Source organism: Nostoc sp. T09, assembly GCF_002154695.1.
Lineage (GTDB): Bacteria > Cyanobacteriota > Cyanobacteriia > Cyanobacteriales > Nostocaceae > Aulosira.
This window is the reverse complement of sequence record NZ_MTAV01000017.1, coordinates 1-41,980: the sequence shown is the minus strand read 5'-3', so window position 1 is coordinate 41,980 and position 41,980 is coordinate 1. Positions and strand designations below refer to the sequence as shown.

Annotated in this window: 40 protein-coding genes; 21 read left to right on the top strand and 19 right to left on the bottom strand. The window is 41.1% G+C overall.

The window, feature by feature from the left end; all coding sequences use genetic code 11:
• Positions 1 to 740 precede the first annotated feature (740 nt).
• A complete protein-coding gene (locus BV372_RS05795; RefSeq protein ID WP_086684519.1) occupies positions 741 to 980 on the bottom strand; it encodes a hypothetical protein in 240 nt (79 codons plus the stop codon).
• A gap of 1,192 nt (positions 981 to 2,172) precedes the next feature.
• Between BV372_RS05795 and BV372_RS05790 the strand changes: the two genes are divergently transcribed.
• From BV372_RS05790 to BV372_RS05765, 6 genes are all read left to right on the top strand, one after another.
• Entirely contained in the window at positions 2,173 to 2,442 is a 270-nt protein-coding gene (locus BV372_RS05790; RefSeq protein ID WP_086684516.1) for a hypothetical protein, read from the top strand.
• Positions 2,443 to 3,074: 632 nt separating this feature from the next.
• Positions 3,075 to 3,791: a Crp/Fnr family transcriptional regulator gene (locus tag BV372_RS05785; protein WP_086684514.1), complete on the top strand. Its 717-nt coding sequence runs from the start codon at positions 3,075 to 3,077 to the stop codon at positions 3,789 to 3,791.
• Positions 3,792 to 4,031: 240 nt separating this feature from the next.
• Positions 4,032 to 5,105: a galactokinase gene (gene galK, locus BV372_RS05780; protein ID WP_086684511.1), complete on the top strand. Its 1,074-nt coding sequence runs from the start codon at positions 4,032 to 4,034 to the stop codon at positions 5,103 to 5,105.
• Complete coding sequence (locus BV372_RS05775; protein WP_086684508.1) at positions 5,102 to 5,491, top strand: signal peptidase I; 390 nt, start codon at positions 5,102 to 5,104, stop codon at positions 5,489 to 5,491. Before galK ends, BV372_RS05775 begins: the two co-directional genes overlap by 4 nt.
• 78 nt (positions 5,492 to 5,569) lie before the next feature.
• Entirely contained in the window at positions 5,570 to 6,142 is a 573-nt protein-coding gene (locus BV372_RS05770; RefSeq protein ID WP_086684505.1) for a transposase, read from the top strand.
• Positions 6,143 to 6,294: 152 nt separating this feature from the next.
• Positions 6,295 to 6,963 carry a hypothetical protein gene (locus BV372_RS05765; protein WP_143844987.1) on the top strand — a complete coding sequence of 223 codons (669 nt, stop codon included), beginning with the start codon at positions 6,295 to 6,297 and terminating at the stop codon, positions 6,961 to 6,963.
• Between the two features lie 23 nt (positions 6,964 to 6,986).
• Here the strand turns inward: BV372_RS05765 and xseB are convergent, their stop codons facing one another.
• Both xseB and xseA read right to left on the bottom strand, forming a co-directional pair.
• The gene (gene xseB / locus BV372_RS05760) at positions 6,987 to 7,220 is read right to left on the bottom strand and encodes an exodeoxyribonuclease VII small subunit (protein WP_086684499.1); all 234 of its coding nucleotides are present in this window, start codon (positions 7,218 to 7,220) and stop codon (positions 6,987 to 6,989) included.
• Between the two features lie 18 nt (positions 7,221 to 7,238).
• Positions 7,239 to 8,471: an exodeoxyribonuclease VII large subunit gene (gene xseA, locus BV372_RS05755; protein ID WP_086684496.1), complete on the bottom strand. Its 1,233-nt coding sequence runs from the start codon at positions 8,469 to 8,471 to the stop codon at positions 7,239 to 7,241.
• Positions 8,472 to 8,592: 121 nt separating this feature from the next.
• Here xseA and BV372_RS05750 point away from each other — a divergent pair, with 121 nt between their 5' ends.
• The 3 genes from BV372_RS05750 (at position 8,593) to murF (ending at position 10,655) form a co-directional block, all read left to right on the top strand.
• On the top strand, positions 8,593 to 8,814 hold the full coding sequence (locus BV372_RS05750) for a hypothetical protein (RefSeq protein ID WP_086684493.1): 222 nt from the start codon (positions 8,593 to 8,595) through the stop codon (positions 8,812 to 8,814).
• Positions 8,801 to 9,229, top strand: a complete 429-nt coding sequence (locus tag BV372_RS05745) for a hypothetical protein (RefSeq protein WP_086684490.1) — start codon at positions 8,801 to 8,803, stop codon at positions 9,227 to 9,229. Before BV372_RS05750 ends, BV372_RS05745 begins: the two co-directional genes overlap by 14 nt.
• A gap of 70 nt (positions 9,230 to 9,299) precedes the next feature.
• Complete coding sequence (gene murF, locus BV372_RS05740) at positions 9,300 to 10,655, top strand: UDP-N-acetylmuramoyl-tripeptide--D-alanyl-D-alanine ligase (protein WP_086684487.1); 1,356 nt, start codon at positions 9,300 to 9,302, stop codon at positions 10,653 to 10,655.
• A gap of 315 nt (positions 10,656 to 10,970) precedes the next feature.
• Here murF and BV372_RS05735 read toward each other — a convergent pair whose 3' ends face one another.
• Complete coding sequence (locus BV372_RS05735; protein WP_086684484.1) at positions 10,971 to 11,348, bottom strand: hypothetical protein; 378 nt, start codon at positions 11,346 to 11,348, stop codon at positions 10,971 to 10,973.
• Positions 11,349 to 11,830: 482 nt separating this feature from the next.
• On the opposite strand from BV372_RS05735, the gene BV372_RS05725 reads away from it, so the two are divergent.
• Positions 11,831 to 13,735 (top strand): chloride channel protein, encoded by a 1,905-nt coding sequence (locus BV372_RS05725; protein ID WP_086684479.1) that lies wholly within the window; start codon positions 11,831 to 11,833, stop codon positions 13,733 to 13,735.
• Positions 13,736 to 13,946: 211 nt separating this feature from the next.
• On the opposite strand, the gene BV372_RS05720 is transcribed toward BV372_RS05725, so the two are convergent.
• Complete coding sequence (locus tag BV372_RS05720) at positions 13,947 to 14,360, bottom strand: AbrB family transcriptional regulator (RefSeq protein WP_086684476.1); 414 nt, start codon at positions 14,358 to 14,360, stop codon at positions 13,947 to 13,949.
• A 393-nt stretch (positions 14,361 to 14,753) separates the two neighbouring features.
• Here BV372_RS05720 and BV372_RS05715 point away from each other — a divergent pair, with 393 nt between their 5' ends.
• From BV372_RS05715 to BV372_RS05700, 4 genes are all read left to right on the top strand, one after another.
• Entirely contained in the window at positions 14,754 to 15,197 is a 444-nt protein-coding gene (locus BV372_RS05715) for an Rrf2 family transcriptional regulator (RefSeq protein WP_086684473.1), read from the top strand.
• 32 nt (positions 15,198 to 15,229) lie between these two features.
• Positions 15,230 to 16,198 carry an adenosylcobinamide-phosphate synthase CbiB gene (gene cbiB / locus BV372_RS05710; protein WP_086684470.1) on the top strand — a complete coding sequence of 323 codons (969 nt, stop codon included), beginning with the start codon at positions 15,230 to 15,232 and terminating at the stop codon, positions 16,196 to 16,198.
• Between the two features lie 231 nt (positions 16,199 to 16,429).
• Positions 16,430 to 16,972 carry a bifunctional pyr operon transcriptional regulator/uracil phosphoribosyltransferase PyrR gene (pyrR, locus tag BV372_RS05705; protein WP_179197989.1) on the top strand — a complete coding sequence of 181 codons (543 nt, stop codon included), beginning with the start codon at positions 16,430 to 16,432 and terminating at the stop codon, positions 16,970 to 16,972.
• A gap of 107 nt (positions 16,973 to 17,079) precedes the next feature.
• Entirely contained in the window at positions 17,080 to 19,773 is a 2,694-nt protein-coding gene (locus tag BV372_RS05700) for a tetratricopeptide repeat protein (RefSeq protein ID WP_256973093.1), read from the top strand.
• Here the strand turns inward: BV372_RS05700 and BV372_RS05695 are convergent.
• The 6 genes from BV372_RS05695 to petB form a co-directional block, all read right to left on the bottom strand.
• Positions 19,759 to 20,130, bottom strand: a complete 372-nt coding sequence (locus tag BV372_RS05695; protein WP_086684465.1) for a hypothetical protein — start codon at positions 20,128 to 20,130, stop codon at positions 19,759 to 19,761. The genes BV372_RS05700 and BV372_RS05695 overlap by 15 nt on opposite strands.
• 153 nt (positions 20,131 to 20,283) lie before the next feature.
• Positions 20,284 to 21,435: a glycosyltransferase family 4 protein gene (locus tag BV372_RS05690; RefSeq protein ID WP_086684525.1), complete on the bottom strand. Its 1,152-nt coding sequence runs from the start codon at positions 21,433 to 21,435 to the stop codon at positions 20,284 to 20,286.
• Positions 21,428 to 22,453: a GDP-mannose 4,6-dehydratase gene (locus BV372_RS05685; protein ID WP_086684462.1), complete on the bottom strand. Its 1,026-nt coding sequence runs from the start codon at positions 22,451 to 22,453 to the stop codon at positions 21,428 to 21,430. Before BV372_RS05685 ends, BV372_RS05690 begins: the two co-directional genes overlap by 8 nt.
• 754 nt (positions 22,454 to 23,207) lie before the next feature.
• Entirely contained in the window at positions 23,208 to 23,651 is a 444-nt protein-coding gene (locus tag BV372_RS05680) for an anti-sigma regulatory factor (RefSeq protein ID WP_086684459.1), read from the bottom strand.
• Between the two features lie 292 nt (positions 23,652 to 23,943).
• Positions 23,944 to 24,426: a cytochrome b6-f complex subunit IV gene (gene petD, locus BV372_RS05675; protein ID WP_086684456.1), complete on the bottom strand. Its 483-nt coding sequence runs from the start codon at positions 24,424 to 24,426 to the stop codon at positions 23,944 to 23,946.
• A 237-nt stretch (positions 24,427 to 24,663) separates the two neighbouring features.
• Positions 24,664 to 25,311 carry a cytochrome b6 gene (petB, locus tag BV372_RS05670; RefSeq protein WP_086684453.1) on the bottom strand — a complete coding sequence of 216 codons (648 nt, stop codon included), beginning with the start codon at positions 25,309 to 25,311 and terminating at the stop codon, positions 24,664 to 24,666.
• A gap of 366 nt (positions 25,312 to 25,677) precedes the next feature.
• Between petB and ctpA the strand changes: the two genes are divergently transcribed.
• On the top strand, positions 25,678 to 26,934 hold the full coding sequence (gene ctpA, locus BV372_RS05665; RefSeq protein WP_086684450.1) for a carboxyl-terminal processing protease CtpA: 1,257 nt from the start codon (positions 25,678 to 25,680) through the stop codon (positions 26,932 to 26,934).
• A 208-nt stretch (positions 26,935 to 27,142) separates the two neighbouring features.
• Here the strand turns inward: ctpA and BV372_RS05660 are convergent, their stop codons facing one another.
• Positions 27,143 to 27,877 (bottom strand): MBL fold metallo-hydrolase, encoded by a 735-nt coding sequence (locus BV372_RS05660; RefSeq protein ID WP_086684448.1) that lies wholly within the window; start codon positions 27,875 to 27,877, stop codon positions 27,143 to 27,145.
• Between the two features lie 192 nt (positions 27,878 to 28,069).
• Here BV372_RS05660 and BV372_RS05655 point away from each other — a divergent pair, with 192 nt between their 5' ends.
• Positions 28,070 to 29,548: a site-2 protease family protein gene (locus tag BV372_RS05655; protein ID WP_086684522.1), complete on the top strand. Its 1,479-nt coding sequence runs from the start codon at positions 28,070 to 28,072 to the stop codon at positions 29,546 to 29,548.
• A gap of 313 nt (positions 29,549 to 29,861) precedes the next feature.
• Here BV372_RS05655 and crtO read toward each other — a convergent pair whose 3' ends face one another.
• The 3 genes from crtO to BV372_RS05640 form a co-directional block, all read right to left on the bottom strand.
• The gene (gene crtO, locus BV372_RS05650; RefSeq protein WP_086684445.1) at positions 29,862 to 31,556 is read right to left on the bottom strand and encodes a beta-carotene ketolase CrtO; all 1,695 of its coding nucleotides are present in this window, start codon (positions 31,554 to 31,556) and stop codon (positions 29,862 to 29,864) included.
• Positions 31,557 to 31,654: 98 nt separating this feature from the next.
• Positions 31,655 to 32,416, bottom strand: coding sequence for a DUF2993 domain-containing protein (locus BV372_RS05645; protein WP_086684442.1), 762 nt, complete (start codon positions 32,414 to 32,416; stop codon positions 31,655 to 31,657).
• Positions 32,417 to 32,689: 273 nt separating this feature from the next.
• A complete protein-coding gene (locus tag BV372_RS05640; protein ID WP_086684439.1) occupies positions 32,690 to 34,060 on the bottom strand; it encodes a cytochrome P450 in 1,371 nt (456 codons plus the stop codon).
• A 198-nt stretch (positions 34,061 to 34,258) separates the two neighbouring features.
• Between BV372_RS05640 and BV372_RS05635 the strand changes: the two genes are divergently transcribed.
• Positions 34,259 to 36,472 (top strand): transketolase, encoded by a 2,214-nt coding sequence (locus tag BV372_RS05635; RefSeq protein ID WP_086684436.1) that lies wholly within the window; start codon positions 34,259 to 34,261, stop codon positions 36,470 to 36,472.
• A 136-nt stretch (positions 36,473 to 36,608) separates the two neighbouring features.
• On the opposite strand, the gene BV372_RS05630 is transcribed toward BV372_RS05635, so the two are convergent.
• Positions 36,609 to 38,132, bottom strand: coding sequence for a hypothetical protein (locus BV372_RS05630; RefSeq protein ID WP_086684433.1), 1,524 nt, complete (start codon positions 38,130 to 38,132; stop codon positions 36,609 to 36,611).
• 403 nt (positions 38,133 to 38,535) lie between these two features.
• Here BV372_RS05630 and BV372_RS05625 point away from each other — a divergent pair, with 403 nt between their 5' ends.
• The 3 genes from BV372_RS05625 to BV372_RS05615 all read left to right on the top strand — a co-directional run bounded on the left by BV372_RS05625 (position 38,536) and on the right by BV372_RS05615 (position 40,172).
• Positions 38,536 to 39,087, top strand: coding sequence for a restriction endonuclease (locus tag BV372_RS05625; RefSeq protein ID WP_086684430.1), 552 nt, complete (start codon positions 38,536 to 38,538; stop codon positions 39,085 to 39,087).
• Positions 39,084 to 39,635, top strand: coding sequence for a hypothetical protein (locus tag BV372_RS05620; protein WP_086684428.1), 552 nt, complete (start codon positions 39,084 to 39,086; stop codon positions 39,633 to 39,635). The genes BV372_RS05625 and BV372_RS05620 overlap by 4 nt, the downstream gene beginning before the upstream one ends.
• A 240-nt stretch (positions 39,636 to 39,875) precedes the next feature.
• Positions 39,876 to 40,172: a hypothetical protein gene (locus BV372_RS05615; protein ID WP_086684425.1), complete on the top strand. Its 297-nt coding sequence runs from the start codon at positions 39,876 to 39,878 to the stop codon at positions 40,170 to 40,172.
• A gap of 57 nt (positions 40,173 to 40,229) precedes the next feature.
• Here BV372_RS05615 and BV372_RS05610 read toward each other — a convergent pair whose 3' ends face one another.
• The gene (locus tag BV372_RS05610; RefSeq protein WP_086684422.1) at positions 40,230 to 40,454 is read right to left on the bottom strand and encodes a DUF4926 domain-containing protein; all 225 of its coding nucleotides are present in this window, start codon (positions 40,452 to 40,454) and stop codon (positions 40,230 to 40,232) included.
• Complete coding sequence (locus tag BV372_RS05605; RefSeq protein ID WP_086684419.1) at positions 40,451 to 40,798, bottom strand: DUF6883 domain-containing protein; 348 nt, start codon at positions 40,796 to 40,798, stop codon at positions 40,451 to 40,453. The genes BV372_RS05610 and BV372_RS05605 overlap by 4 nt, the downstream gene beginning before the upstream one ends.
• A 91-nt stretch (positions 40,799 to 40,889) precedes the next feature.
• On the opposite strand from BV372_RS05605, the gene BV372_RS05600 reads away from it, so the two are divergent.
• A complete protein-coding gene (locus tag BV372_RS05600) occupies positions 40,890 to 41,123 on the top strand; it encodes a hypothetical protein (RefSeq protein ID WP_086684416.1) in 234 nt (77 codons plus the stop codon).
• 166 nt (positions 41,124 to 41,289) lie between these two features.
• On the opposite strand, the gene BV372_RS05595 is transcribed toward BV372_RS05600, so the two are convergent.
• Positions 41,290 to 41,718, bottom strand: a complete 429-nt coding sequence (locus BV372_RS05595) for a hypothetical protein (RefSeq protein WP_086684413.1) — start codon at positions 41,716 to 41,718, stop codon at positions 41,290 to 41,292.
• Positions 41,719 to 41,980: the final 262 nt, after the last annotated feature.

Genomic DNA, 41,980 nt, shown 5'->3' with positions numbered 1-41,980 from the left:
TTTATTTATTGGAAGGCGCTAAAGCGCAACTACAAACATTTTTTATTGCAACATTTTAGTCTTGTCACGCCAGTAGGGTGCGTTAAGCGTTGCTATAACGCACCCAGAAAGATGGTGCGTTACGGCTAATAATCACTCTCTCAAACTCCCAAATCCTTGCATAGCCGTAACACACCCTACTTAATATTTACTTTATAAATGGTCTCTAAAAGAGAATTTTTGAACAAATCGCCGAGTAAGAGGCAGAGTATATTATTAGTTTAAGAAACAACTAAGCTAATATTTTTAAATACATAAAATACTTATAGAACTAATATTTAAATTTTCAAATCTACTTATGATGGACATTTCCCATCCAGGTTTTAGTAGGCTATATTCCTATTTTTTAAAAGCAATAAATACAAAAACTCTAGCTAAGCCAATAGACCCCACTGATTAGTCCAGGCTATCAGGAGGCCACTGTAAGCACTATAATTATCCCCTGCTTTGAGGAATGGAATTTCGCATTAGTTGTCATTCCAGCTAATTCAGCATAGCTTGTTGCTGAGTTACGTCAGGGTAGATTCGATATCATCAGATTTCCAGAATCTTTTTAAGGAGATTCACAAAAATATTTACAGTCATTGCGAGCATAAAGCCTTTTGGTCTATCCGTGGGCGACGCTGCGCGAATAAGAGACTGCGCCAACGGTACAGCTTCGCTTAGCGCAATGACATTGGTAATTAACTCTATTCGATTAATTAACGAGACTCTGTGCCTTGATTAGGAAGACCAGGTGTCGTTACAGTACCACCAGCCGCTTCAGGATCAGAACCCTCGCGAACCTCAGTACCTGATTCTTGACCAGTCATACGATATCTCTCATCGAGAGGAGTATCACCCTCTTCTGTAGTTGGTACAGTCGTTTGGGTTCCAGGGTTATCTTGAGGGTCGTATTTACCTTCATCTTGCCGATTGTCGGGAGGAGTTTGTGATGTCATACATTTGTACCTTTTAAACAGGTTATTCTCTAATATTACTTTTCAGTGTCTTATATGTTTTCTATCCTTAGATATGGAGATATGGCTAGGTCTATAACTAATTTGGGAGAAATCTTTGAACATAAACAATCGCACTTGGTAAGCCAAACTACAATCAGACTTAACATGGTTAGTAGGCTTTTTGCTGTACAACAGTCTTTATACTTGGGTTTGAGACTTGGGATTTGTATTTCACCAACTTAAAATCCGCTGTATTTGCTATAGATTCTTAATCAGGGATACCATTCTCGTATTTGCTATTTAACTTACCGTTCCAGACAAGCGTCTAACCGACACCACAGTGGTTGCAAGATATCTGCTCATCTTGCAACCACGCTATGATTTGAGTAAATAAAAAATTTAAAATTGACGAAGATTAAATTCTCACCAATAAAAAGCCCAACGCAATGGTTGGGCGTTAATGTTACGCTGCATGAACTTAACAATATATGTACTAAATAAATGTGAGTAAGTTGTGAGTATTCATATTATTGAATGTAACAATATATTGTATGAAAGACTACAAATAAATTTGATTTAAACTTATAACTTTATCTATCTTTAGCTTGAGTATTTATCACTTCAATAAAATATAAGATGATTGAAACCTGCTAAAAAACTGGTTTAATCTAATAGCACCTAAGAATCAGACATTAGCTCCTAATAACCAAGGGGTGCAACTAATTGCACCCCTTTTTATTAACTGTTATTTTTAAGGTGAATGTTTAATATAAAATTCTCTCAAGTTTGGCTGAGCTATCAATGTAAAATAATTCTAAAAAAAACACAATATTTCAGAAATAAAATAGATGAATTGGCTAGTAAAATCTGTACGCTTTCGCACATACAAAGCTCCAAAAAATAAAGATTATTTTCTTAAATTTAAATTTCTGACTCTAGATGTAAAAACCCAAAGTTAACCTTAAAACCTCTGGCATAGGCAACCTTGAAACTCTTGATAGAGACTACTAAGGTGGCTAATAGTTATAACATTAGCTATGACACTGGTTCACTAGTAAAACTTGTAAATATAAAAGCCATTTTCTTCTAGTTGATTAAAATAAATTACGGTCTTATCTGTAATAGAAAATGGTTTTCTTAGATTAGTGAAATGGTGTTCTGGGGCTGTATTACGCAAAGGATTGTTAAGGCAATGACTGCAAGTATTTTGGGCAAACCTAAGTTTTGTGAAGGTCAGATAGTAGAGTTTGTAGGTGGAGAAGGCATCATCAAAAACTATCGATTTGAGCCAAGTAGCTGGCTTTATTTAGTGGAGATGCCTATAGCAACAGATCCCGAAATGGATAGGGTTGGCTATGAAACTATGATCTGGTTAGCGGAGGGAGATATATTTCCACTGGGCAATAATTTTTCTCATAAAGTGCTGAGTCGGGAACAAAAAAACTTTGCCAGAGCTTGTTAAAAAACTATTTAAAATGCAGCCACGAATACCGTTTTACTGGCATATTGATACAAGTAGACAGACTACGCCATACTTGATGAAATAGAAGTACTCAGTAGGTTTATTATATAGACCTTGCTTAAACTCTAGGTAAACAGTCCTATATAGGCAATAACAAGAAAGTATTTCTCAGTAGGTGGCGCAGCTTAAAGTCAGTTTTCTCCAGAATGGAAGGTGATTGAAACACAAATTTTAAAAGTTTGTTTGTACCAGTCTAATCTCCATTAAATAAGTCCCCGCAGTTAATAAGCTCTACCAAAATATTTATTGCTTGTTAACGCTTTATGTTAGCAAACTAACATATAGTATAAATATATGTTGGTTAGTTAACATAGCAATTTTATAAAAAAAGCGGCGGAGCGGCGGTTTACCGCCGCTCCGCCGTCATTTGTTAGAGGCAAAAACATCTGTTAACTGACAATTAATGCGAAAGTAATGATTAATAACATTGGTGAGTTCGGATAAAATCACGCTGCATTCTGTCACATTTGCTGAACAGAAGCGATCGCTTGCCGCCTGGTAAACCTGAGAATGACGGAATCATATTTTAGGCAAGTTTTTTAAACAGCCGTGACTACAGTCAGGTGAATTTTATGTTAATTAATAAAACTCCTACTATCATGAGAGAGAATCGGCTACTTGCGTCTCTTCCTGCCTATGAATATGAGCGTCTTCTCCCCCATTTAAAGTTCGTTTCGCTTTCGTCAGGACAGGTTCTTTATCACGCAGAAGAACCAATAACACAGGTTTATTTCCCTAAGAATTCAGTAGTTTCTATAGTTATTACTACGGAAAATGGGTCGACAGTAGAAGTAGGTTTGGTGGGTAATGAAGGCATGGTGGGTATTCCTGTAATTTTGGGAGGTAAGACAACGACTACAAGCGGTGTTGTACAAATTCCAGGCGATGCCATGCAGATAAATGCAGATATTCTAAAAATCGAGTTTGAACGGGGTGGACCTCTTCAGAAGCTACTGCTACGCTACGTACAAGCTATGTACGCTCAAGTGTCACAAGCAGCTGTGTGTAATCGTCTGCATACGCTGGAAGCGCGGCTCGCTCGTTGGCTGCTAACAGCGTCTGACCGTATACAATCAGACAAGTTACCCCTGACTCAGGAATATATTTCTCATATGCTGGGTGTACGTCGCTCTGGTGTGACGGTGGCTGCTGGTACTCTCAGCGAGCAGGGAATAATCAGTTATCATCGCGGTCTGATTACCATTCTCAATAGAGAAGGTTTAGAAGCCATATCCTGTGAGTGTTATCGGCTCATCAAAGATGAATTGGCTCGATTGCTGGGCAATTAGCCGCCGTACAATGCTGAATTAATCTTTTTCAGTTTTTATGGGCAAAATGCTGAGGTAATTTAAATTTACAATTTAGGCAGATATATTACTTCTATTTGATTTGCAAACTTACTCATAAAGGTAGGGGATAAGCCATTTTTCACAAATCAAACCGGATGTTTATATACATTTATCTATTTCCAAAATTCCACCCATCGATAGAGATTTAATCTTTGCTGATTCTGCTATTACAAAACAATTATGAACTTCCAAAAAATATTTGATAACCCACCCGAAACTGAAGCCAGTGCGCCTGGAAGGGTAAACCTACTAGGCGAACATACAGATTACAATGATGGCTTCGTTCTGCCAACAGCTATTCCGCAAAAAACAACGGTACAGTTAGGTTTTAGTAGTGATGGACAACATCACTTTTACTCAGAAAATCTAGATGAGCAAGTCAGCGTTTTAGACATCAACCATACACCATCTGGATTTGCGAGTTATATTTTCGGCTGTATTCAGGTTTTACAACAACAAGCATATACAATCCCATCACTGAATGTTTATGTTAAATCGTTAGTGCCGATGGGTTCAGGTTTGTCTAGTAGCGCGGCTTTAGAAGTTAGTACTCTGAGAGCAGTACGCCAACTTCTCAACCTTCCAATTAATGATGTAGAAATTGCTCAATTGGCACAGCAAGCGGAGATTCATTACGCTGGTGTGCAATGCGGCATCATGGATCAGATGGCTTCTAGCTTGGCTGATACTGAGCATATCCTATTTTTAGATACGCGTACTCTAGAACGGCGGGTGCTACCTTTGCCCAGTGGAGCAGAAATTTTAGTGATCGATAGTGGTGTACCTCGCACTCTAGCAAGTAGTGGATATAACCAAAGGCGAGCAGAGTGTGAAGAGGCGGCGCGATCGCTTGGGGTAAAAGCGCTACGAGATATTACTGATGCTAGCGATGTAGAAGAGTTACCCGAACCCTTACGTCGTCGTGCCCGTCATGTAGTTACAGAAAATAACCGTGTCTTAGAGGTGTTGCAGGGTGTATCATCTGGGCGTTTTGGCGAGTTGATGAACGCATCTCACGCTAGCTTGCGGGATGATTACGAAGTTTCTGTTCCAGCACTGGACACATTAGTAGAGATTTTGCAAAAAACACCAGGGGTTTTTGGTGCAAGGCTCACTGGTGCTGGTTTTGGAGGTGCTTGCGTAGCCTTAGTTGCAGCAGGCGAAGCCGGAGCGATCGCAAATCACGCCCTACAAGCGTACAATCAAGCAGGTTACACCGGACAAATTTTGGTTCCGGAGACTTGCGACAAATGACAAATGACAAAGTTATTTTCGGAAACGCCGAACAAGAGGGTGCTAATCGCTGGGGATGGTTCCTGGGGCACTTTATCACCCCTGTCGAAGATCCGCGTTCTACAGAAGCACTAGAAGTTAAATGGGGTGTTCACAAAGCTGGTGATAGTAGAACTCAGTGGGCAGTCAATAATCAAGCTGCGACTCTTTCCATTCTCATTAACGGACAATTTCGCTTGCAATTTGAAGATAGAGAGATTTTATTATCGCGTGCAGGTGATTATGTTCTCTGGTGTGCAGGTGTGCTGCATACCTGGGTAGCTGAATCTGATTGCACTATTTTAACTATTAGATGGCCTTCAAAGCCAGGTGATAGCGTCGGGATTTCTAATACTCGCTTCCTTTAGATCCCCGTTTCTTGAAGAAGTCAGGGATCTAAACTCCGAAAAAGGGAATACTAAAGGCAATCTCTCATATTTTTGCCTATGCCACAAAGACGAATTCCCCTGCAAACTGGGAAGTTTTATCATGTTTACAATAGAGGGAACAATCGCCAAAATATTTTCTTTGACCGCGAGAACTATGTTTATTTTCTTCGATTATTAAGGGAACATCTCATCACTAATGCAGTAGATATTGTTGCTTACTGTTTAATGCCGAATCATTATCATTTCTTGGTGTACCTAAGAGATGAAACTCTGTCTACTGCTATGAAATCCCTTTCACTCTCTTACACAAAGGCAATCAATAAGCGTTTAAATCGTTCTGGGGTTTTATTTCAAGGACGGTTTCAAAGTATTCATATTTCGCAGCCTGGCTATCTTGTAAATCTTACGCGTTATATTCATCTCAATCCTGTGAAAGCAGGATTGGTACAGCAACCTGAAGAATGGGAATTTTCCAGCTATTTAGAATATGCAGAGTTACGAGCAGGAACACTGCCAAAAACAGAGTATATTAAGATGCAGATTGAGGAAGAATCAGCTTATCAGCAATTTTTGGCCGATCATAACCTTCCTGATAGTCCTGGCTTTAAAAGACTACTACTGGATGATTAGCCTGGAATAGATCCCCGACTTCTTAAAGAAGTCGGGGATCTGGAAGTTTGACTTTATAAATAAGTGATAAGTTAGTCTAAATTAAGTGTCTCTATTGTATTAAACTTAACTCATATTTTTAGGCAAGATTTTAAACTCCCCACTAAATATTAATGATGAATCATCAAACTTGGAAGCTAGACTGGGCTAAGAGATGCGTATTTGCCATCAGCCTAACATCTCTCACTACTTTATTAGCAATTAGCAGCCTTGCTGCGGACTTATCTACAAATCTCGTTGTTGAAGCACAGGCAAAACAACTTAGTCCTACTCGCGTAACATCCGAGGAAATTAGCCAACTTAAGCAAGCACTACCACGACAAAACATACTTTTTAAACACGCATTTCGCGTTAAATTACAAGATTTTGGTTACTGTATATTTGTGCCAGTTCAAGAATTTCTTAAGGGTTCCAAAAAAGCCAAACTTTCTTTGTATTTGGTGAAGAATAACCGAGTAGTCTATACTTTCCCCCAATCTCAAAATGTGCAAGCTTGGAATTTTTTAGGGATCAAAGCTGTATCTTTTCTAGAACTTGATTTTGATGGGCCTGATGAGGATGGTATTCTTCTGGTTGGTAACTACATGACTAGTAATTTCATTACATCTCGCAGTTACCCCTTAAATGCGCCCCCACCTTTCCCAGTCACAATACTTTACCATCGAGAAAAAAATGGATTTAAAGTTGATGAGAATATTAGTAAAAAACTGACAGAGCGTAAAGTCAAGACGATTACGGAGGCTGAAAATATTCTCAGAAAAGATTTCGGTTTTATCCCCTAACCTCGGCAAGCAGGGGCTAAATTTTAATCATCGCTCAAGGTTTCAATTAACAAATCTACCTGTTGCTGTCGCTGCTGCAAAAAATTTTCGCATTGACGCAAGTATTCCACAGCAGTTGTAAATTGGTCAAATACCTGTTCTAATTCCAACTCGCCTGTCTCAATGCTAGTGATAATTTTTTCGATTTCAGCAACCTTAGCCTCATAATTCCAAGCTGCTACTGCATCCGAATTAGACGCGCTATTACGTTTAATCATTAAACTCTCTGCGGTTTGTTAATCTTTGACTTCCTTAACTTTCACTTTAACTTCTCCCTGCCCCAACTGAATCAATAACTCATCTCCTACAGCTAACTCCGCAACAGAGCGAGCGATCGCACCATTTTCTTGTCTAACTACAGCATAACCACGCTGCAACACTGCTTTCGGGTCAAGAGTGACTAACTTTTGGTGTAACATTTCTAAATGTTGGCTTGCTTGCTGCGATCGCCTTTTGGTTGCTTGTACCAATTGCTGACGTTTCCAAGTTAGCCTTTGTACTTCTTGTTGCACTTGCTGATCTAAGCGTAAATTTCGTAACCGATTGTATAAAATCTTTACTTGCTTTTCGGCATTTCTCCTAGCTTCATATACTGCATCATATAAAGCATCTACTCGTTGCCGATGTTGGGTATATAACTCTGCGATCGCTGGTACAACCATTTCTGCCGCAGCGGTGGGAGTATGCACAGATACATCTGCTACTAAATCTGCTAAAGATTCATCTCTTTGATGACCAATACCAGTAATCACAGGTATGGAACAATTAGCGAGCGATCGCACGACTCGTTCATTATTAAAACAAGCTAATTCCTCAACTGCGCCGCCGCCTCTGGCTAAAATTATCACCTCGGCGCGACCATCTCGTTCTACTCGCTCAATAGCTTTAACTATCGATTCTGGTGCTTGCTCACCCTGCACTGTCGCAGGAGAAAATAAAACCTGTAACCCTGGATACCTTTGTTTGAGCGTTCTTTGGATATCACCCCAAGCCGCAGCAGTTGGGGAAGTGATTACGGCGATAATTTGGGGGTGAGAAGGAAGCGATCGCTTTCTTTGGGAATCGAATAATCCCTCAGACAATAAGCGGTTCTTTAACTGTTGATAGCGCAACGCCTGCAAACCAGCACCAGCAGGTAAAGCTTGCCAAACAGAAAGTTGATATTCTCCCCTTTGCGGATAAACCCTCAGACTACCCAAGATAATTAACTGCTCACCAGGAATAGGTAATTGTGCCAGTTTCGCCAGTTGGCTATTCCACGCCACACATTTAATTCCTGCTGTACCATCGGTATCTTGCAACGTGAAAAATAACCCACTGCGATGATGGTTAGCGCTGGAAACTTCTCCAGTCACCCAAACTTGTCGCAGTTGTTCATCTTGTTCCAACAGCAAGCGGATGTAGTCAGTTAACCCAGTTACCGAAAGCGCAGTATCGGGAATTAAAGAATTGGCAAAATCAAAAGTCATCAAATATGCAGCAACAAATCTATCCAAATCCTAGCAAATTCAGGCATTTGAAACTTCAGCTTTAAAAGCTAATTGCCATACGATCAAGTTAAACTGTGTTTACTAGTCGGAGCATCCAAAAATGGTTTCAGCAGAACTACTTAGCACACTGCAAAAACTCAACCGTGCGGACAAGCTCTACATTGTGCAGGTTTTAGTGTCCGAATTAGCCCAGCAAGAGGCTGAATTGCTCAAACCTGGACAATCTTATCCTGTTTGGTCTCCTTATGATGCTTTTGAAGCCGCAAATACAATGTTAGAAGTTTTGCAAGCGACCAAAACGCAAAATCATGACCAGCAGTGAGCAATTTCCTTTTGTTAATGCTGAAGCAACATTAGGGGAAGCAGGTTTTCGACCCTATATGCCTATCACACTCGTAAACCAACAATCTTTTGTGACAGCATCCGCATTACTAGATACTGGAGCAACAGTTAATGTCTTACCTTACCAATTAGGTATTGATCTGGGATATATTTGGGAGCGTCAGACAGCAACTTTGAATTTGACAGGGAATCTTGCTCAGTATGATGCTCGTGTTGTAGTTATTCAGGCAACGATTAGTCAGTTTGAGCCTGTACAACTTGTATTTGCTTGGACGAAGGCTGTGCAAGTTCCTCTGATTTTGGGGCAAGTTAATTTTTTTATGGAGTTTGATGTTTGTTTTTATCGCTCACAGCTATATTTTGTCGTGAGTCCTAAGAATAAGCCATCGGAATAATAAAGATTTAAATTTTATGCTTTTGCCACTAGAATTTCAATAATTTATTCTTGGGAACAATTCTACTCTTATGCCTTGTTCTGCCACCTTAAATCAACTGGTTGAAATTCTTTTAGCCCAGCCTGTCAATTTATCAGCAACCGCTTTAGCACAACTAGGTAGCGGTATCCAAACAGACACTCGTATCCTCAAGCCAGGTGAAGTGTTTGTGGCTTTGCGAGGTGAAAATTTTGATGGACATGAGTTTGTAGCAACAGCGATCGCTAAAGGTGCATTAGCCGCAATTGTTGATTTTGCCTACGAAAATCCTGGTTTTCCTGTATTACAAGTAAAAAATACGCTCTTAGCCTATCAGAAAATTGCCCGTTGGTGGCGCGATCGCTTTGATATTCCAGTGATTGGGGTAACTGGTTCTGTGGGTAAAACTACAACGAAGGAAATAATTGCCGCAGTTTTGGCAACTCATGGGCGAGTTCACAAAACCTATGGCAATTACAATAACGAAATTGGTGTCCCGAAAACCCTCTTAGAACTAAGTTCAGAACATGATTACGCTGTGATTGAAATGGCAATGCGGGGTAAGGGACAGATTGCCGAACTTACGCATATAGCTAATCCAACAATCGGAGTAATTACCAATGTCGGGACGGCACATATTGAGTTACTCGGTTCCGAAACCGCGATCGCTCAAGCAAAATGTGAGTTATTAGCCGAAATGCCAAAGGATAGCGTGGCAATTCTCAACTACGATAATCCTTTGTTAATTTCCACAGCAACTCAAGTTTGGCAAGGACTAACGATCACTTACGGCTTGTCTGGCGGCGATATCGTAGGGCAGCTAATTGATAATGAAAAGATGACAGTGGCGGGAATCCAGCTACCTTTACCCTTAGTCGGTCGTCACAACGCCACGAATTTTTTGGCAGCTTTGGCAGTAGCTAAGGTAGTAGGAATTGATTGGGCATCTTTGCAAGCCGGTGTAAATGTCGATATGCCCAAAGGGCGATCGCAGCGCTTTGCCTTGCCTAATGATGTAGTCATTTTAGATGAGACTTACAATGCCGCACCGGAAGCTATGTTAGCAGCATTGCAGTTATTGGCAGACACACCAGGAAAACGCAAGATTGCAGTGTTAGGTGCGATGAAAGAATTAGGAGAGCGATCGCCACAGTTGCACCAAAGAGTTGGAGAAACGGTGCAAAAGTTGAAATTAGATGGGTTGTTAGTGTTGGTAGATGGACAAGATGCCGAAGCGATCGCCAAAAGCGCTGAAGGTATCCCATCCGAGTGCTTTACCACCCATGCAGAATTAGTGGCGAGATTAAAGACATTTGTCCAAGAAGGCGATCGTTTATTGTTCAAAGCTGCCCATTCCGTAGGGTTGGATCGAGTTGTCAATCAGTTGCGTGCGGAATTTGTTAGCTGAAATTGGTAGTCATCCAATAATGGGTAATAGGTAATAAAAAACTGCTAATGGCTAAAGATGTAATTAGTCATTAGCTTTTATACTGCACAAAGCGTATATTAAAACAATTGCATAAAATTATACTCAGAATCAGCAATCCTACAAGGTGACTATTGGACTATGAACCAAGAATCCCCTGAGTTCTATGCATAGGAAGTGTCTAAAAGTTATACCGTATACTTCCAAATTGGGTTAGTATACGGTGTGATTAATATTATACTTAATTAAGTACTAACTAAAAGTATTTAATAATATAAACTATTTCAATAAATACGCTTACTGATTTTTTTTATCTATTTTTTCTGCTTGAGGACTTATTTGTTGTTCAGAGCTTGTATTCTGCTGGGTCAGTGCAATCATACTCATAATCATTACACTTCCCATAGCCAGAGCTATCACAGGACGCTTCAGGAATACAAAATCTCGTATAATCCTAGCTAGAGGACTGCTTTGACGACGTAGTGCCGAAGAAACCATCACCTGTTTAAGAGTAAATGGATCGCGGACATAATGACCGCTTTGACAAACCACAAGTTTTTCTTGGCAATATGGACAACTAAACAAACCAATGCACGTCTTTAGTGGTTTTGGCGTAGCATTTTTTTGGCAAATTGGGCAAGTAACATAATGATTATCAAAGGTGTGTATATTCATTTACCTGATCCGCCTAGTCCCTTGATTCGCTCTATAAAGAATAGTTATAGTAAATACCCACTCAACACTTAGTAGACTCACCTGTGTGGTCTAGCTTCAGTTTTAATTACACATACAGTCTTCTGGTGGATAACCTTAGTTTAATGACCGCAACACGAGTATAGCTAGATTTAGCGCAGAATGACTCCCCGTTGCTGTTGGTCTTTGGTGCAACCACCAAGCCTACATATACTATATTGTCTCAAAAACGTCGGAGTTCATACTGACTTGCACTTTACCACTGCTTGTTGACCACTAACTATAATAATTCTCTCCCATTTAACCATTCTCTCCATGAAAATTTTGCACAGTGGAATTTTTTTTAACTAAAACTTTGTAAATTCTGCCAATCAAGCATACTTGTCTGGTTGCTAAATAATGGCTCACAATGAGAAGTAACAGATAAAAATTTAAATTTTTTCTTACATTTACCTCGCCTCTCAATGACTCTCTTGCCTCCCACGGAACTGAGGAAGGTGACGGAACCACCTGCTTTTCCTTCTCTTTCCACTCGTTTAGCCCGCTTAATTAACCGTTTTCAACCATCCTTAGAAACCGTTGTGCTGCTTTTAGCCATATTAATTGGCGGCGGTACAGGTATGGGTGTAGTTACCTTTCATTATTTGATCCAGCTGATTCACGACCTAATGCTGGAAGATTTGATGGGCATTATTGGTGCTTGGGGTGCATGGACTTTAGCCTGCGTTCCCATTCTTGGCGGCTTAATTGTCGGATTGATGCGCTGGCGCACGCAAGACTTTGGCCCTGGACTTTCATCTCTGATTGCGGCTTCTCAAGGAAAAGAAATTAAGCAACCACTACGCCCAGTGACTAAGATGTTGGCAGCATCTGTGTCTTTGGGGAGTGGTGCTTCTTTGGGGCCAGAAGGGCCAAGTGTAGAAATTGGTGCCAATTTTGGCATGTTATTGTCTTTGGTGCTGCAAGTGTCTCAAGAGCAAAAGCGTTTGCTTTTGGGTGCTGGTGCGGCGGCGGGATTAGCAGCAGGCTTTAATGCTCCCATCGCTGGAGTGTTTTTTGCTCTAGAGGTGGTGATGGGAGCTACTTCGTTTGCTACCTCTGCCGTGAGTGTGGTGCTGTTAGCAGCAGTGGTAGCTGCGTTAATTGCGCAAATTGGTTTGGGAGCACAACCTGCTTTTGCTTTACCTGTTTATCAAGTTCGCAGCCCTTTAGAATTGCCAATTTATCTGGGCTTAGGCTTGGGGGCAAGTTTAGTTTCTCTGGCTTATAAAGAATCAATTCGGTTAGCCAAAGCTTGCTTTGCGGGACAGGTTCCCATGTTTGCATTTTTGGGCAGAATTCCCAGGCACATCCATCCAATTATTGGCGGTGTCATCGTTGGTGCTGTAGCTTTGTATTACCCGCAAATCTTGGGCATTGGTTATGGCACTGTACAAGCGATGCTTCAAGATGTGGAATTTTCCCTACCCTTGCTAGTTGTACTGCTGATAGCGAAACTGCTGATGACAGCAATTAGTACTGGTAGTGGTTTCGTAGGCGGTTTGTTTGCACCAGCAATGTTTTTGGGCGCTTCTTTTGGCTCAGCTTACGCGAAAATTGTGGGTTTAATTGCTCCGGCAATTGGCGCACAGATGGCTGCTCCTCCAGCTTATGCAATGGTAGGAATGGCAGCAGTTTTGGCTGCTAGTGTTAGAGCACCGTTAACCGCAATTTTAATGCTGTTTGAATTAACCCGTGACTACCGCATCGTTTTACCTTTAATGGCGGCGGTAGGTTTGAGTGTCTGGTTGATAGAGCGAATCAAGCCAAATTTTAACTCTAATTCTAATCTTCAACAGATTGGACTCTCGGAATTGAAAGATGAGAAGACAGAGATGTTGCAGGAAATTTTAGTAGAAGATGCAATGCTCAGTTGTCCGAAAAAATTGCCGACAACGCTTGGGGTATTAGAAGCAGCTAAGGAAATGCTCCGCGATCGCTGCCATAGTGCTTTAGTAATTAATGAAGCCGAGAAATTAGTAGGGATTATTTCTTTAGATGATATTAACCGCACACTTCGCATTGGGCAAAATTATCAGGATTTGCCAACCGAAATCCAGAGTAATTTATCCAGTCAAACTCTCCTAGATATCTGTACTACTGAAATTCTTTATGCTTGGAGGGATGAACCTTTATCTGAAGCATTAGACCGTATGGCGCTCCGAGGTTTGCATCAGTTACCAGTAGTAGCAAGAGACAACCATGAGCGCATTTTAGGTCTACTCGAAAAGGAGCAAATTGCATTAACGTGCAGTTTAGCGGTAACACATCAAGCGATTCACCAGTATTTATCAGCACGAGCCATAACAGATGTGGTCACTAATCATTAATCAATAGCCAATAGTCTATGGTCAATGATCATTATTTGGACTCTTGACTTTGGACTGTTGAACGCCAGTCGCACGCCACTTGCTTCAAGCCGGGAAACCCGTCCAACGCAGTGGCTCCTCAAGTCGGGAAGCCCTTTCGGCAGTTCCTTCCGGGGAAAACCCCCAAGACCGGACTGCCTTACCACGGCGCTGGCTCCTCTTGACTATATTATTAAGCAGTAGCTTCTATAGCCTCAGCATCTTCTCTATCTTCTGGATCTACCTGTCTGAGACGAATGTGCTTTTTACCTAAAGTGATGAGAAACTCATCTCCAGGTTTGAGATTCATCTGTTTTGTATAAGCCGAACCTATCAGCAAGTTGCCGTTCGATTGCACACTAATTCTATAGCTTGCACTCCGTCCACCACGCCCATTAGCACTAGGTGTGCTATCCAATTGAATGCCTTCAGCATCAATCAGGGCGTTTAAGAACTTCATCATATTGACGCGCTCTATACCATTTTTGGTAACGGTATAGTAACCGCACTTTTTGGCTTTGTCTTCTTTGCTCTCGTTCTCTAGCTCTTTGACTTTTTTGAGCAGTTCTTCACCGACTAGGGGTTCAATTTTTTTCTGTTTAGGCATCAACTTAGGTCGAAAACGAATGTTTGAAGTGTTTGAATCGATTTTATTTTAGCTGACATTGAGCTAGTAGGAACAGAATCCTTTAGTTTTTATTTCAGCCTTGCCAAGTATATTACATTCATCAGCAGAATTGTTACTTGATTTCTAATATTGTCAAGAGAATCTATTTTGTAGAATGCTGGCAATACTGATAACTATATATAGGTTATGAATTACTGCTAGACTATACTTGTTTAAGTTTTCTAAAGTAGCGCTAACAAGGTTGTCTACCTACCAATGAGGATAATTGGGGTACAGAATGATAAGCAAAACTGATCCTTAGTCAAGCTCCAATATCCAAAGTTCTTTGACCATTGACCATTGAATATTGACTCAACAACAAAGCTGCTGAGAATGAAACTAACAACGAGAGGACACTACAGTGTTAAGGCTTTGCTTGATTTAAGCTTACAGCCAGATTATGGTCCTGTATCTGTGAGAGCAATTGCCAAACGCCAAGATATCCCTGCTCCTTACTTAGAAAAATTATTAATAGAAATGCGTCGTGCTGGGTTAGTGAAATCAATTCGTGGCAGCGTTGGTGGATATCAATTGGCAAGAGAACCTGTAAAAATCTCTATAGGACAAATTTTAGAGTCAGTAGGAGAAACGATTACTTATTTGCCCCACCACACCCCAACATCAGCACAAGCTGAAGATTGGGTAACATTTACACTTTGGCAGAGACTTAACCAAAAGCTGAAAGAAGCTATATATAGTATTACCCTGGCCGATCTCTATTACGATGCTCGGAGTTGGCAGGCTTCACTAGGAGAAGAAGCTAATTTTGTTGTTTAGTCATTGGTCAATGGTAATCATACAAAGGACAAATGACATCAGCTGTTGTTTTAATCATTGCCGCACTTTTAGATTACTTAATTGGCGATCCCTGGGGTTGGCCTCATCCAGTACAAATTATGGGATGGGGAATTTCTCAGTTGACCAAACTGTCTCTGAAATACTGTCATAATTCTCTAATCCAAAGAATAGCTGGAATTGTTCTAGGCATCATCTTGGTAATTGGTAGTGGACTCGTTGGCTGGTTAATAATTGAAAGTGCTAGATGGCTGCATCCGCTATTTGCAATTGTCCTAGAAAGCATTCTCTTAGCTAGTTGTTTTGCTGGCAGAAGTTTGAGAACAGCAGCGGTTACTGTGTTAAAACCTTTAACAGCAGGAAACTTAACAGAGGCTCGCGATACTCTAAGCCATTACGTTGGTCGCGATACCAAAACCCTTTCCGAATCAGAAATCTTGCGAGCCATTTTAGAAACTGTAACGGAGAATGCCACCGATGGAGTGATGGCTCCTCTGTTTTATGCAATTGTGGGAGGATTTATTCCATTTGTAGGAGTTGTGCCGCTAGCTTTAGCATATAAAGCCAGTAGTACTCTAGATTCAATGGTGGGCTATCGGGAAGCACCCTATACTTATTTGGGGTGGTTTAGTGCAAGGTTAGAAGATTACCTAACATGGCTGCCTTGTCGGTTAACAGTAATGACGCTGGCATTGTTATCAGGTAAACCCCTTGATGTTTGGCGTATTTGTTGCCGAGATGCTGTTGCTGATCCAAGTCCTAATTCTGGCTGGAGTGAGTGCGCTTATGCTGCAATCTTGGGTGTGCAGATGGGTGGTACAAATTGGTATCGGGGCATAGCTAAACAAAAACCGCTGCTGGGAGATGACATTTATCCCATCACCCCTGTGAGCATTCAGTCTGCGTTGCAATTAACTAGATATTGTTTTTTACTTTGGCTAGGGGTAGCGATCGCTATATTCTTAATACTCCTAAACAGGTAATGATGAATATAAGGCATTGGGGAGCCAGTGCGTTCGGTCGCCAGACTTGTAGACGCGTTTGCAAAGCGTTGCCGCAGGGTAGCAACTGGTGTCATTGGGCATGGGGTATTAGTCAAGAGTCAAGACTCATTTGTCATCATCTTGAATTTTGAATTGTTTGTCCCCTCTGCTTCCTCATCTCCTCGCCGCCTCTAATGTCTGGTATCATACATTACTCAGGGGTATCGGTCTATGACTATGTCTGTCAAAGTGGTTGAAATTCTCTCATCGGAAGAACTTCGTCGTACTGTAACTCGTCTTGCTTCTCAGATTGTGGAGAGGACACGTGATTTATCTCAACTAGTTTTACTAGGTATTTATACTAGAGGCGCGTTGTTAGCCGAATTATTGGCACGTCAGATTGAGACATTGGAAGGTGTACCTGTAGCGGTGGGAGCATTGGATATTACATTTTACCGGGATGATCTAGATCAAATTGGGTTACGGACTCCAGCCAAAACTGATATCCCTTTTGACCTTACAGGGAAAACAGTTGTCCTCGTGGATGATGTCATTTTTAAAGGTAGGACTATTCGTGCTGCTTTGAATGCAGTCAACGAGTACGGTAGACCAGAGGTAATTCGTTTAGCTGTTTTGGTAGACAGAGGTCATCGTGAGTTGCCAATTCATCCTGATTTTATTGGTAAGCAGCTGCCCACCGCCAAAGAGGAGATTGTCAGAGTTTACTTACAAGATTGGGATGGAAAAGATGCAGTGGAGTTGATTGCAAATTAATCAAGCGTCAAGGGTCATTTGTCATTGGTCATTATTTGATTCTCCTTGTCCCTAGTCCCTAATAGACTACCCAGAACAAAGTGGAGAGATTTGACATTCTCGAGCCAATGCTCAACTTTTATGCAGACAACAAGGAATTTATTGACAACCTGCTCTCAGGCGGGTTGCCTACTATTTTACCTGCTGTTGTCAGTTTCTTCTGGTGGCTGATGTGGCGACAACGCCAACGGCGCATTCCCCCAGAAACTTTTGCGTTTGTGGTGATTAAGCCTCAAAGTCCAGATTTGATGCAGCGAATTCTAGGTGGGGATGACAAAGATCCCTTGGCAGACCGCAATATATCCTATCAAAGGCGGGTGGTGAATCGTAGCATCCGCCAAGAATTACAGCAACTGCTTGAAGAACGCCGCTGGGTGTTAATTGTCGGACGGAATGGACTCGGAAAAACACGGGAAGCCGCTGAAGTAGCTAAGCATCTCAACCAAACAGGCTGGACGGTGCTTTATCTCAAGCCGAATGAATGGCTGGATGTACCAGCACGTTTGCCAAGAATAATTGGTGGCGATCGCAAGTTACTGTTTTTCTTGGATGACCTCAATCAGAAAATGCACCGCAGCCATGAGGAAATCTCTCCGGAAGCGGAAAAAAGTCTAGCAGAAAGATTTACAGTTCCTTTACAACAAAGACTGCTAGATACATTAACTAGATACGAGTCATTCTGCGGTAAAGCAGAAATCCGCGTCATTGCTACAGCACGTAATGAAAAGCAACCAGACTTTCCGGGAGAAGCCAACGCCTGGGAAAAACTGCAATGGGAAAAATATCCCAAGTTGTGGCAGCAATTTCAAATTTATGAATTGCCACAACCAGAGGATCAGGCAATTGTTGAGGTGTTTGAAGCAACTGTCCCTAAAACAAAAATTCCTACTCAGCCAGAACAGTATTCTGAACTCGCAAGGCGCAATGATGCCACCTTTAGAAATGTGGTGGAAAATCTCCAACGTCTTCGCCACGATGGTTTGCCTTTAAATTCCAACACTTACCGGGAGAGTTTGGGAAAAACTTGGGAAAATCGCTACCAAGAGTCAGTACAGCGACACCCTGCTAGTCAGTATATTTACGATGCGGTAGACTTGCTGCGGCAATTCGATATTCCACTGGAACTTTTCATTGTAGAGGCGACAGCACAAATGTTGGCAGGTGGGAATTGTTGGCAGCAGCTGTGGTATCGTTGCCAAATTAACACTGCGCTTGACTTTCTCATTCATGCTGAACGTATTCTGACACCTCGAGATGGGCAAATAGAGGCTAGAGGTAAACACGTAGAAGCTAAAGAATATCTTTTGCCTTTTACCAAATTGATATTAAAACTGGCAAAGCGACACCCGAAACAAATGCAGCGCCTACTGCTAAATTTTGGTGTAGAGATGGCGCTAGCAAATTATTATCCAGAAGCTATTGCTTGCTGGGATAAAACAATAGAAATTCAACCCAATTATTACCCAGCTTGGGGCAATCGGGGTATTGTCCTGAGTAAATTAGCACGTTTTGCAGACGCGATCACATCCTATGACAAAGTCCTAGAAATTAAACCAGATGACTACTTAGCTTGGTATTACCGAGGTAATGTCCTCGATGAAGATGGGCAACACGAACAAGCGATCGCATCTTACGACAAAGCAGTGGCTTTAAAACCAGACTTACATCAAGCTTGGAATAACCGAGGAATTGCGCTGCGGAATTTAGGAAGACATGAAGAAGCGTTGTCATCTTATAATCAAGCGCTGGCAATTATTCCTAACTTACATCAAGGTTGGGTTAACCGGGGTAATACCTTGCGGAACTTAGGGCAATTTGCAGAGGCGGTGGATTCTTACAATCAAGCACTCGCTATTCAACCTCAAGACAATTACAGCTGGTACAGTCGCGGTAATTGCCTCAAGAACTTAGGTAAATTAGAAGCTGCGATCGCATCTTATGACAAAGCACTCGTTATTCAACCCGACGATGAAGTTTGGTATAACCGAGGACATGCTCTCGGTGATTTAGGAAGGTATGAGGATGCGGTAAAATCCTACGAACAGGCACTTACAATCAAACCTGATAAACACGAAGCTTGGTACAATCGCGGCAATACACTGTTGCATTTAGAAAGGTATGAGGATGCGGTAAAATCCTATGACCAAGCACTTACAATCAAATCCAACAAAGATGAAGCTTGGAATAATCGAGGTAATGCCCTGTTTAATTTAGGCAGATATGAAGAAGCGATCGCATCCTACGACCAAGCTTTATTAATTCAACCCGACAAAGATAAAGCTTGGAAAAATCGGGGCAATGCTCTGTTTAATTTAGGAAAATATGAAGACGCGATCAAATCTTATGACCAAGCTTTATTAATTAAACCAGACAAACACGAAGCTTGGTACAACCGGGGTAATGCTTTACGTAACTTAGGAAATTATAAAGATGCGATCGCATCCTACGACCAAGCTTTAGCAATTAAACCCGACAAACACGAAGCCTGGAATAACCGAGGATTAGCACTAACATGCTTACACCGATACCATGATGCGATCGCATCTTACGACCAAGCTTTAGCAATTAAACCCGACAAACACGAAGCCTGGTACAACAAGGCTTGCTGTTATGGGTTACTAGGAAATGCGGATTTAGCAATTGAGAACTTGCAACAAGTTATCAAACTTCATCCTAATGAATGTCGCCAGATCGCAAAAACTGACGCTGATTTCGACAAGATTAGAGACGACCAACGCTTTGTGACTCTAATCTTCCAATGATTTTGTTGGAACTTCAACAGCTGTGACATCAATTGTGCCAGCTGGGGTAAAGCGGCGAAAATGACGATTTTGAACTAACAACTGCTCCCCACAGTTAGGACATTGCAACTGGCTGTTATTTAAACCCGTAAATTCATATCGACATACAGGACACTGATCGACAACCAAGTTACGTTGCAACCACCAGCGGAACCCAAAGAACGCAACCACGGGTGCCAATAGCAACAATCCAAAAATAATCAGCAATGAATTAACTAACCAGCCCAAGCCTAAAGATGCCAGCAACCAAAAAACTGCTAACAACGTGAGCCAAGGGCGAAAATTTTCAAGATGCGAAGGAAAAGATTTAAGGCTCATTTTTTAAATGTCGTGTTGCTCTCTTTCTAGGATAGCGAGTTTAGGGAAGAGTCAATAAGGGGGATAAGGGGGACAAGGGAGATGAGGGAGTGTGGGGGGTGTGGGAGTTTCCTTCCCTATCTTCTTTGAATCCCTCTCTCCTAAATGCCCTCTTCAAAGTAACTCTTGCAGCCGTTTTTGAAAGGCATCCATGCCGAAAAGTGCGATCGCTTGCGATCGCAGCCAATGCCCATCACAACGTTGGTCAACTCCTGTAAGAATCTCTATACAAGCTGTCGCTACAGCATTAGCATCGCGGTGGGGAACTCGCCAGCCTAGGTTCCCATCTTGCAAGGGGTCAGCTGAACCATCATTGTCACCAGATAGTACTGGTATCCCACAAGCCATCGCTTCTAAATAGACAATGCCAAAGCCTTCTTGGGAAGGCATAATGTAGGCATCTGCAAGGCGGTAGTGAGCCATTAATTGTTCTGTGGCAACGAAACCAGCAAAAATCACGCGATCGCTCACTCCTAAATCTTTTGCGAGTTGAGCTAATCGTGGTTGATCGTCGCCGCGACCAATAACTAAGTATTTTACTTCTGGGAAAGCCTGAATAATTTGTGGTAAAGCCCGAATTGTGACATCAACACCTTTGTAAATATCCCCTGACCATAGCCGTGCTACAGTCATCAAAACTCTGGCATTGGTTAAGCCGTACTTGGCTATTAGTTCTGGCTGCTTGGCCCCAGGCGTAAATTTATTACCATCAATGGCACAAGGCAGTATTTGTACTTGCTGAGGTTCGATAAAATTAGCCGCACAGGCGCGATCGCGACTGTAACGGCTAATCGTCCAAATCCCTGATGCCGATGTGAGTGCGTGACGTTCTCTAGCGTTAAGCGGTTCCCAAACTTCTTTACCGTAAGTTAAGACAGTGTAGGGAATCCCCAATGGCTGGCAAAGAGTTTGTATAAGGCTTGCTAAGTTGATGTGACCGCAAAAAACATGTTGGGGACGCTGTAGCAGCAAACACTTAAGCAGCGCCAACGTCATTTTAAATCGACCAATCTGGGGGGATTGAGTTTTAAAACCATAAAATTTTAAATTTTCCGATTCCCAGGGATTTGAAGAGTTTGGACTATCTCGCAATACAAATACTTCTGCTTTATAGTCTGCACTCAATTTTTGATAGGCGCGAAAAATATCTTTAACATAGGACTGAATACCACCTTCGTGTACAAAAATTTCTAAGAACACGAATACATGGTTGGTTGTGTGATTAAATTTATTAGCTAGACTGAGATTTTCGCCCACTTTACTGATTAGCGTTGTTGTGTTGTATAGATACGCGCTGAGAGTTTGTGGCGGGAGCGATCGCACCGCTTTGCAACCGTTCCAAATCTGCTTGAACCATTTTTTCTAAAATTTCCTCAAAGCTGACTTGGGTTTCCCAGCCAAGATTGGTTTTGGCTTTGCTTGGGTTGGCAACCAGTTGAAAATGTTCATCTGGTCGAAGCAAATTGGTATTAATCACTACATAGCGCTGCCAATCCAGCTCCACACACTCAAAGGCTGTGGATACTAAATCACGAACACTGTGTAGTTTACCCGTGCCAATTACGTATTCTTCTGGCTCATCTATTTGTAACATAAGCCACATGGCTTCAACATAATCTCCGGCAAATCCCCAATCGCGTTTAGCATCTAAATTACCCATTTCTAAGGTGTCGGCTAGACCCAATTTAATTGAGGCGGCTGCTAAAGAAACTTTGCGCGTAACAAACTGAGGCGATCGCAGAGGAGATTCATGGTTATACAAAATTCCACTACAGGCAAAGAGACCATAGCGCTGGCGATGATGCACCATTGTCCAGTGGGCATGTAACTTTGCTGCTGCATAGGGATTTTTGGGGCGGAAAGGAGTGTTTTCATCTTGAGGAGAACAAAAGACATCACCAAACATTTCTGAACTGCTGGCTTGATAAAACCGCGTAGATAAACCAACCTGTCGGATTGCTTCCAAAATTCTAGTAGCAGTACCAGTTATCAGATCTAAAGTTCCTAAGGGGTCATTCCAGGAATCAGGTACAAAACTTGGAGCCGCCAAATTGTAAATTTCTTGAGGACGTAGTTGTTCAACCGCAGTTAACAGCGCCACACTATCTCTCAAATCTACTGTATAGATTTCTACAAGATTTGCTAGAGGTCCAAGTTTTGCCAAATTCGGTTCTCGATGTGGAGGTACTAATCCGACAACTCGATAACCATGATTAAGCAGCAAATGACTGAGATAGTAACCATCTTGACCAGTAATTCCCGTAATCAGAGCTGTCTTAGTCATAATTTGCCCCCTTTTTCCGCTATCACTGCTAGACTAAATAACGCTTGTTGGAGAGCAAAAAATTTCTAGGAGTAATCAAGCATCTAATGGGCAGTATTTTTAACTGCTCAAAAGTATAAGACTTGGTTGCAATCAGCCCTAGTGTATATAGACCAGCGGATAGGCAATAAGCGGAAAATACCCAATTTCCTTCTTGTTTCCCTATCTCAAAAACTGATGAATACGCCTTGATATGAATGTCTTAAAAAGGCCGCAATCTTCCAACTCGCTGCCAAATCCTAACAAAGCAGCAACTGAATCTCGAATGCTACTTTTACTAGATTAAGGATGTTTTTTTATACAAAAAATCTGGAATTTTTACAATATAAATTAGGTAATTATTACACTACTAATTAGTAACTTTATAAAAGCAAAATAATTCAGAGATAATTAACAGTATTAATACATGATGGCATTGAAGAAACCACACTTGCCAGCAACTGCGGGAACTGATCCAAGCTTCCCTGTGGACTTGATTTTCGTCCTTAATTGACTATAAATTTCCGAAGTTTTATACTAAACCGCGTCTACTTTGAAAGCTATAGTTTTTTCTCGATCGGGTTTTGCTCCCAAATCCTATACTCTTCTCTGTTCCCCGTTCCCTTTTGAAAAACTCCAGTGCTCAACTTGGACGAGGTTTAGTATAAGTTAAGTTGTTGAAAAGCAAGCTAGGAGAAGACTTCTCATATACCGTTCATGTTGAGACATCCTACCCCTAATGCTTTTCCTCTACAGCATATTTAACAATCAGCAAACAATTTCTACCATCCGACCCACGTTCGTAGACAACACGATCGCTCAAGCGTCTGAGTAGAAACCATCCATATCCTCCTACTTGGAGAGTACCTGGTTCTGGCTCGACGATCGCATCAGGATTAAAAGGTTGTCCATAATCCCAAATTCTCATTTCTAACCTGTCAATCCACAAGCAAACTTCAATGTCTATAGTTGTGTCCGGCGGTAGAGCAGAGTGAGCATGACGAACTGCGTTGGTAAAGCCTTCTGCCAATGCTAAGTTGAGTCGATAAAGTTGGGTATCTGACCAGTTAAGTTGAGCCAAATTTTGCCGACAAAATTTCTCAAACCATTGTTGCACCTGGTTTAGGAGCTTTAATTCGCTCTTCACCGTCAGATGGTCGTGCTGCACTATGCTAAGCATTGACCTTGACTTGAATATTTAGTAAGTGATGAGTAAGTGACAAATATCTTGTATTTGTGGTGTGGGTGGTTTTTAGATTTTGGAAGAGCTTGTGAATCCAAAACTAAATATCCAAAATGCAACCTGGATAATGAAAATTGACGCCTGTTGATTTTTTTCACAAGCACATATTACCAGAAGTATGAGCTATGGCTTCCACGCGAGTCACCAAGAAGGTGGCTTCGTCATACATCATAAATTCGGTACATGCTATTGAAAATCACAGGCGTCAAAGTGCTTTTTTGTGACTAATTTAGAAAAGTCCCAAAGTCAAAGACTTATCTAATGGTAAGGCAGCACCAATACCTAGCCACAGGGTTACGAGTGTCCCAAACAGGAACAGTGTGGTTGCAACGGGACGGCGGAAGGGGTTTTGGAACTTGTTGACGTTCTCGATAAAAGGAATGAGGCTCAGTCCCAATGGTACTGAAGCCATTGCTAACACTCCTAAGAGTTTGTTAGGAAGCGATCGCAAAATCTGGAATACAGGGTACAAGTACCACTCTGGTAAAATTTCCAACGGCGTAGCAAAAGGATTGGCTGGTTCACCGTTCATTGCTGGATCTAGAACTGCTAGAGCCACAATGCAAGCGAACGATCCCATGATTACGATTGGAAATACGTAAAGTAGGTCATTGGGCCAAGCTGGTTCACCATAGTAGTTATGGCCCATGCCTTTGGCCAGTTTGGCTCTTAGGGTAGGATCGCTCAGATCGGGTTTTTTCTGTGTTGCCATGTTTAAATATGCTCTCCTGCTTAAGTTGAGTTAAAGCATTTGTGAAAGCCTTCAGCTATCAGGCAACCTTAGCCTGGGGACAGCCAAGCTTTGCTTGTCTGTGGCTGATCCACCAGGCGGGTTTCGACAGCTTTCAGCTTTAAATATCAAGTTTTTTGTTCTCATTGTTCATCAGTTTAAAACAAACAACTCGATCTTGAAACTGACTACTGTTGCCTTTTAGCGCTCAGGCTTAAATTACAAAGGACCAGAAATGCCTTGTTTGCGAATCATCAAGAAGTGGAACAGCATGAAGACCGCAATCAACCACGGCAGAACAAATGTGTGGGCGCTGTAGTAGCGGGTTAGGGTCGCTTGTCCGACGCTAGAACCACCACGCAGCAGGTCAGAGATTAAAACACCAACCACAGGAATTGCTTCTGGAACGCCACTGACAATTTTTACAGCCCAGTAGCCCACTTGATCCCAAGGTAGTGAGTAACCTGTAACACCAAAGGAGACAGTGATTACAGCCAGGATGACACCACTTACCCAAGTCAATTCACGTGGCTTTTTAAAACCACCTGTGAGGTAAACCCGAAAGACGTGCAAAATCATCATCAGCACCATCATGCTGGCAGACCAGCGGTGAATGGAGCGAATCAGCCAGCCGAAGTTTACTTCCGTCATGATGTACTGCACTGAAGAGTAAGCTTCAGCAACAGTTGGCCTGTAGTAGAACGTCATGGCAAATCCAGTAGCAAACTGGATGAGAAAGCAAACCAGGGTAATGCCACCCAGGCAGTAGAAGATATTGACGTGGGGAGGAACGTACTTGCTAGTAACATCTTCAGCGAGTGCTTGAATTTCCAAGCGCTCCTCAAACCAGTCGTAAACGTTGGCCATACAATCTCAAGTTCCTAAAAATCAGTTGCGGTTGATAAATCTCCCAATGAGCAATTTTGGGATTTTAGCAAAGGGGTGTTTGTTCGTTTGCTTTTAAGGCTTCAGAGTGATAAGACTTTTAATAAACTTAACACTCTGTAAACATGTTATGTATTGCGTTCTCTGGAAACCAACACCAAGAATGGTGGTCACAAAGTAGATCTTATCGTTTGTTGAGTGGGATGCAACCCAATCAGTTGACTTAACAACTTGATTAAGACCAATGCACCACTTCTATAAAAAAAGTAACATAGTCGAGAGATAGATTTCATCAAAAACAAAGCAACTGGGCAGTTCTAGGCAATTTGGGTTGAGGTGGAATTCAAGATGAGCTTGTTCATGAACAAAAAGGTTTTGCGGCTAGGATTTTCATTGCTAATGGCAGTTTGCTTGGCACTGGGCACACTTATCCCACCAGCAGCGGCTTTGACAGAAGAGCAAAAGTTGGTATCAGAAGTTTGGCGAATTGTCAATCGAACTTATCTAGATGAAACATTTAATCATCAAAACTGGTCGGCAGTGCGGCAAAAGGCTTTGGAGAAGCCAATAAAAAACCAGGAAGCCGCTTATGGAGCAATTCAGAACATGCTCAAAAGCTTGGATGACCCTTTTACCCGCTTTTTAGACCCGGAACAGTACCGCAGTTTACAGGTAAATACTTCTGGAGAACTGACAGGGGTGGGTTTGCAAATTGCCCTAGACCCTGAAACTGGGAGGTTGGAAGTAGTAGCACCCATAGCAGGTTCACCAGCAGATAAAGCCGGAATTAGACCGCGCGATCGCATTATCAAAATTGAAGGTGTCTCCACAGAAAATATCACCTTAGACGAAGCTGCGGCTAAAATGCGTGGACCAATTGGCAGCCTCGTGACGCTGTTAATCGCACGCGATGGCGGGGAAGAAAAGGAACTCAGGGTGATGCGCGATCGCATTGCTTTAAACCCTGTAGTATCAGAAATGCGCGTCACCCCTCAAGGTACATCCATCGGTTATCTGCGCCTGAATCAGTTTAATGCCAACGCCTCAATGGAATTGGCACATGCTATTTCTAGTTTAGAAAAAAAAGGTGCAGATGCTTACATTCTTGATTTGCGCAATAATCCAGGGGGATTATTGCAGGCCGGAATTGAAATTGCCCGGTTGTGGTTAAATTCTGGGACGATAGTTTACACCGTCAATCGCCAAGGTATTCAAGGCAGTTTTGAGGCGTTTGGTCCAGCACTAACGTCAGATCCATTAGTCATTTTAGTAAATCAAGGAACTGCTAGTGCTAGTGAGATTCTCGCTGGAGCATTACAAGATAATGGTCGTGCCCAGCTAGTAGGCGAAACCACCTTTGGTAAAGGCTTAATTCAGTCTTTGTTTGAATTATCCGATGGTTCAGGTTTGGCAGTAACAATTGCTAAGTATGAAACACCTCAACATCGAGATATTAACAAACTAGGTATCAAACCAGACAAAGTGATTTCTCAAGAAGGAATTACCCGCGAACAGATTGCGACAGAAGCAGATCAACAATATCAAGCAGCTGTGGAACTGTTGACAAAAAACTCAGTGGTAGCAGGATTGGGGCATAGGGCATAGGAAACAATATTAGATTTTAGATATTTGGATTTTAGATTGAAATCCAATACCTTCGTCTTGGTACAGTCGCTTATGGGGAGCCACTGCGTTGAACGGTTCCCCGTTCCCGAAGGTAGCAAGTGGTGTGAAAACCCCCAAACCGCGCTGATTAACCAAAATCGCAAATCCAAAATCCAAAATTTCTTGTCCCCCTTGTCCCCCCTATCCTTCATAAAAGCACTTGCATCTGACGCAAAGCTTGTAAATCTAGAGAGGCAAGACGTAGGTAAGCTCGATCGATTGCACTTTTGCCTCTCAGAAAACCCGTGTTCGCACCGGGACAAATATACTGAAGAGTTTCTGGTGTAAAGCGTTCTAAGATGTACTGGAGACTTTTAACTTGTCGCGGCCAGTGAAAGGTTTTGGCTGTTCGTAATGGAACTGGTTCACCCTGTTGGTTGGGAACTAAATGGCGTCCTGAAAACAGCACTCCTCCAAGCTGACTGTAGTGTAAGCAAGACGAGCCAGGAGAATGACCAGGTGTCCAAATTATTTGTGTCGCTGAATCTAAAGTGAGTTCTTGGGCAAAGGTAGTTACAGTTAATCCTGGTAATAAATATGCTTCTTGCTCTTGAATTACAACCTCGCAGCCCAAGGGTTGCTGAAATTCTGCTGTTTTGCCAATAGCACCGCGATGAGTTAGAAATAACCAGCGCACGCCGCCATGCGATCGCAAAAAATCGAGATTAGTCTGCTCTAGAGCCGGGCAATCTATCAGGATATTGCCTTCATTTCTTACAATAAAATAAGAGGTTCCCCCTAATGTGTCCCGATTGGGTGGAAAAGCAAAAATGCTATTCAGCGCGAAGTCCGAGCTGAGGTTTCCTCCGAACGGAACTTCGTAAGAGAGTACAACCCGTGGTGGCTTAGCTGTATGACTTGGTTGTTGGGGTGAGGGGCACATGAGAAAAACACCGAAACTGAGGAGTTGTAAACAATTTAGTTACAGAGTTCAATTTCTGAAGGCTGGAAGCTTCAGAACTAAAAACTGCTGTTAACCTTGGGGAAAAAATTGGGGTTTTATAGTCTGGCCGGTAGTGAAAGCTGTGGTGCTGACGCTACGGGTAGGACATTTTTTCAAATTACCGAAGAGCACATGACATTTTGGTTTCTCCTCCTACTGGGACTAGCTACTTATCTAATGGTGCAGCGTGTCGTCGCTCACAGCACCCAGACACCTGTTTGGCTGTTGTGGCTGGTTTTGATGACACCAGCATTCTTGTTGAGCGGATGGACGCTACTGTATGGGGCAAAACAACCGCCACCTCCATCACTGATCCTCTGGTCGTCAATTATTTGCATTCTGTTATACTGGCTGTTATTTCAATGGGGACGGCGAACACCTACAGATAAACAGACTGAACCCCAAGCCATTGAATCACAATCGGTTATTCATCCTACCGCAGAACCAGTAAAAGTGCGTCCCATTGAGCCAACGGAAGAAACCCAGCTGCGAAATTGTTTTCCCTGGTCTACATACTATGTTCAAAACATTGAGTATCGACCCCAAGCAGTGATCTGTAGAGGTCAGTTACGAACTACACCCAATCAGGCCTACCAGCAAATTAAGTCTAATATCGAAGCACAATTTGGCGATCGCTTTTTGCTGATATTTCAAGAAGGTGTCAACAGCAAACCTTTCTTTGTACTTGTTCCCAATCCTCAAGCTGCCAAACAGATCAATGCCAGCAACCAGGAACAGTTAACACGTCCAGGATTAGCGCTCTTGCTTTTAGTAGCTACGTTGATAACTACTACCGTAGTGGGAACCAAACTTGCTGGTGTCGAGCTTAAAGTATTACAATCTCAACCTAGTGTTTTACTCCAGGGATTGCCCTATGCTTTAGGATTAATGTCTATTTTGGGAACCCACGAACTTGGTCATTATTTGACAGCTAGATACTACAAAATTCGCGCCACACTGCCCTATTTTATCCCCATACCTTTTTTCTTAGGAACATTTGGGGCATTTATTCAGATGCGTAGCCCCATTCCTAACCGCAAAGCTTTATTTGATGTTAGTATCGCTGGACCAATTGCAGGTTTTATTGTTACTTTACCTTTATTAATCTGGGGTTTAGCTCACTCTGATGTGGTTGCTTTGAGCGCAAAAACCGGACCCTTAAACCCCGATGCTCTCAATCCCAAATATTCCATTTTGCTAGCGCTACTCTCAAAATTAGCACTAGGGAATTTGTTAACCGCAACATCAGCTATTGACTTACATCCAGTTGCAATCGCAGGTTTTTTAGGGCTAATTGTGACTGCATTAAATTTGATGCCTGTGGGACAACTAGACGGGGGTCATATTGTCCACGCTATCTTTGGACAGAGAACTGCGATCGCAATTGGTCAAATGGCTCGCTTGCTGCTGCTATTACTTTCTTTTATCCAGGTAGAATATTTCGTTTGGGCGATCATCTTAATGCTCATACCGTTGATCGATGAACCTGCTCTCAACGATGTTACAGAACTGGATAATAAACGCGATATTTTGGGTTTATTATCAATGGCTTTGTTAGTGATTATTGTACTGCCACTACCCCAGGCGATCGCTAACTTATTGCAGATTTAAATAATAAGTAGAACCCTGATTTTTAGCCCAAGTCAACATAAATCTTTTAGACACTACTCAAGTTTCAGGGGGGTCATACAGCAAATTTCAAGTTAGTGAAGTACAGATCCTAAGCCTCAAACCCAAGCATAAAGACTGTTTTACTTCTGAATTCTGAATTCTAACTCCTGAATTCTGCTGTAAGTGATAGTCAATTCATGTTTGAGTAAGGCATTTTTAAAACAGTTGTAATAAATATTGCGTGAAGGCATACATTTTTATCCTATGGATTGATTGTATGCCTTAGCAATAATAAAGTTTACCTCTGCAACGCCTAAATAATTCCAAACATCGAACCGACAGTAGACTTAATTGAATCTCTGGCATCCTTTAAAGTCTGTGCGATGGGATGTTTTGTCTGCAAGAATACCCGCGCACAGTTGCGCCCTGGCATACCAGAGATTGAACCACCTGGATGTGTTCCTGCACCAGTCAAAAATAGATTATCAATTGGCGTTTTGTAGTTTGCTATTTCTGGCAAAGGACGGAAAAATACCATTTGATCGAGAGACATATCAATATGGTAATAATTACCTTTGTATGCACCTAATCTTTCGCCTAATTCCGCCGGGCTTTCTACACGACGCGCAATAGTTGCGTTTTTTACATTTGGTGCATAGGAGGCTAACTTATCAACTACCCTGTCAGCAACTTTGTTTTTTAATTCATCCGTCCAACCAGTACCTCTCAAACCTGTACCTTCTGCACCTGCTATTTGATATGGGGCAAAAAACTCAATCCAAACAGTGTGTTTGCCTGGTGGTGCTAAGGTTGGGTCAAGGGCGCTAGGCATTACCACATACATAGATGGGTCAGAATCTGGAATTTCTCCTAAAGTACATTTACTATGAGCCTGTTCCACGTGAGTAACTGAATCGGCAACCAAGATAGACCCAATTAAATATTCATCTTTGTGTTCATGGTGGGCAAAGTGTAGCGGTTCGTCTAAAGCCAAATCTATCTTCAGGATAGTTTCGTTATTGTTAACGATGCGGCGTTCTAATCTTTCCCATAAATCTGGGTCGGCTGCATCAATATCGCTTTTATCAGTCATTTGCAAGAATAACCGCTTGGCATCGATATTAGAAATAACACCGTATTTAGCCCGATATTCTGTGCCACCAGCGACTCGCACACCTACTGCTTTGTTATCATCAATCAACACTTTTTCAACATGCTGGTCTGTGAGAATAACGCCGCCTTTACTTGTGACTAAATTCACTAAAGCTTGTACAAGTGCGCCAGTCCCGCCGCGAGGTCTAGCCATACCAGGGTTGTGACGCATTGCCATCATAATTGCACCAATGGCAATAGTTTTTTGTGATGGCGGCGCACCAAGTTCTGCTGCTAGTCTTGCTAGGGGTGCTTTGAGAAACTCTTCATCAAACCACTCGTTAAGTAAATCTTCGGCGCTGGTTAACATGGTGCGAATAAAATCCAGCGTTTTATTCGGAGAACCAATTACTGAAAATAAATCTTTCAGTTTTGTAATATCGTAATTGCCAAGGATATCTATAATTGATTTCGGTGGTGCATTAAACATGGGAATCATTGCACCTATTGCCCGCTGCCAGTAGTCTACAAATTCTGCATATTTTTTGGCATCGCGTTCATTGTAACGGGCAATTTCTGCACAAGTTTTTTCTACAGATTTATGAGCTAAGAAATACTTGCCATCTGGATGCGGACAGAACGCAACTGGATCACACTCCAAATATTCTAAACCGTATTTTTCTAGTTCTAATTCTTCAACAACTGGTCCCAAATGTATAAATTCGTGGTCAATAGCACACAAGTTAAATTTAAATCCTGGGGCTTCCTTGGGTAAACATTCTTCAGTTGTTGCCGCACCACCTGGCACAGAACGCTTTTCTAGTAATAGAACGCTATAGCCAGCCTTTAGCAAATACGCAGCACAAACTAGACCATTATGTCCTGCGCCAATAATTACAACGTCATACTCTTGCATATTTGTAAATTAGAAATTGAGCTAGATTGATATTACAAAGAATGAAACTAATTTACCGCACTAATAGTGAGTAAAGCTTGAGTTTAGTGGCTATCATTTTACTTATTATGAGGCAGATTTTCTGTTGAGGGTAGTTGCTTCATATGCGCTTCTACCAAAAGGATGAGACTCTCTTGTTTTACCTCCAAATCTTTGATACGCAATACCATATTTTCCCATGCAAAGTAAGATGTTTTCAGCAATTCTTTAAGCTTCTGCATTAAGGCTGTAATTAGGCTAACTGAAATTCCCTCTCCCTGAGTACAGTTGAAACCTTCTAATAGTAATGGTTGTGAATCAACAGGCGGACGAATCCTTGCAGTAAAACCTAACAGGCGGTTCTTTCCTTTTTCTTCTATCAAAACTGTTCCGCGAGATTCTATTTTACCGCTACCTGGAAGAGATACCTGGATCTGTTGCAGCTTAAAATTTACAATTTCGCCATCTACGTTTAATTCCCAATTTTGTGACTGGCTTTGAATTAAATCTGAGGACAGGGCATGGTTAATATCTACCTCTGTCATTACAATGCGAGCCATAGCATTTACTGGCTCATTCAGTTCAATTTGACCCAAAATAGCACTTAAAGGATTGATGGCAATGCTATCTGTTTTTACTTTGATTTCCTGTACTCGGATGTCTTTTTGAAACACCAGACCTTGACCAGTAAGGGAAACCTCTTCTACCTGCCCCTGGGCTATTTTAAACAGGTCAGTTCGCACATCTACGTCTATTTGTTCTACTTCATCCAGTTGGTTGGATAGCGTGTTTTCCGCTGCCTGTGATAGTATTTGCTCCTCCAACCTGTGTTTATCTGGCATGAGTTTCTATACTCCTAGTATCCTCTTACCTACTCAATTTAGTCTTTGGAGACTCAGGAGTGTATCTATAGTAAGGTATATCCAACTTGGAATATTGAATAATAAATTGAAAACTCTGAGTAAAAATCAATAGCTATGCAAATTTTTACCCACTCTAGTGTATGCAGTTTATACCAATTACTTTTAGTTATTATTAATCACTATTAGAAATCTATCAAAATATATAGATAAGGGTTGATAAATACTTTCAAGAATTATCAACCCTGCAAAAAATTAAAGAGTACTAGACTCTAGAGTACGAGAAGGCAACTGATGTTGTTTTTTCACAACCATTTGAATACTACGATTTGGTCCTGTAACCAAACCACGGCGTTGTGGTCGCACGTCACGATGATCAACTAGCGCTAATTCCCAACTAGAGAGAATCTTAGCTAATACTACTTTCATTTCAAATTGAGCAAATGCCATACCGATACAGCGTCTAGCACCACCGCCGAAGGGCAAAAATTCATAGGGAGAAAATTGACGTTCTAAAAAGCGTTCTGGTTTAAATTCCTGATGTTGTGGGTATAAATCTTCACGCTGGTGGGTGAGATAGATGGAACCAAGTACGACTGTACCGGGTTCTAGGTCATGACCACACAAAGCTACGGGTGTTTTTACTACACGTGGGAAAGTCAGCATCCCAACTGGATAAATCCGCAAGGCTTCGCAACAAACAGCGTTAAGATATGGGGATTTAAAAATGCTGCTGGTGTCTGGGTTATCACCCAAGCTATCTAGTTCTTTTAACAGCTTTTCTTGTACTGACGGTGATTTATGAATCCAGTACAATGCCCAGGTAAGAGCTGTGGCTGTGGTTTCATGTCCTGCTGTTAACAGGGTCATCAATTCATCACGTAACTCTTCATCGGTCATGGCAACACCTGTTTCATCACGAGCCGCTATGAGTAAGCTAAGGATATCTGTGCGCGATGGGTCGGGATTGTCTCGACGTTCTTGAATCTCTTCGTTGAGGAGTTGGTGAACTCGCTCTTTGCGGCGCAGGAATCTTCCCCAAGAACTTTTTGGGCCAAAATCTAGGCGTAGAGCAGGAAAATAGAGTTCGACTACCCGTAGGGGGGAGGTTTCATTTAGCATTACGGCTAAAACTTCCTCTAATTCTTGGGCGCGGGGCCCTTCGTATAATCCGAATACAGCTTGCATAATTACCCGCATGGTAATGATTTGCATAGCTGACCGGACACAGAAGGGTTTGTCTATCTGCCATTGACTAATTACTTCTTCTGTGACCTTGTTAATCACCTCGCCGTAGGTACGCATTCTGTCACCGTGAAACGGTGGCATTAATAATTGGCGTTGACGGCGATGTACTTCACCGCTGACTGTAATTACAGAATTTTTCCCTAGCATCGGTTCAAATACAGTGTTCCAGTCACTAGGGGCTGCAAATTCCTTGGTATCACTGGTTAAAATTTGCTGTAGCGCCTGAGGATTGCTGACAAACACTATGGATGGATTTAATTGTAGGGTGAAAATATCACCATAGCGCTGGGCACAATCTTCCATAAACGGCATTGGTCTAAAAATCCATTGCAGCATCTGGACAAGCGCTGGGGACTGGGGACCATTGGGCAATTTCATAGGCTTAATTTATTGGGTTAATTCTTTTTTGCCAATGAAGCTCACAGAACAACATTAAATTTTTCCTCAATTACTATTGAAGCTTCTTATCTTCAGGTTGGGAAATTGCAATAAACTGTTACAACCTGATGGTTGTAAAATTTTTGTTAATTTGAACGAGCATCTATAGTTTCTCCTCATCCTCTTAAGGTATTCAGCATGACAGCAATCACCTCCAAGGCATCTTCAGCGCTTCCCAATTTTTGTGAAGGAATTCAATATTTTGGTCAAGCGCTACCAGGTTTTGAAACTCATGGTGCAACCCCTGCTATAGAATCAGGCAATGTAGCGATCGCAGATCCTACCGATTCAACAGCCGTATATCAAACTTTACTTGCTGCCGATGCTCTACGTTACCTGACGCTACAAATCACAGGTAGTAAAGCTTCTGGACACCCTGGTGGATTTGCTAGCCAAGCGGAAGCTTATGCGGCTCTGGTCATGTTAGGGTACAAAAACATTATTACGGAAGTGGGTCATCACGCGCCGGGATTTTATAGTGCCATGTTCCTCGATCGCTCTTTAGAGGATATGGGTATTTTTACAGTCCAACAATTGCGCGATCGCTTCCGTGAAAAGCATGGACTGTTAGGACATCTCTCCGGTTACATCCCAGGTATTCTCGCACCTGCGGGGCCTTTGGGACAAGGACAGCACTTTGCCATGTCAGCCGCACTGCTGCATAAAGATAAGCTTTTCCCCTTCACCGTTGGGGATGGTGGATTGGGTGAACCTTATATTATGAGTTCAATGGCTCACTTCCATACTGCTTATCCCAGTACCACCAACTTCTTACCCGTGCTGGTGTGGAACGGTTACAGCCAAGAACATCACAGTATGGTTTCTCTCAAAACCAACGAACAGATGACAGCATATTGGCAAGGTAACGGTTTTGAGGAAGTTGTGTTAGTCGATGCTAAGGAATTTGACGACCAAAACCAAGCTGGCGATTATGTTGATAGTACCGCCTTTTCCTTCCAGCAGCGTCTAGCATTTACCAAAGCCGTGCTTTCAGGTGTAGATAAAGCAGCGCGTTCTGCATTGAGTGGTAAGCTTACCGTCTTCATCATTAAACAACTCAAAGGTGCGGGAGTTCACGCCAGAGGTGCAAAATCTCACAACCTTTATCCTAAAGATACTTTGGATGCTCCCCATATTGTCAGCGCTTTACAAGAACGTGCTTTATCTGCTGAAGCTTGGGAATTAGTGCGAACAAATGCAGAACGCGCTGGCGGTGGCCCTGCGGCTAAGACAGTAGTGACAGAATTTGAATTACCATTACCAGACTTAGGCGAATTACCTTTAGAAGAATATGCAGTAGGTGGCGAACCCAAAGTTTCCACAACAGCAATGGGAAGATTGGTGGGAATTGTCGGTAAAAAAGACTCCAATTTCTTAGTAACTAACGCCGACGGTAACGAAGCATCGGGAATTGCCAATATTAACCAAGCATTGAAGATTATTCACCCCACAACCGACGATTTATATAACCAAGCGCCAAACGGACAAGTATACGAACCATTGAGTGAAGATGCTTGTGCAGGTTTAGCAGCTGGTTTGTCATTAATGGGTGCAAGAACTTTGTGGTGTTCCTACGAATCTTTTGCCATCAACGGATTACCAATTTGGCAAACTGTTATCCAAGCAATGGCAGAATTGCGCCGTCAAACTCCCTCAACAATTACATTATTTACTGCTGGCGCATTAGAGCAAGGACGCAACGGTTGGACTCACCAACGTCCAGAAATTGAAGCTTACTTTGCTTCTTTGATGCGAAATGGAAATGTGTTTCCATTATTTCCCCCTGATGCTAATAGTATCCAAGCTTGTTATGACTGGGCATTGAAAACTAAAAATAAGGGAATTGTGATTACTGCAAGTAAATCACCCTTACCAATTCGCACTACTTTAGAACAAACTCGTCATGGTTTACGCGATGGTGCAGTACTATTGCATGAAGTTCCAGGCGATAAGCAAGTTGTATTTGCTGTCATTGGTGATATGACATTAATGCCAGTATTTGAAGCAGCAGCATTTTTAGAAACTGAAGGTATTGGTGCCAAGATAGTTTCTATTATTAATCCGCGACGTTTATATCGTCCTGATGATACAGCTTGGGAGACTTGTTCTGAACCCGATGGTGGTTTCTTAGATGATGCCAAATTTGCCGAATTATTTGATGGTGATGCGTTAATTGCTGTTACTGGTGGTGCGCCGGCAATGCTGGAACCAATTATGTTGCGGAGTAATTCTAAGCGCGATACTTTTGCATGGAAGCGTGGGGAAACTACAGCCAGCGCTGGTGAGTTGATGGCGTTTAATGGTTTAACTGCGGAGGCGTTGACGAAAAGAGCGATCGAATTAGTGCATTAAGGCTGCGTTTTTAGTTAGCCTCTTTAGCCTTCATAAAGGCAGATATTTTATATAGAAATGAAATATTTCTCATTTTTAGCTAATATCTGCCTTTCTCGGTTAGAGATTTATCAATAAAATAATTATCTAAATATCTCTAACTGTTTATTATTTTGAATGTTACCAAATTTTCTATTGGACAGAATTTTTCTTCGCTATTTTCGGAAGTTTTATAAGTAAATCCTCTATCTGGGTAAAAAATTAATCTAATAAAAACGCCAGTAACTATCTGATTACCAGGATTTACTATTGCACAAAAATTTTTTCTTTTATTATCTGGTTTATATAAATCGCTTAATTTATTATTTTTTAATTCTTCTTCTGCTTTGTTAACTATCTCTTTGAAGAATTCATTAAAATATTTATTTAAATTATCGTGTTCGTTCTCTGATAAAATTTTACCTACACCATTACGTTTTATACTAGGATTATACAAATTTTTTAGCCTTTGATAAAGTGTCAGTATTAAAGTACGTTCTTCTATTGAATTTATAACTACAGGTATTTTTTCATATTTCCAAAGCAATAATTTTATTAGATTTTGGTCTTGATAAATTTGTGTAACTCGTTTTTCCCATTTAGGTATCGCATTACGATTATGTTCATCATTCCAATCAATAATGTCTCTTGCTTTCAAATAATCAATATCAGATTTTAACTCTTTTAAATATGTATCCATGTTTTGTGTTATATTTTCTTTAAAAATTTGAATATATATATTAGTTGTATTATTTAATTCAGCTTCGATTAACTCACTAATTTTATTTGGAACCCATTTACCCAATAGAGTATCTATGCTATATGTTCCTAAGAATTTGTCTGGAATAGGTTTAGGAAATTTATTAAAAAATAATTCTATATTGATTGGGTCTCTCGAAAAGCTTTCAGTCTCTTGATCTATATCATATCCTAAATCAATTTCTGGTCTATTGGTTTTATTTCTTCTTCTTTTTTTCTCTTCGGCAGAAAGCTTTAAACGGAATTTCAAATCTATTTGATGTTGTTGTTGCCACTGATGGTAAAAGCTGCCATTTGATAGCAGATTAAAAGCAAGCATAAATTCTTTTTGTTCAGCTAAGTCTTCCTCAGATAAAGTATAGTTCTCTTTAAGATAGAAAAATATATCCGTAAAGTTTCTGAGTGAATCATTGTCATATACGATGTGACCTATTTCAATATTTTTTTCTAAACCAGCATTGGTTAAATTACCAGAAGTTACAAAAGCAAAGCCTTTATAATTATCAATATTTTTGTCACTAGAATGTATGAGCGCATATGATTTACTGTGAAAAAGCTTGTTATTTTTGGCAGATATTGGTATTAAAGAAATATCATCTATAGATAATTTTGTTATATTACTTAAATTTTCAAGATATAGTTTGTCATTTAAAGATTCTTTGAACCATTCGTCTTTATCGATGAGTATGTGAAAACCAAACAATTTATTACCGAGAATATCATTTATTTTCTTTGCCAACTTTTCGGTTGCTTCTTGCTTAAAGTAACAAGTCATTGCATAGAATATCCAGTCAAAATTATTATTGCTGCTAGCCAATCTCACTTGATTTTCTATGACTGTTAGTAATGAATCACCATTGAAATCATTGAGTAATATAGGCATATGTATAAATATTTTTGTTTAGAGGCTGGATAATAATTATATACGTAGATAGCAAGTTTGCGCTAGTTATTTTGTTTACTCTACTAATCGTGATTAAGATACTTAGCGGGAGCGCAAGCTACAGACGTAGGTTGGGTTGAGGAACGAAAGCCAACATCTGAAAACTTTGTCAATGTTGGCTTTCACTTCGTTCAACCTAACCTACAAGAGAGTGCTTGATTATAAGTAGCGTCACTCTGCAAATTGTAGCCATTCTAAATCATTCGTGAACAACAAGATCCCCGACTTCTTGGAGAAGTCGGGGATCTGAGTCTGGTTATTTTTACAAATCAAATAGTATGGCTATGGTAAGAATGTAATATGAGTAAAATCTTTAACAGCTTACTAAACTTCAAATGCAATCATGGCTACAGATGCAGAATATCAAGCAAGAATTATCACCTATAGCTGGGATGACTTAATGATATTATGGTCAGAAATTAAAGCAAAAAACACCTCAAACTTTTGGGATGAAGGTAAAGCATTAGAATATTTAGTTTTACGCGCATTCCAATTAGATGGTTCTGAAGTGGCTTGGCCTTATACTGTAACAATTCAAGATAAAGTTGTAGAACAAATCGATGGAGTGGTATATACAGACAGTCTAGCCTGCTTGATAGAATGTAAGGACACTACTAAAGAAGTGAATATTGAACCCATAGCAAAGCTACGAAATCAACTACTACGAAGGCCAGCAGCAGCTATTGGTAGCGTGTTTAGTTGCAGTGGATTTACAGAAGCAGCAGTAACATTAACTGGATTTGTAGCACCTCAAACTATTCTATTGTGGGGAGGAAAAGAAATTGAATATTCACTAACCAATAAATGTATATGTAAATTCCTAGTCAAAAAATATCGTATCTGTGTGCAAAAATGTATCCCTAATTACGACATTACAACGGAGATTTCATCATGAACCTGGCATATATGATTACAGAAAGTGATAAAGATATAGAAATTTTACAGAGATTACTACCACAAAATTTAAGTCAAGATATCAAATTTATAGCTGGTGAAAGTTCTTATAGAGCGCGTTCTTTAGCTAGTTCACTGCTTGCTACTCGGAAAACACCTGTTGCTCTTGTCTTAGATGCAGGTACAGATAACGAATCTCAAATATTTGAAAGACATGATTTAATTAATTATGTATTAAATCAGGCATCATCTGGAATCCCTTATCAAATTTTTCTGGCAATTCCCCAATTAGAAATTGTATTTTTACACGATAAATCATTAATAGAGAAAATAGCACAACGCCAATTCAATGATTTAGAATGGCAGTTAGCTAAAAGTAGCCCAAAAGAATTTTTAAAGACAGTATTCGGAAATGATGAGCAAATAAGTGCCAGAATATTTGACAGTATAAATGATGAAGAAATTAAAATATTACAACAAGAGCCATTAATACAAGAAATAATTAATTTCCTATCATCGCTAATTACATCTTCTGTTGCAATTAACTAAATATCCATTTTTAGAGTCGAGAGAGGACTTAGGTGTAACTCGCCACAAGCATTTTTAGAAACCTTCGGAAGCTGGGAGGACACACGCACAGCGGAAGAAATTATTGATGATATATATTTAAGTCGGGCTGTAAGTGATGCCTACGGCGGGCTACGCCTACGCAATTATAGCTTGTGAAATAATTTACAGTTATTGCAGATAAAATATGAAAATATCGAGTTCAACAGCCAGATATTTTCTATGGAAAACTCCCAACCTAAATCTGAGCAGCCTTTAAGTGTTCTCACAGTAGCAGACTTAGAAGCTTTAATCGTCAAAATTGTTCATAAGGTGCTTCAACAAGAGACACAGAAGCTAGAACAAGAGGATTTACCAAATGAACCAACACAAGCGAAACATCCACCACAAGCTTTTTTAGAAACTTTCGGAAGCTGGGAAGATACACGCACAGCAGAAGAAATTATTGATGAGATATATTCCAGTCGGACTGTAAGCGATGCCTACGGCGGGCTACGCCTACGCAATTATAGCTTGTGAACTATTTACTCTACACTCAAGAAGGTTGATGTAGGACGTGCGATTGCACTGTTCGCATTAATTCATCACGCGCGATCGCGCAATTTCTCTTCTACCAATGGGACGTACTTGTATGCTGTGAAGTGAAACAATTGCCACAGTCTCGCCATCCAATGTGACAAATTCAACCTCATATCCTTTGCCACCCTGATGTACTAAAACAACTGTACCTATATCACCCTGTTCTAAACTATATTCTGGGAGATCGCTAGTCAGAATAACCCTATCAAGTTCTTGAATCATTCTTCTCTACGTTTCAGTGGGTATGAAGTAACAAACTTAGGAATAGTTTCCCCAGTTTCTATAAACCAAGCCGAAAGAATCAAAGGGTTTCTGCCATCCGGTGAAAGCAGTGTACCTTCTACAGCATATCGAGTTCCGAATGGTGAATCTTCAATCTTTGTAACATCGTTATCAACAACATGATTTAGTAATGCATGAGCAAGAGTTTCCCAATCATCTACTGAAAAACCAAACGCAGTGAAAAACTTTTCCTTGCTGCGCCCATCGGGGTGAGTTGAGGACAATAGATACTCAGTAATTTTTCGCTGTGGCACAACTGCCCGTTCATAATTCGGCAGTTTCAATCCGCCTCTCCTACATTCTTATCTTTAGTTTATCGGCAATTGAGTCTTAATTTATTGCCTATATACAATAAATTTAAACACAGTCAAAATTATGTTGCAATCAATTGAAGGATTGTATAAACACGGTCAAATAGAACTTACAGAATTACCTAAAGATATTTCAGAAAGCCGTGTTATTATCACTTTTTTAGAGTCAAAAAAAGAGCAAATAAAAAAGCAACCCATGCAGTTTGGGATGTTTGCTGGAAATCAACAGTCAACAGAAGCAGATTTTGAAATTGCTGAATTTAATGGCGATAGCGAAGATGGCTTAGACTGGTCATAAGTATTTATGAAATATGTCATAGATAGTAAAGGTGATGTTGTACAGGTATTGACCTGCGACTAAAACATCAGTGCATCGGGTTTGGTTATTATTGTTTGGTAGTTATTCGATGAATCAAGCGATCGCTTTTCCACCACAGGCGATCGCTTAATGTAGATATTCAATACTAATTCTTGACTCGCCCGTTAGTTGGCTCCTGTAAAATTGCAGTTGGGACGGGTTGAGTAGCGGGAACCTCTACAACCGGAGGAACTTGCGAAGTCAATTTTTTATTACCCCGCTTGCGATTAGAACCACCTGCTTTAGCATACTCCATGCTGTTTTTACCGTAGACAGTTGCAACTCCACTCAGCATCCGTTCTGAAAGTTCCGAAAGCGCTTTGTCCATCTGGGTGGCTGTCTTACGCGATTCTTCAAGATTAGACAACAGCGTATTATGTGCTTCCACAACAGCACGGGTATTATCAATTAGGCGAGTATAGGCTTCAATGGTTAATCCGTGTCCTAAATCCAGATTCTCATTAATGGATTTTAGCAAGGCAAGACGACGTTGAGCTTTTTCCACAGCAGCCGAACCGCGAGTTGTCACAGTCATGGGAGATACTCCTAGAATAGTTCTCTTTCAACATAGTGGAGTACCTTTACGACTGAGATGAGTAGTTTTGTTGATTTAATTACTCGCATTGATTGGGACTATATCTGTGTTTTTACTCGTCTGTCTGTGTCTCTCAATTGTTTCAAGATAAACGCAATTAGCAATTGTAGTCTCCGAAATAGCAATTGTAGTATCTGAAATAGCAAATGTAGTGTCCGAAACGGCAAATGTAGTGTCCGAAACGGCAAATGTAGTGTCCGAA

Coding starts and splice junctions, on each gene's coding strand:
- BV372_RS05700 (WP_256973093.1), top strand. CDS start 17,080: ATGCTCAACTTTTATGCAGACAACAAGGAATTTATTGACAACCTGCTC.
- BV372_RS05645 (WP_086684442.1), bottom strand. CDS start 32,416: ATGCCAGATAAACACAGGTTGGAGGAGCAAATACTATCACAGGCAGCG.
- BV372_RS05600 (WP_086684416.1), top strand. CDS start 40,890: ATGTTGCAATCAATTGAAGGATTGTATAAACACGGTCAAATAGAACTT.
- BV372_RS05625 (WP_086684430.1), top strand. CDS start 38,536: ATGGCTACAGATGCAGAATATCAAGCAAGAATTATCACCTATAGCTGG.
- BV372_RS05695 (WP_086684465.1), bottom strand. CDS start 20,130: ATGAGCCTTAAATCTTTTCCTTCGCATCTTGAAAATTTTCGCCCTTGG.
- BV372_RS05750 (WP_086684493.1), top strand. CDS start 8,593: ATGGTTTCAGCAGAACTACTTAGCACACTGCAAAAACTCAACCGTGCG.
- BV372_RS05785 (WP_086684514.1), top strand. CDS start 3,075: ATGTTAATTAATAAAACTCCTACTATCATGAGAGAGAATCGGCTACTT.
- petB (WP_086684453.1), bottom strand. CDS start 25,311: ATGGCCAACGTTTACGACTGGTTTGAGGAGCGCTTGGAAATTCAAGCA.
- BV372_RS05745 (WP_086684490.1), top strand. CDS start 8,801: ATGACCAGCAGTGAGCAATTTCCTTTTGTTAATGCTGAAGCAACATTA.
- pyrR (WP_179197989.1), top strand. CDS start 16,430: ATGACTATGTCTGTCAAAGTGGTTGAAATTCTCTCATCGGAAGAACTT.
- BV372_RS05685 (WP_086684462.1), bottom strand. CDS start 22,453: ATGACTAAGACAGCTCTGATTACGGGAATTACTGGTCAAGATGGTTAC.
- BV372_RS05595 (WP_086684413.1), bottom strand. CDS start 41,718: ATGACTGTGACAACTCGCGGTTCGGCTGCTGTGGAAAAAGCTCAACGT.
- BV372_RS05660 (WP_086684448.1), bottom strand. CDS start 27,877: ATGTGCCCCTCACCCCAACAACCAAGTCATACAGCTAAGCCACCACGG.
- ctpA (WP_086684450.1), top strand. CDS start 25,678: ATGAGCTTGTTCATGAACAAAAAGGTTTTGCGGCTAGGATTTTCATTG.
- cbiB (WP_086684470.1), top strand. CDS start 15,230: ATGACATCAGCTGTTGTTTTAATCATTGCCGCACTTTTAGATTACTTA.
- BV372_RS05655 (WP_086684522.1), top strand. CDS start 28,070: ATGACATTTTGGTTTCTCCTCCTACTGGGACTAGCTACTTATCTAATG.
- murF (WP_086684487.1), top strand. CDS start 9,300: ATGCCTTGTTCTGCCACCTTAAATCAACTGGTTGAAATTCTTTTAGCC.
- petD (WP_086684456.1), bottom strand. CDS start 24,426: ATGGCAACACAGAAAAAACCCGATCTGAGCGATCCTACCCTAAGAGCC.
- BV372_RS05790 (WP_086684516.1), top strand. CDS start 2,173: ATGACTGCAAGTATTTTGGGCAAACCTAAGTTTTGTGAAGGTCAGATA.
- BV372_RS05635 (WP_086684436.1), top strand. CDS start 34,259: ATGACAGCAATCACCTCCAAGGCATCTTCAGCGCTTCCCAATTTTTGT.
- xseB (WP_086684499.1), bottom strand. CDS start 7,220: ATGATTAAACGTAATAGCGCGTCTAATTCGGATGCAGTAGCAGCTTGG.
- BV372_RS05680 (WP_086684459.1), bottom strand. CDS start 23,651: ATGCTTAGCATAGTGCAGCACGACCATCTGACGGTGAAGAGCGAATTA.
- crtO (WP_086684445.1), bottom strand. CDS start 31,556: ATGCAAGAGTATGACGTTGTAATTATTGGCGCAGGACATAATGGTCTA.
- BV372_RS05735 (WP_086684484.1), bottom strand. CDS start 11,348: ATGAATATACACACCTTTGATAATCATTATGTTACTTGCCCAATTTGC.
- BV372_RS05765 (WP_143844987.1), top strand. CDS start 6,295: ATGATGAATCATCAAACTTGGAAGCTAGACTGGGCTAAGAGATGCGTA.
- BV372_RS05630 (WP_086684433.1), bottom strand. CDS start 38,132: ATGCCTATATTACTCAATGATTTCAATGGTGATTCATTACTAACAGTC.
- BV372_RS05770 (WP_086684505.1), top strand. CDS start 5,570: ATGCCACAAAGACGAATTCCCCTGCAAACTGGGAAGTTTTATCATGTT.
- BV372_RS05610 (WP_086684422.1), bottom strand. CDS start 40,454: ATGATTCAAGAACTTGATAGGGTTATTCTGACTAGCGATCTCCCAGAA.
- BV372_RS05725 (WP_086684479.1), top strand. CDS start 11,831: ATGACTCTCTTGCCTCCCACGGAACTGAGGAAGGTGACGGAACCACCT.
- BV372_RS05795 (WP_086684519.1), bottom strand. CDS start 980: ATGACATCACAAACTCCTCCCGACAATCGGCAAGATGAAGGTAAATAC.
- BV372_RS05640 (WP_086684439.1), bottom strand. CDS start 34,060: ATGAAATTGCCCAATGGTCCCCAGTCCCCAGCGCTTGTCCAGATGCTG.
- BV372_RS05615 (WP_086684425.1), top strand. CDS start 39,876: ATGGAAAACTCCCAACCTAAATCTGAGCAGCCTTTAAGTGTTCTCACA.
- xseA (WP_086684496.1), bottom strand. CDS start 8,471: ATGACTTTTGATTTTGCCAATTCTTTAATTCCCGATACTGCGCTTTCG.
- BV372_RS05775 (WP_086684508.1), top strand. CDS start 5,102: ATGACAAATGACAAAGTTATTTTCGGAAACGCCGAACAAGAGGGTGCT.
- BV372_RS05720 (WP_086684476.1), bottom strand. CDS start 14,360: ATGCCTAAACAGAAAAAAATTGAACCCCTAGTCGGTGAAGAACTGCTC.
- galK (WP_086684511.1), top strand. CDS start 4,032: ATGAACTTCCAAAAAATATTTGATAACCCACCCGAAACTGAAGCCAGT.
- BV372_RS05715 (WP_086684473.1), top strand. CDS start 14,754: ATGAAACTAACAACGAGAGGACACTACAGTGTTAAGGCTTTGCTTGAT.
- BV372_RS05620 (WP_086684428.1), top strand. CDS start 39,084: ATGAACCTGGCATATATGATTACAGAAAGTGATAAAGATATAGAAATT.